The organism is Rhodococcus opacus B4 (assembly GCF_000010805.1).
In the GTDB taxonomy this organism is placed as follows: Bacteria; Actinomycetota; Actinomycetes; order Mycobacteriales; family Mycobacteriaceae; genus Rhodococcus_F; species Rhodococcus_F opacus_C.
In genome coordinates this window covers 2055484-2113154 of the sequence record NC_012522.1, presented here as the reverse complement: position 1 = coordinate 2113154, position 57671 = coordinate 2055484, and the positions used below count along the sequence as shown (strand labels likewise).

The 57671-nt window shown below is 69.2% G+C and carries 55 protein-coding genes, 1 pseudogene and 2 riboswitches (2 of these 58 only partly in view); of the genes and pseudogenes, 42 read left to right on the top strand and 14 right to left on the bottom strand.

Annotated features, from left to right (window positions below):
• On the top strand, positions 1–624 hold the 3' portion of the coding sequence (cycA, locus tag ROP_RS09830) for a D-serine/D-alanine/glycine transporter (RefSeq protein WP_012689181.1). It extends 849 nt beyond the left edge of the window; 624 of the gene's 1473 nt are visible here — the last part of the coding sequence; the start codon falls outside the window, past its left edge; it ends in the stop codon at positions 622–624.
• A 113-nt stretch (positions 625–737) separates the two neighbouring features.
• Entirely contained in the window at positions 738–1526 is a 789-nt protein-coding gene (locus ROP_RS09825) for a M23 family metallopeptidase (RefSeq protein ID WP_043824512.1), read from the top strand.
• Between the two features lie 4 nt (positions 1527–1530).
• Here ROP_RS09825 and ROP_RS09820 read toward each other — a convergent pair whose 3' ends face one another.
• Positions 1531–1791: a hypothetical protein gene (locus ROP_RS09820; RefSeq protein WP_012689179.1), complete on the bottom strand. Its 261-nt coding sequence runs from the start codon at positions 1789–1791 to the stop codon at positions 1531–1533.
• A gap of 118 nt (positions 1792–1909) precedes the next feature.
• Between ROP_RS09820 and ROP_RS09815 the strand changes: the two genes are divergently transcribed.
• Positions 1910–3418, top strand: coding sequence for a glutamate--cysteine ligase (locus tag ROP_RS09815; RefSeq protein ID WP_012689178.1), 1509 nt, complete (start codon positions 1910–1912; stop codon positions 3416–3418).
• Positions 3419–3436: 18 nt separating this feature from the next.
• Here the strand turns inward: ROP_RS09815 and ROP_RS09810 are convergent, their stop codons facing one another.
• Together ROP_RS09810 and ROP_RS09805 are read right to left on the bottom strand one after the other, a co-directional pair.
• On the bottom strand, positions 3437–4618 hold the full coding sequence (locus ROP_RS09810) for a globin domain-containing protein (RefSeq protein ID WP_012689177.1): 1182 nt from the start codon (positions 4616–4618) through the stop codon (positions 3437–3439).
• Between the two features lies 1 nt (position 4619).
• Positions 4620–5093, bottom strand: a complete 474-nt coding sequence (locus ROP_RS09805; RefSeq protein WP_012689176.1) for an RrF2 family transcriptional regulator — start codon at positions 5091–5093, stop codon at positions 4620–4622.
• Positions 5094–5341: 248 nt separating this feature from the next.
• Between ROP_RS09805 and ROP_RS09800 the strand changes: the two genes are divergently transcribed.
• The 4 genes from ROP_RS09800 to ROP_RS09785 all read left to right on the top strand — a co-directional run bounded on the left by ROP_RS09800 (position 5342) and on the right by ROP_RS09785 (position 8960).
• Positions 5342–6226: a universal stress protein gene (locus ROP_RS09800; protein ID WP_012689175.1), complete on the top strand. Its 885-nt coding sequence runs from the start codon at positions 5342–5344 to the stop codon at positions 6224–6226.
• A 73-nt stretch (positions 6227–6299) separates the two neighbouring features.
• The gene (locus ROP_RS09795; RefSeq protein ID WP_012689174.1) at positions 6300–7340 is read left to right on the top strand and encodes an LLM class F420-dependent oxidoreductase; all 1041 of its coding nucleotides are present in this window, start codon (positions 6300–6302) and stop codon (positions 7338–7340) included.
• 50 nt (positions 7341–7390) lie between these two features.
• A complete protein-coding gene (locus ROP_RS09790; protein ID WP_012689173.1) occupies positions 7391–8281 on the top strand; it encodes a universal stress protein in 891 nt (296 codons plus the stop codon).
• Positions 8282–8324: 43 nt separating this feature from the next.
• The gene (locus ROP_RS09785) at positions 8325–8960 is read left to right on the top strand and encodes a response regulator (protein WP_012689172.1); all 636 of its coding nucleotides are present in this window, start codon (positions 8325–8327) and stop codon (positions 8958–8960) included.
• Positions 8961–8968: 8 nt separating this feature from the next.
• Here ROP_RS09785 and ROP_RS09780 read toward each other — a convergent pair whose 3' ends face one another.
• Positions 8969–10615, bottom strand: a complete 1647-nt coding sequence (locus ROP_RS09780) for a sensor histidine kinase (protein ID WP_043824509.1) — start codon at positions 10613–10615, stop codon at positions 8969–8971.
• 117 nt (positions 10616–10732) lie between these two features.
• Here ROP_RS09780 and ROP_RS09775 point away from each other — a divergent pair, with 117 nt between their 5' ends.
• Positions 10733–11356, top strand: a complete 624-nt coding sequence (locus ROP_RS09775) for a hypothetical protein (protein WP_012689170.1) — start codon at positions 10733–10735, stop codon at positions 11354–11356.
• A 12-nt stretch (positions 11357–11368) separates the two neighbouring features.
• On the opposite strand, the gene ROP_RS09770 is transcribed toward ROP_RS09775, so the two are convergent.
• From ROP_RS09770 to ROP_RS09750, 5 genes are all read right to left on the bottom strand, one after another.
• On the bottom strand, positions 11369–12097 hold the full coding sequence (locus tag ROP_RS09770) for an SRPBCC family protein (protein WP_012689169.1): 729 nt from the start codon (positions 12095–12097) through the stop codon (positions 11369–11371).
• Positions 12094–13164: a tellurite resistance/C4-dicarboxylate transporter family protein gene (locus ROP_RS09765; RefSeq protein WP_012689168.1), complete on the bottom strand. Its 1071-nt coding sequence runs from the start codon at positions 13162–13164 to the stop codon at positions 12094–12096. Before ROP_RS09765 ends, ROP_RS09770 begins: the two co-directional genes overlap by 4 nt.
• Positions 13161–13487: a cupin domain-containing protein gene (locus ROP_RS09760; RefSeq protein ID WP_012689167.1), complete on the bottom strand. Its 327-nt coding sequence runs from the start codon at positions 13485–13487 to the stop codon at positions 13161–13163. The genes ROP_RS09765 and ROP_RS09760 overlap by 4 nt, the downstream gene beginning before the upstream one ends.
• A gap of 106 nt (positions 13488–13593) precedes the next feature.
• Positions 13594–14085 (bottom strand): dihydrofolate reductase, encoded by a 492-nt coding sequence (locus ROP_RS09755; protein WP_012689166.1) that lies wholly within the window; start codon positions 14083–14085, stop codon positions 13594–13596.
• Positions 14085–14843, bottom strand: a complete 759-nt coding sequence (locus tag ROP_RS09750; protein WP_050785194.1) for a thymidylate synthase — start codon at positions 14841–14843, stop codon at positions 14085–14087. Before ROP_RS09750 ends, ROP_RS09755 begins: the two co-directional genes overlap by 1 nt.
• A gap of 129 nt (positions 14844–14972) precedes the next feature.
• Between ROP_RS09750 and cobF the strand changes: the two genes are divergently transcribed.
• The 5 genes from cobF (at position 14973) to ROP_RS09725 (ending at position 19207) form a co-directional block, all read left to right on the top strand.
• A complete protein-coding gene (gene cobF, locus ROP_RS09745) occupies positions 14973–15713 on the top strand; it encodes a precorrin-6A synthase (deacetylating) (RefSeq protein WP_012689164.1) in 741 nt (246 codons plus the stop codon).
• 55 nt (positions 15714–15768) lie between these two features.
• Positions 15769–16635, top strand: coding sequence for an Fpg/Nei family DNA glycosylase (locus tag ROP_RS09740; RefSeq protein ID WP_012689163.1), 867 nt, complete (start codon positions 15769–15771; stop codon positions 16633–16635).
• A gap of 20 nt (positions 16636–16655) precedes the next feature.
• On the top strand, positions 16656–17867 hold the full coding sequence (gene purT, locus ROP_RS09735; RefSeq protein ID WP_012689162.1) for a formate-dependent phosphoribosylglycinamide formyltransferase: 1212 nt from the start codon (positions 16656–16658) through the stop codon (positions 17865–17867).
• Positions 17864–18346, top strand: coding sequence for a DUF456 domain-containing protein (locus ROP_RS09730; protein ID WP_012689161.1), 483 nt, complete (start codon positions 17864–17866; stop codon positions 18344–18346). Before purT ends, ROP_RS09730 begins: the two co-directional genes overlap by 4 nt.
• Before the next feature lie 96 nt (positions 18347–18442).
• Positions 18443–19207 carry a hypothetical protein gene (locus tag ROP_RS09725; RefSeq protein ID WP_012689160.1) on the top strand — a complete coding sequence of 255 codons (765 nt, stop codon included), beginning with the start codon at positions 18443–18445 and terminating at the stop codon, positions 19205–19207.
• 15 nt (positions 19208–19222) lie between these two features.
• Here the strand turns inward: ROP_RS09725 and ROP_RS09720 are convergent, their stop codons facing one another.
• Both ROP_RS09720 and ROP_RS09715 read right to left on the bottom strand, forming a co-directional pair.
• On the bottom strand, positions 19223–19978 hold the full coding sequence (locus ROP_RS09720; RefSeq protein WP_012689159.1) for an amidohydrolase family protein: 756 nt from the start codon (positions 19976–19978) through the stop codon (positions 19223–19225).
• Between the two features lie 125 nt (positions 19979–20103).
• Positions 20104–21495, bottom strand: a complete 1392-nt coding sequence (locus tag ROP_RS09715) for an FAD-dependent oxidoreductase (protein WP_012689158.1) — start codon at positions 21493–21495, stop codon at positions 20104–20106.
• A 214-nt stretch (positions 21496–21709) separates the two neighbouring features.
• Between ROP_RS09715 and ROP_RS09710 the strand changes: the two genes are divergently transcribed.
• The 3 genes from ROP_RS09710 to ROP_RS09700 are packed head-to-tail and all read left to right on the top strand — an operon-like array spanning position 21710 to position 23850.
• Positions 21710–22162, top strand: a complete 453-nt coding sequence (locus ROP_RS09710; protein WP_012689157.1) for an Rv0361 family membrane protein — start codon at positions 21710–21712, stop codon at positions 22160–22162.
• A 48-nt stretch (positions 22163–22210) separates the two neighbouring features.
• Complete coding sequence (locus ROP_RS09705; RefSeq protein WP_043826401.1) at positions 22211–22630, top strand: rhodanese-like domain-containing protein; 420 nt, start codon at positions 22211–22213, stop codon at positions 22628–22630.
• Positions 22627–23850, top strand: coding sequence for an O-succinylhomoserine sulfhydrylase (locus ROP_RS09700; RefSeq protein WP_012689155.1), 1224 nt, complete (start codon positions 22627–22629; stop codon positions 23848–23850). Before ROP_RS09705 ends, ROP_RS09700 begins: the two co-directional genes overlap by 4 nt.
• Positions 23851–23916: 66 nt before the next feature.
• On the opposite strand, the gene ROP_RS09695 is transcribed toward ROP_RS09700, so the two are convergent.
• Entirely contained in the window at positions 23917–24237 is a 321-nt protein-coding gene (locus ROP_RS09695; RefSeq protein ID WP_012689154.1) for a type VII secretion target, read from the bottom strand.
• 93 nt (positions 24238–24330) lie between these two features.
• On the opposite strand from ROP_RS09695, the gene ROP_RS09690 reads away from it, so the two are divergent.
• Entirely contained in the window at positions 24331–25980 is a 1650-nt protein-coding gene (locus ROP_RS09690) for an alpha/beta hydrolase (protein WP_012689153.1), read from the top strand.
• Complete coding sequence (locus ROP_RS09685) at positions 25977–26516, top strand: LppA family lipoprotein (protein ID WP_012689152.1); 540 nt, start codon at positions 25977–25979, stop codon at positions 26514–26516. The genes ROP_RS09690 and ROP_RS09685 overlap by 4 nt, the downstream gene beginning before the upstream one ends.
• Before the next feature lie 21 nt (positions 26517–26537).
• Here ROP_RS09685 and ROP_RS09680 read toward each other — a convergent pair whose 3' ends face one another.
• Both ROP_RS09680 and ROP_RS09675 read right to left on the bottom strand, forming a co-directional pair.
• Complete coding sequence (locus ROP_RS09680; protein WP_050785049.1) at positions 26538–27332, bottom strand: HAD-IIA family hydrolase; 795 nt, start codon at positions 27330–27332, stop codon at positions 26538–26540.
• A 76-nt stretch (positions 27333–27408) separates the two neighbouring features.
• Positions 27409–28176, bottom strand: coding sequence for a sulfite exporter TauE/SafE family protein (locus tag ROP_RS09675; protein WP_012689150.1), 768 nt, complete (start codon positions 28174–28176; stop codon positions 27409–27411).
• Positions 28177–28388: 212 nt separating this feature from the next.
• Positions 28389–28485, top strand: a riboswitch (SAM riboswitch).
• Positions 28486–28492: 7 nt separating this feature from the next.
• On the opposite strand from ROP_RS09675, the gene ROP_RS45220 reads away from it, so the two are divergent.
• The 24 genes and pseudogenes from ROP_RS45220 to ROP_RS09565 all read left to right on the top strand — a co-directional run.
• Positions 28493–28567 (top strand): putative leader peptide, encoded by a 75-nt coding sequence (locus tag ROP_RS45220; RefSeq protein ID WP_368681154.1) that lies wholly within the window; start codon positions 28493–28495, stop codon positions 28565–28567.
• Positions 28568–28712: 145 nt separating this feature from the next.
• Positions 28713–29705 (top strand): amino acid ABC transporter permease, encoded by a 993-nt coding sequence (locus ROP_RS09670; RefSeq protein WP_012689149.1) that lies wholly within the window; start codon positions 28713–28715, stop codon positions 29703–29705.
• Positions 29702–30483 (top strand): annotated as a pseudogene (locus ROP_RS09665) (amino acid ABC transporter ATP-binding protein). The gene ROP_RS09670 and the pseudogene ROP_RS09665 overlap by 4 nt, the downstream one beginning before the upstream one ends.
• Positions 30484–30534: 51 nt before the next feature.
• Complete coding sequence (locus ROP_RS09660; RefSeq protein WP_012689146.1) at positions 30535–31506, top strand: ABC transporter substrate-binding protein; 972 nt, start codon at positions 30535–30537, stop codon at positions 31504–31506.
• A gap of 11 nt (positions 31507–31517) precedes the next feature.
• Entirely contained in the window at positions 31518–32057 is a 540-nt protein-coding gene (locus ROP_RS09655; protein ID WP_012689145.1) for a GNAT family N-acetyltransferase, read from the top strand.
• Complete coding sequence (locus ROP_RS09650; protein WP_012689144.1) at positions 32054–33115, top strand: LLM class flavin-dependent oxidoreductase; 1062 nt, start codon at positions 32054–32056, stop codon at positions 33113–33115. Before ROP_RS09655 ends, ROP_RS09650 begins: the two co-directional genes overlap by 4 nt.
• Positions 33112–34170, top strand: a complete 1059-nt coding sequence (locus tag ROP_RS09645) for an LLM class flavin-dependent oxidoreductase (protein ID WP_012689143.1) — start codon at positions 33112–33114, stop codon at positions 34168–34170. The genes ROP_RS09650 and ROP_RS09645 overlap by 4 nt, the downstream gene beginning before the upstream one ends.
• 15 nt (positions 34171–34185) lie before the next feature.
• The gene (locus ROP_RS09640; protein ID WP_012689142.1) at positions 34186–35580 is read left to right on the top strand and encodes an NtaA/DmoA family FMN-dependent monooxygenase; all 1395 of its coding nucleotides are present in this window, start codon (positions 34186–34188) and stop codon (positions 35578–35580) included.
• 46 nt (positions 35581–35626) lie between these two features.
• Positions 35627–35720: riboswitch (SAM riboswitch) on the top strand.
• Positions 35721–35724: 4 nt separating this feature from the next.
• Complete coding sequence (locus ROP_RS45215; RefSeq protein WP_310794466.1) at positions 35725–35808, top strand: putative leader peptide; 84 nt, start codon at positions 35725–35727, stop codon at positions 35806–35808.
• 152 nt (positions 35809–35960) lie between these two features.
• Entirely contained in the window at positions 35961–37595 is a 1635-nt protein-coding gene (locus tag ROP_RS09635; RefSeq protein ID WP_043824506.1) for an ABC transporter substrate-binding protein, read from the top strand.
• A gap of 3 nt (positions 37596–37598) precedes the next feature.
• Positions 37599–38588, top strand: a complete 990-nt coding sequence (locus tag ROP_RS09630) for an ABC transporter permease (protein ID WP_012689140.1) — start codon at positions 37599–37601, stop codon at positions 38586–38588.
• Entirely contained in the window at positions 38581–39501 is a 921-nt protein-coding gene (locus ROP_RS09625) for an ABC transporter permease (RefSeq protein ID WP_012689139.1), read from the top strand. The genes ROP_RS09630 and ROP_RS09625 overlap by 8 nt, the downstream gene beginning before the upstream one ends.
• Positions 39498–41156 carry a dipeptide ABC transporter ATP-binding protein gene (locus ROP_RS09620; protein ID WP_012689138.1) on the top strand — a complete coding sequence of 553 codons (1659 nt, stop codon included), beginning with the start codon at positions 39498–39500 and terminating at the stop codon, positions 41154–41156. The genes ROP_RS09625 and ROP_RS09620 overlap by 4 nt, the downstream gene beginning before the upstream one ends.
• The gene (locus ROP_RS09615) at positions 41149–42282 is read left to right on the top strand and encodes an LLM class flavin-dependent oxidoreductase (protein WP_012689137.1); all 1134 of its coding nucleotides are present in this window, start codon (positions 41149–41151) and stop codon (positions 42280–42282) included. The genes ROP_RS09620 and ROP_RS09615 overlap by 8 nt, the downstream gene beginning before the upstream one ends.
• Before the next feature lie 4 nt (positions 42283–42286).
• Positions 42287–43651, top strand: a complete 1365-nt coding sequence (locus tag ROP_RS09610; RefSeq protein WP_012689136.1) for an NtaA/DmoA family FMN-dependent monooxygenase — start codon at positions 42287–42289, stop codon at positions 43649–43651.
• Positions 43648–44445: a DUF1684 domain-containing protein gene (locus tag ROP_RS09605; RefSeq protein WP_012689135.1), complete on the top strand. Its 798-nt coding sequence runs from the start codon at positions 43648–43650 to the stop codon at positions 44443–44445. Before ROP_RS09610 ends, ROP_RS09605 begins: the two co-directional genes overlap by 4 nt.
• A gap of 2 nt (positions 44446–44447) precedes the next feature.
• A complete protein-coding gene (locus tag ROP_RS09600) occupies positions 44448–45362 on the top strand; it encodes an LLM class flavin-dependent oxidoreductase (protein WP_012689134.1) in 915 nt (304 codons plus the stop codon).
• Positions 45359–46501 carry an LLM class flavin-dependent oxidoreductase gene (locus ROP_RS09595; protein ID WP_012689133.1) on the top strand — a complete coding sequence of 381 codons (1143 nt, stop codon included), beginning with the start codon at positions 45359–45361 and terminating at the stop codon, positions 46499–46501. Before ROP_RS09600 ends, ROP_RS09595 begins: the two co-directional genes overlap by 4 nt.
• A gap of 44 nt (positions 46502–46545) precedes the next feature.
• Entirely contained in the window at positions 46546–46845 is a 300-nt protein-coding gene (locus ROP_RS09590; protein WP_012689132.1) for an acyl carrier protein, read from the top strand.
• Positions 46842–47939, top strand: coding sequence for an acyl-CoA dehydrogenase family protein (locus ROP_RS09585; protein WP_012689131.1), 1098 nt, complete (start codon positions 46842–46844; stop codon positions 47937–47939). The genes ROP_RS09590 and ROP_RS09585 overlap by 4 nt, the downstream gene beginning before the upstream one ends.
• A complete protein-coding gene (locus tag ROP_RS09580; RefSeq protein WP_012689130.1) occupies positions 47936–48946 on the top strand; it encodes a 3-oxoacyl-ACP synthase in 1011 nt (336 codons plus the stop codon). The genes ROP_RS09585 and ROP_RS09580 overlap by 4 nt, the downstream gene beginning before the upstream one ends.
• Positions 48943–49995 carry an HAD-IIIC family phosphatase gene (locus ROP_RS09575; protein WP_012689129.1) on the top strand — a complete coding sequence of 351 codons (1053 nt, stop codon included), beginning with the start codon at positions 48943–48945 and terminating at the stop codon, positions 49993–49995. Before ROP_RS09580 ends, ROP_RS09575 begins: the two co-directional genes overlap by 4 nt.
• Positions 49992–51566 (top strand): amino acid adenylation domain-containing protein, encoded by a 1575-nt coding sequence (locus tag ROP_RS09570; protein WP_012689128.1) that lies wholly within the window; start codon positions 49992–49994, stop codon positions 51564–51566. Before ROP_RS09575 ends, ROP_RS09570 begins: the two co-directional genes overlap by 4 nt.
• Positions 51553–57671 carry the 5' portion of a non-ribosomal peptide synthetase gene (locus ROP_RS09565; RefSeq protein WP_043826400.1) on the top strand. Its footprint extends 3016 nt past the window's final position, so the window shows 6119 of its 9135 coding nt (coding positions 1–6119); it begins with the start codon at positions 51553–51555; its stop codon lies beyond the right edge, outside the window. The genes ROP_RS09570 and ROP_RS09565 overlap by 14 nt, the downstream gene beginning before the upstream one ends.

The window sequence follows — 57671 nt, the reverse complement described above, 5'->3', positions numbered from 1 at the left end:
GTCGTCCCCGGGGAGAGCCCCTTCACGGCGATGTTCACGCTCGCCGGTCTGGGGATCGCGGCGGGTGTCATCCAGTTCGTGGTGCTGACGTCCGCGGCATCCTCCGCCAATTCGGGGATCTATTCGACGTCCCGGATGGTGTACGGCCTCGCGCAGGAGGGTGACGCACCGGCCAGGCTCGGCAGGCTCAGTTCCCGCAAGGTTCCGGCCAACGCGCTGATGTTCTCTTGCGCGTTCCTGCTGTCGGCGATCGCGCTGCTGTTCTCCGGCGACTCGGTCATCGAGGCGTTCACGACTGTGACGACAATCTCATCGGTGCTGTTCATCTTCGTGTGGACGATGATCCTGGCCAGCTATCTCGTGTACCGGAGGCGCCGCCCCGAACTGCACGAGGCCTCGAGGTTCAAGATGCCCGGTGGGGTGGTGATGTGCTGGGTCGTCCTGGCCTTCTTCGTCTTTCTCATCTGGGCGTTGACACAGGAGGACGACACCCTCGAGGCGCTCCTCGTCACCCCGGCATGGTTCGTCGTGCTCGGAATCGCGTGGGCGGTGATTCGCCGGCGTGCCCCGCACCGCGCTCGTTACGCCGCCTTCAAGGCGGAACTCGAGGAACGCCGAACATAAACGTTCGGTAACGGTGGCGCGGACCTATATCGTTTTGTTACATTCTTCGCCAGACAGAGGAGCCCACCCCGGACGGGGAGAGCTGCAATCCGACGACTGACGAGGTATTTACTGTGGGTTCCCACCACCGGGCGAACGGGTCTTCCGTTCGCTTCGAGATCGATCCGGACGCGGCGCGCGGGCGCCATCGCAACCAGCAGGCCGGAGCGGGTGTGGGCATCAAGGCCGCGACTGTCGCGGCCGCTACCGGAGCCATCGTCGTCGGTGCAGCCCAGCTGGGCGCCGGAAACGCCGCCGCCGCCCCCGTCGACTCCCACGAGACGAGCGGCGCGCAGACGCTGCCGGGCCTGCCGTTCGAGATCCCGGCCGGTGTCCTCCCCGCCGGCTTCGAATTGCCCGCAGACCTCGGCACCGCCGCCCAGAACCTCGGCGGCCCCGACCTCGGCGCCCAGGCTCAGCAGTGGCTGTCCTCCGTCAACCCGGTCAAGCCCCACACGGTTCAGCCGGTCTCGGGCAAGCTGACCTCCGACTTCGGTTCCCGCTGGGGAGCCCACCACGGCGGCATCGACATCGCGGCGCCCATCGGCACGTCGGTGCTCGCAGCCGCGGACGGCCAGGTCATCGACGCCGGTGCGGCGTCCGGCTTCGGACTGTGGGTGCGTCTGCTGCACGACGACGGCACCGTCACCGTCTACGGACACGTCAACGACTACACCGTGAGCGTCGGGCAGCGCGTCACCGCAGGGCAGGAAATCGCCCACGTCGGCAACCGCGGCCAGTCCACCGGACCGCACCTGCACTTCGAGGTGCACGACGCGAACGGAAACAAGATCGATCCCGGTCGCTGGCTGCAGGAGCGCGGCGTGGCCGTCACCTGGGGCAACGCGGGCGCCAACGCGTAAGGGCCTACTCGGGCTCGAGATCGTCGTCGTTGCGGAACACGAGTGGTCCGCTGTCGAGGGCGATCGCCCAGCGGCGTGACACGGCCCAGTCCCGGCCGTACGAATCGTTGCTGATGTCCTGGACGCCGGCGAAATCGTCGACGATGACGCCGGCCTCCAGGGGCCACTTCTTCTCGGCCAGTTCGTGATCGGCCGAGTGCCGCGTTTTCACGCGCGCGCCCACGGAGAACTCTGGTTTCTTCTTGGAGTCGGTATCAGGCGTCATCTCCGGTCCTTCCGCTCACCAGCGTCTGGTTCGAGGTTAGCCCGCCATCCCGCATTCGCGCGGGCTGAACGGATATGCTCCCCCGTGAGCGCAGTTCGACGCGCAGTTGGGGAGTGGCATGGGTCGCGAAGTGACGTCTCGGACATTCACCCGAGAAGACCGGCGCCTGTTCCGGCAGAAGGTGCTCATGTGCGTGGACGCGCTCGAGAGGATGCTTCGCGAGGGAGCGTTCGCCGACGACGTCGATCCGCCGAGACCGATGCTGGGCATGGAGATCGAATTCAATCTCGTCCACTCCGACATGACGCCCGCGATGTCGAATCTCGCGGTCCTCGAGTCGATCGACGACGACGCCGTGTTCCAGACCGAGCTCGGTCAGTTCAACGTCGAGATGAACGTCCGCCCGGGTCCGCTGAACGGTGAGGGGACGTTCGAGCTCGAGCGAACCCTGCGGGCGTCGCTGCACGTCGCCGACGCCCGGATCCACGGGCACGACGCCCAGCTGGTGATGGTCGGCATGCTGCCGACGCTGGAACTCGAACACCTCGGCCGCGAGTGGATCACGGCGAATCCCCGCTACGAGCAGCTCAACGACCAGATCTTCGCCGCGCGCGGGGAAGACATCGAACTCGACCTCGAGGGTGTGCCACTCGAGGGGCGGGCGGCCGAAAAGCTGAAGGTGGACGCCAATTCGGTGCTCCCGGAGGCCGCGTGCACATCGCTGCAGCTGCACCTGCGCGTCGCGCCGGACGAGTTCGCCGCCCACTGGAACGCCGCGCAGTGCCTGGCCGGCGCCCAGGTGGCGCTCGCTGCGAACGCACCGTTCATGGCGGGCAAGGCGTTGTGGCACGAATCCCGCATCCCGATCTTCGCGCAGGCCACCGATACGCGTCCGCTGGAGTTGAAGAACCAGGGCGTGCGGCCGCGCGTGTGGTTCGGCGAGCGGTGGATCACGTCGGTCTTCGACCTGTTCGAGGAGAACTCCCGGTACTTCCCGGCGCTGTTGCCGGAGGTGTCCGACGTCGACCCGTCGGCCGAACTCGACGCGGGACGGGTGCCGGACCTCAACGAACTCCAGATGCACAACGGCACCATCTACCGGTGGAACCGCCCGGTGTACGACAGCGATGACGGCAAACCGCACCTGCGGATCGAGAACCGGGTGCTGCCCGCGGGTCCGACGGTGCTCGACACGATGGCGAACGCCGCGTTCTACTACGGTGCGCTCCGCGGGCTCGTCGAATCCGATCGCCCGATCTGGTCGCGGATGTCGTTCAACGCCGCCGAGGAGAACCTGCACGCCGGCGCGAAATACGGCATGGACGCCGAATTGTACTGGCCCGGTGTCGGGTTCGCGGGCGCCGACGAACTCGTCCTGAGGCGGCTGCTGCCGATCGCCGACGAGGGGCTCGCCGCGTTCGGGTTGTCGGCGAAGGCCCGCGACCGCTACCTCAGCGTCATCGAGGGCCGGTGCGTGACCCGGCAGACGGGGGCGTCGTGGCAGCGTGCGCAGGTGGTGCGGCACGAGAACGCCGGGCTGAGCCGCCGGGAAGCCCTCGCCGCCATGTTGCGTCAGTACGTGGAGAACATGCGTGAGGGCAGCCCCGTCCACACCTGGTCGGTGTGACCGGGGCGGCGCCGGCTCTCACACGGTGGCCGACCAGCTGTCGGGTCCGAACACCTCGTAGTGGATGTTCTCGGCGGGCACGTCCTTCGCGAGGAGGGCTTCGCGTATTCCGAGCATGAACGGCAGCGGGCCGCACAGGTAGGCGCGGGTGCCGGGGGCGATCGTGACCTCGCCGAGGTCGGCGCGTCCCTCCCGCAGGCCGCCCTCGGGACGTCGGGCGCCCAGGTCTTCGTACCAGCGGTGCATCACCGCGAACGGCAGACGTTCCACCAGTTCGGTGAGCTCCGCGCGGTGCGCGTGACTGCTGGCCGACCGGTCGGCGTGGAGCACCGAGATCGGGCGGCTGTCGTCGGTGTCGGCGAGGTGGCTGAGCATCCCGATCATCGGCGTGCACCCGATGCCCGCGGACACGAGGAGCAGCGGTGCGTCGTCGTCCTGCAGGACGAGATCGCCGAACGGCGTCGACACCGTCAGGAGGTCGTCTTCGAAGACGTTGTGGTACAGGAAGTTCGACACCTCACCGGCGCGCTTCACCGAGATCCTCCAGTCGCCGCGCGACGGGGCCGAGGACAGGCTGTACTGGCGGATCTGGCGTGCGCCGTCCGGCAGGTGAACCGCGACGGAGAGGTACTGCCCCGGAGCGAACGACGGAAGCGGTGAGCCGTCGACGGAGGTGAACACGAACGACACCGTGTCCGCGGACTCGTGCCGACGCTCGCGGACCCGCACCTCGCGCCACACGTCGCCGACCGCGACGCCCGCCGAGGCGTACAGTCCGGCCTCCATCGCGATCAGGGTCTCCGCCATCAGCCAGTACACCTCGTCCCAGGCGGCAGCGACCTCGGGAGTGACGGCGTCGCCGAGGACCTCGACGATGGCCGCGAACAGGTGGGTGTGCACGATCGCGTACTGCGAGGGTTCGATCCCCAGCGAGGCGTGCTTGTTGGCGATCCGCGACAGGATGAGATCGACGCGCGCCTGATCGGGCTCGAGTTGGAGGGCGGCGAACGCGGCGATGGCCCCGGCCAGTGCCTTCTGCTGTTCGCCCTGCTTCTGGTTCCCGCGGTTGAACAGGTCTCGTTCGAGTTCGGGATGCGCGTCGAACAACTTGCGGTAGAACAGCGTCGTGATGTCCGAGATGGCGGCGCCGACCACGGGCAGGGTGGCGCGGATGACGTCGGTCGAGGTGGGCGAGAGCATGTCAGTCTCCGATCGTTCGAGAAATCTGGGAAGTTGTGGCGGCCACCCGCGGGAGGGCGAGCAGGACGGTTCCGGTGGGGGTACGGGTGAGGTCTTCGACGGTGAGAGCGTCCAGCGACGTGAAGAACGCGTCCTGCGCGCGCCGGAGCGCCGACCGCAGCAGGCAGTTGGACCGCAGCGGGCAGGGCTGGGCGCCGTCGCAGTCGACGACCTCCGCGTCGCCTTCGAGTCGGCGGGCGAGCCAGCCGACGGACGCGGTGCGCCCGAGTTCGGTGATGGCCAGGCCGCCGGCGCGTCCGCGGCGCGCGTCGACGATGCCGAGTTCGCCGAGCCGGGTGATCACCTTGGCGGCGTGGGTGTACGACACCGACAGTTCCTCGGCGATCGCCCGGCTACCCGGTCGTTCGCCGTCTCCGGCCACGGCCAGTCGCATGACCACCCGCAGTCCGAGGTCGGTGAACTGTGTGAGTTGCATGACCCGAACGTACTTTAATTCTCATCTGAAATACCAAATTTGTGACCGACATCGCTCGGGGTCGGCTGCTTCGAAAAGAGCAGCGGCGCAGTCGGATTCGCTTAGGGCGCACTACTCCACTTCTCATCATCGCCGAATTCGGCCGCTGCGGCTACGGTCGGAGAGCCCGAGTTGATGGGGACTTTGGTCCCGAGCCGAAAGGCGAAGGGCGGCAGACGCGAAAACGCGGCCGGGGATAGTGTGAAGCCATGAGCACACGGGACCGCAACAGCGTCGTCGTCGGCGCGGACGGATCGGACAGCTCGAAGTCCGCTGTCCGGATGGCTGCCGAACTCGCCACCGAACGTGGACTTAACCTGAAGATCATCCACGCACTCGACTTCGCTCCGTACGGGTTCGGCGGCCCGTACATGGATTCGGGCGGCGTGTACGAGTGGGTCGAGGCGAGCGGCAAGGCGATTCTCGCCGAGGCGCAGGAGCAGGCATTCGCCGTCAATCCCATCATCGAGGTCTGCACCGAACTGTCGATCGGCAGCAGTGCTCAGTGGCTCGTCGACCTGTCCGAGAACGCCCGGATCGTGGTGGTCGGCGCGTCCGGGGCCGGGGCGGCGGCCACCGCGCTGCTCGGGAACACGGCGATCAACGTCACCAGCCACGCGCACTGCCCGGTCGTCGTCGTTCGCGGCGACACCCACGCCGACGGGCCCGTCGTGGTCGGCGTCGACGGCAGCGCCACCAGTGAGCGGGCGATCTCGGTGGCCTTCCAGGAGGCGTCGATGCGGAACGCTCCGCTGGTGGCCGTCCACGTGTGGAGCGACCTCGGGTCGAAGGCGTTCGAGGACCCGAGGGCCGCCGCCCTCGTGCCGCAGGGACTCGAGGAGGACGAACGCGCCGTCCTCGCCGAGAGCCTCGCAGGCTGGCAGGAGAAATACCCCGACGTGCAGGTCACCCGTGAGGTGTACATCGACAATCCGCGGGCGCGGTTGCTCGACTGGTCGAAGAAGGCGCAACTGCTGGTCGTCGGCAGCCGGGGTCGCGGAGGGTTCAAGGGGATGCTGCTCGGTTCGACCAGCAACAGCCTGGTCGGTGGTGCACAGTGCCCGGTCGTCGTCGTGAGGCCTGCACGCCCTTGAGGCGCTTGCGCGCAGTAGTGTTCTGGATCGAAGCAGGAACAGGTTGCAGCTACCGCCAGGATTGGGGAACGACGTGCGCATAGGTATGGGCTTGAACTACAGCGGCGGTTTCGCCGAGACGGTCGACGAGGTCGCCGACCTGGAGAAAGCCGGGCTCGACATCGCGTTCGTGCCCGAGGCCTACTCGTTCGACGCCGTGAGCCAGATCGGCTACCTCGCCGCCAAGACCACCACCCTGGAACTCGCTTCGGGCATCTTCCAGATCTACACCCGCACGCCGAGCCTGACGGCGATGACGGCCGCCGGCCTCGACTTCGTGTCGGACGGACGCTTCGTGATGGGGCTCGGCGCCTCCGGCCCGCAGGTGATCGAGGGTTTCCACGGCGTCAAGTACGACGCCCCGCTCGGACGCACCCGCGAGGTCGTCGAAATCTGCCGCAAGGTGTGGCGCCGCGAGAAGGTCGAGTTCCAGGGCAAGTACTACCAGATTCCGCTGCCCGCCGAGAAGGGCACCGGGCTGGGCAAACCGCTGAAGATCATCAACCACCCTGTGCGTGATCGCATCCCGATCGTCATCGCGTCGCTCGGACCGAAGAACGTGGAGTTGACCGCCGAGATCGCCGAAGGCTGGGAACCCATCTTCTACCACCCGGAGAAGGCCGCGAGCGTGTGGGGCGAGCCGCTGGCCAAGGGCAAGGCGAAGCGCGACCCGAGCCTCGGCGACCTGCAGGTCTTCGCGTCGCCCGCCCTCGCCATCGGCGACGACGTCGACCACATGCTGGACTGGGTCCGCCCCGGTCTGGCCCTGTACATCGGCGGCATGGGCGCGAAGGGCAAGAACTTCTACAACGACCTCGCAGTCCGCTACGGCTACGAGAAGGAAGCCGAGACCATCCAGGACCTCTACCTGTCGGGCAAGAAGGACGAGGCCGCCGCCGCCGTGCCTGACGACCTGGTGCGGGCCGTGTCGCTGATCGGTCCGGAGAGCTACGTCGCGGAGCGCGTGGCTGCGTTCGCCGAGTCCGGGGTCACCACGCTCACCGTCACACCGCTCGCCGCGGATCGTGCGGGCCGGGTCGCGTTGGTCGAGAAGCTCCGCAAGATCTGCGGGTAGCACCGCACACCTCAGCAGTGCCCAGCCGGAAAGAATCAGGAAAGGTGACCATGACCGGAATCAAGCCGATCGTCGTGGGTGTGGACGGATCCGAGTCGGCGTCGGCCGCCGTGGCGTGGGCCGCCCGGGCCGCCGCCGCACTGTCGCTCCCGCTGCACATCGTGACAGTGGTACACATTCCTGCTTTCTATTACACCGAGCCGTACCTGGCCGAGAGCTTCAAGGAAGAACTCGAGGACACGGCGAAGGCCCGGCTGGGCAGTGCGCGGGTCCACGCGAAACAGACGGTGGACGAGCCGCTCGACATCACCACCGAGCAGTTCGAGGCCAAGGTGAGTCAGACCCTCATCGAACTGTCCGCGAACGCGCACATGGTGGTGCTCGGCTCGCGCGGGCACGGCGAGTTCACCGGCCTGCTGATCGGTTCCACGACGTCCGCGGTCGCCGCGCACGGCCACTGCCCGCTGGTGGTCGTGCGGGGGCGCACCCTGGACGGGCAGCCGCCGACCGAGGGGCCGATCGTGGTCGGCGTCGACGGTTCGGAGAGCAGCAGGGCGGCGTTGGAAGTGGCCTTCGAGCAGGCCGCCGCCCGTGGCGCGAGCCTGGTCGCGGTCAACGTGTGGAGCGATGTGAGTGTGCAGCCGTCGCTCGGCGCCAGCCCGGACGATCCGTTGTGGAGCAGCATCCAGACGGGTGAGGAAGTGGTTCTGTCGGAGCGTCTCGCCGGGTACCAGGAGCGGTATCCGGACGTGACCGTCGAACGCGTCGTCGCGCGCGACCGCCCCGTGCGGGTGCTCAGCGAATTCGCCGAGAAGGCACAGCTGATCGTCGTCGGCAGCCGCGGCCGGGGTGGTTTCAAGGGAATGCTGCTCGGCTCCACCAGCAACGCACTGCTCCACACCGCGGACTGCCCGGTGATGATCGTCCGGCCGGAGAACTAGCCTGCGCGGTACGGTTCGAGGAGTAGACGGTGGAGGTGCACACATGACCACGCGGGTGTTCCTCGTCGACGACCACGAGATCGTGCGACGAGGCCTGGTCGATCTACTCGGCAGCGTGCCCGACCTCGACGTGGTCGGGGAGGCCGCATCGGTCGGTGAGGCGATGGCGCGGATCCCGGGCAGCGGCGCCGATGTCGCCGTGCTCGACGTCCGGTTGCCGGACGGCAACGGTGTCGAGCTGTGCCGGGACCTGCGCGCCGCGCTGCCCGAACTGCGGTGCCTGATGCTGACGTCGTATTCCGACGACGAGGCGCTGTTCGACGCCATCATGGCCGGGGCGTCCGGATTCGTCCTCAAGCAGATCCTCGGCACCGACCTGGTGGCGGCCGTGCGGACGGTGGGGGAGGGCGGTTCGCTGCTCGACAGCAGGGCGACGTCGGCGCTGATGAACCGGATCAGGTCCGCCCGCCGCGACGACCCGCTGGCGCAACTGTCCGAGCAGGAACGCGCCGTTTTCGACTTGATCGGCGAGGGGCTCACCAACCGGGAGATCGCCGAGCGGCTGTTCCTGGCCGAGAAGACGATCAAGAACTACGTGTCGCGGCTGTTGTCGAAACTGGGGATGCAGCGGCGCACGCAGGCAGCGGTGCTGGCCACCGAGTTACGCCGGCAGCACTGAAATTCTCTTCACACCAACGGAACCCGCCAGGTGACGACGGTTCCCCCGTCCGCCGAATCGACGGTGCAGGTGCCGCCGCAGTGTTCGGCCCGCCGGTCGAGGTTGTCCAGTCCACTGCGCCGGGCGCCGTCCGCGATCCCGATTCCGTCGTCAGCGACCGTGACGGTGAGGTCGTCCCCCGCGGCCACCGAGATGTCGATGGTGGTGGCCCGCGCGTGCCGCAGGGCATTACTCAGCGCTTCGCGCAACACCGCCTCCGCATGCGGGTGGATGCGGCTCGGCACGAGAGTATCGATGGCGCCGGTGAACTGGACGTTGGGCGCGACCGGCGAATGGGAGGTGAGGTCGCCGATCACGTCGAGAAGGCGGCGGCGCAGACTGGTCGCCGAGGCGACGCCGGTGGCCTGCAGATCGAAGATGGTGGTGCGGATCTCGCGCACCGTTCGATCGAGTTGCTCGACCGCGGTGGCCACGATGGAGCGCACGCCGTCCGGAACGTCCCCGACCGCGTGAGTGCTCTGCAGGCTCATGCCTGTGGCAAACAATCGCTGAATCACGTTGTCGTGCAGGTCGCGCGCGATCCGGTCGCGGTCGGCCAGCACGGACAGCAGACGTTGCTTGCTCTGTTGATCGGAGAACTCCACCGCGACGGCGGCGAGGTCGGCTACCGATTCGAGTCGGGCGACCTCGTCGGGATCCCACGCAGTGGTGCCGCGCGCCGTGACCACCAGGACCCCGCCGACCCCCGACGCGGTCGACAGCGGCAGCACCGCGGCCCGGCCCGCCGCGGCGGAGAACGGTGCGAGACCGTCGATCCCCGTCAGCAGGGCGGGGGTGCGGGAGCGCAGCACTTCGGCGAACGGCTCGGCCTGGGTGGCGCTTCGGACGGTGCTGCGCAGCGGCCGCATCGCGCTGTCGGCCCCGACCACCGCGCCCTCGCCGAGCGTGACGACGATGAAGACCTCGTCGCCGCTGGACAGTTCACGCACCTCGGCGGCGAGCATGTGCAGCGTTTCGTCGAGTGAACCTCCGACCATCAGCCGGGAGGTGATTGTCGCGACGGCCGTCAACCACCGCTCCCGCGTTCGCGATTCCTCGAACAGCCGGGCATTCTCCACCGCCACGCCGGCAGAGGTGGCGAGCGCGCGCAGAATCACCTCGTCCTCGTCGGTGAACTCGGGTCCGCTGAGTTTCTCGGTGAGATAGATGCTTCCGAAAATTTTGCCCCGCATCATGATCGGCATTCCCAGGAAGCTCTTCATCGGCGGATGATTGGGCGGGAAGCCGATCGACCCCGGATGATCGGCCAGGTTGGCGAGGCGCACCGGGCGGGGGTCGTGGACCAGTAGTCCCAGCAGTCCGCGGCCCTCGGGCAGGTGGCCCATGCGGGCGCGCTCGTCCGGCGTGATGCCCTCGTACACGAACTCCGAGAGCCCGCCGTCGGGGGCGTGGACACCGAGCGCGCCGTAGCGGGCGCCGAGCAGGGACGTGGCCGAATTGACGATGCGCTGCAGGGTGGAATCCAGCTCGAGCCCCGACCCGACGACGAGGACCGCCTCGAACAGGCGCTGCAGGCTCCGGCGGGTGGGGACCACGGCGTCGAGCCCCTCCCGAAACTCACTGATCCTCGACTCGTGCCCACCATCCGGTCCCATGCCAGCAGCATAGGTCTGGGGGCGGCGTAACACCGCGAAGCACGGCGTCGATAAGAGCTCGAGTGTTTACTCATCCGAACTAATGCTTACCCATTGACGTGACGAGGGAGAAGAAGAATGAATCGACGGCACTTCGCACGACGGGTCGCGGCAGGTCTGACCGCCGCAGTGGCGGCGACGATGATGTTCACCGGTGTCGTGTCGGCGCAGCCCGCAGATTCCGCTCCCGTCGTCGACCCGGCGACCGCGATCGCGAAGCTGCGCACCGTGGCCGCCGGAAACCCCGAGGCCGAGGCCGCCATCGAGCGACTCGCCGCGTCGCCGACCGACACGGCCGCGACGAACATCGCCCTGCCGGGCCAGATCTTCCAGGTCCCCGCGTACTCCGACACCGGGCAGGGCGGTCCCGTTCTCGGACAGCTGTACGGCGCGGGTGTGGCGACCAACATGAGCAACCAGTTCCGCTTCGGCTTCTTCGGCGGCCCGGGCGTCATCGCGAACGACCAGGCCGGCGCCGAGCTCGACGTCGTCTACTACAGCTTCGCCACCGGCGCCAGCGGCATCGTGAAGCTGGACCAGAACAACGTCGCGGTTCCCACGGTCGTGTCCACGGCCCCGGTCGCCGGACTCGGCAGCGGCCTCGTCGTCGCGGCCGTGTACGGCTCGCTGAACCACCAGGTGGGGCCGAACGTCGTCAAGAGCACGATCTGGTGGCCCACCCTGGGCACCGTGCTCGCCTGACCAGTCGAGAACTCAGGTGGCAGGTTCGGCCCCCGGCCGGGCCTGCCACCACTCCGTCCAGCGCTGTTCGAGTTCGGCCCACTCCTCGTCGTCCAGGCCGTAGACCGCGAGCAGGATCTGCGCGCCGCCGTTCGGGCGCGCCGCGTTGACGGGCTGCTCGCCGAACTGCAACAGTCCGGGGCCGAGATCGTCGACGCTCACCGCGGTCTGATGCTCGCCGACGAAGCACACCACCCCGTGCAGCAGATCACCCGTGTCGGCGACCGCGGTGAAGTGATCGCCCACCTTCAGGTCCGCGACCTTGTCGAGGCCGAGCAGGTGCCGCGCCGAATCTCCGTCCGCGACCGGTCCTTCGAGGAAGAGGGTGCGACGCTCGTCGAGTCCGTGCCGTTCGATGCCGAACTTGAGGAACTGCAGGAACGTGGTCCAGCCCTCGGTGACGTCGTCGTACCAGGCGTCGGCGGCGGGATCCCCGCCCCGCGGCGGCCGGGTGATCCGCACCAGCGTCGTGCCGTCGCGCTCGTGGAGGCTGAACCGGTCGGCGCCGCCGAGCGTGAGGGTGAAGGTCCCGGCGTCCTCCGTCACGTCGTCGCCGAAGTAGATTTCCCTGATCTCGTCGTCCAGGCCGGCGCAGTCCCAGCCGTGCCAGCGCCGAAGCAACTGCGGGTCGCGCAGGGCAGGCCATACGACCGACGGCGCCGCAGCCACCGATACCTCGATCACGGGCGGGGTTTCCGTCATGCGCTCTCCTGCGTCTCCACTGTTGCCGGTCCGGCGTGCACCACCGACCGCCAGAGATGCACCACCATGACGACGAACGCCACGCACCACACGGTGAATGCACACCACAGTTCGGCACTACCGACCATACCGACGAGCGGGATGTGGTCCGCCCGGCCCAGGTAGATGCCGGCGACCGCGTACATGCCGAGGGGGAAGACGATGCTCCACACCGTGGCGTCGTAGCGCAGCGGCACCTTGTTGGCGATGTGACGCCACCATCCGGCAGCCACCAGGACGGGGATGAGCCAGGTCGCGAACGACCAGAACACCACCGCGAACCCGCCGATGAGCCCGCGCGTGGCGTTCACCATCGGCGCGTCCTCCATCTCGACGATGCGGGCGCCGGCGAGGACGGTGATCGCACACGCACCCATCGCCACCCAGTACGGCGCCGTGAGGTCGCGCGGCCGCAGCGGATACAGCAACATCCGCGCGGCGACGAAGATCCCCGCCGCGCCGTACAGGCACACCCCGACCGACCAGGAGAAGACGGCGACCACGGCCAGGAACCGGCGGGCGTCGTCGTAGACCGGTTCGAGGGTCGCAGCCGCCACGGCCACCGATTGCGCGGCGACCACCCAGATGAACCAGGTTCCGTTGGCGCGCGCCACCACCGGACGTTCGGACGTGCCCAGGACGGCGGTCCACGGGACGACGTAGCCGAGCACGATCCAGGTCAGCCCGGCCACGGCGAGCAGCACCGCGGTGGCGGCGTGATGGCCGTCCATCGCCAGGCGCACGCCGAACACGTCGGTCCCGGCGATGAACGTGAAGAAACCGAATCCGCGGCGCGCGTCGGTCAGGTCCTCGACGACCTCGCGGCGGTACGCCGCGATCCGCCAGATCGTGAGGACCACCAGCGTCACGTAGGCCGTGCCGCACACGATCAGCAGCAGAACCGAGAGCACGTCGAATCCGCCCAGTTTCATGCCCACCGAGATGATTCCGCTGGCCATGACGATCGCGAAGTAGCCCGGGTTCAGGCTCCGTACGGAATCTTCGAGACGATCGCGCACGACCGTCACATGGCGACGGTGAGCAGGAAGGCGACGTCCTCGATGGCCTCGACGCTGTGCCGATCGGTCGGGAGGACCAGCAGGTCGCCGGTGGAACCCTTCCACGAGTCCTCACCGGCCACGAGGTTCAGTTTGCCGCTGAGAATGAACAGGGTGGCCTCGCCCGGGCTCTCGTGTTCGGCCATCTTCTGACCCGCGGCCAGGGCGACGACGGTTTGCCGGAGGCTGCGCCGATGCCCGCCGTACACTGTCTGCGAACTGCGGCCGCTGGACGTCCCGCCTGCCAACTTCAGTTGCTGACGGGCAAGGGCGGTCAGTGACTTCTTGTCCATGAGGTGAGTATGAACCACTGCGCGCACCGTCACCCGTCGAATGGGGTAACGGTGCGGCGGCAAAGGGGCGAACGGTGGGGTCACCCGACCACGAACGCCCTCGATCTCACGCCCGCGTGTAGGTGATCCATCGGTAGCGGGTGCCGTTCTTCTCCGACGTGAGCCACTCGCCGGTGTCCTGCGCGTGCCAGGAGTCGTCGATCGGCGGTGCCCAGGCGTCGCCGTCGATCGACACGTCGATCTCGGAAACCAGCAGCTGCGTGGCGAACGGCATTGCCGCCGTGTAGATCTGGCCGCCGCCGATGACGCAGACGTCCTCGTCGGTGAGCGCGAGCGCCGAGGCGATGCCGTCGGCGGACTCCGCCCCCTCCGCGGCCCAGTCGGGCTGACGGCTGATCACGATGTTGCGTCGTCCCGGCAGGGGCCGGAATCGCGGGGGCAGCGAGTCCCACGTCCTGCGGCCCATGATCACGGGGTGGCCCTGCGTCACCTTCTTGAAGTACGCCATGTCCTCGGGGACGTGCCAGGGGATCGTGTTGTCGCGGCCGATGACGCCGCCGGAGCCCTGCGCCCAGACCAGCTTGACCTCCCGGGCCACTAGACGGCCACCGGCGCCTTGATGGCGGGATGATGCCGGTAGTCGACGATCTCCACGTCCTCGAACGTGTAGTCGAAGATCGAATCCCGCCTGTTCAGTTTCAGCGTCGGATACGGCAGCGGCTCCCGGCTCAACTGCTCGGCGACCTGGTCGACGTGGTTGTCGTAGATGTGGCAGTCACCACCTGTCCAGATGAAGTCGCCCGGTTCGAGCCCCGCCTGCTGCGCCACCATGTGGGTGAGGAGGGCGTAGCTCGCGATGTTGAACGGCACACCCAGGAACATGTCGGCGCTGCGCTGGTACAGCTGGCAGGACAGCTTGCCGTCCGCTACGTAGAACTGGAAGAACGCGTGGCACGGTGCCAGCGCCATCTGCGGGATGTCGCCGACGTTCCACGCCGACACGATGATGCGACGCGAATCCGGGTTCGACTTCAGCGTCTCGATGGTCTGGCTGATCTGGTCGATGTGCTCGCCGGACGGGGTCGGCCAGCTCCGCCACTGCACGCCGTAGACCGGGCCCAGTTCGCCGTCCGCGTCCGCCCATTCGTCCCAGATCGTGACGCCGTTGTCCTGGAGCCACTTCACGTTGGAGTCGCCGCGCAGGAACCACAACAGTTCGTAGACGATCGACTTGAGATGCACCTTCTTCGTGGTGACCAGCGGAAACCCGTCCGCGAGATTCCAGCGCATCTGATGACCGAAGACGCTCCTCGTGCCGGTCCCGGTGCGGTCGGCCTTCGGGGTGCCCGTGTCCATGACGAGTCGGAGCAGGTCTTCGTACGGGGTCGGCACAGATGTCACGGTACGAGCATAGGCGCTCCGCGCCCGTGCGCCTTTTTGGTAGCTGGAACAACCAGAAAGGCGCACGGGCGATAGCCTCCCCACATGCGTGAACTCTTCGTGATCGGCATCGGCGCCGGCGACCCCGACCAGGTGACGGTCCAGGCGATCAAGGCGATGAACAAGGCCGACGTGTTCTTCGTCATCGGCAAGGGCGACGAGAAGCAGGACCTCGTCGATCTCCGCACCACGATCCTCGAAGAGCACGTCACCGGCCCGTACCGCGTCGTGGACATCGTCGATCCGCCCCGCGACCGCGCGCCGTCCGACTACGAAGGTGTCGTCGACGACTGGCACGAGCGGCGGGCGGCACTGTTCGAGGCCGAGTTCGCGTCCGAGCCGGGGGTCGGGGCGATCCTCGTCTGGGGTGACCCGTCTCTCTACGACAGCACACTGCGGATCGTCGAGCGGGTGCTCGCCCGCGGCAACGTGTCGTTCGACTACTCGGTGATCCCGGGCGTCACCAGCGTGCAGTCGCTGGCCGCGCAGCACCGGATCGTGCTCAACCGGATCGGCGAACCCGTGCACGTCACGACCGGCAGGCGACTGGCCGAGGGGCTGCCCGACGGCGTCGACAATGCCGTGGTCATGCTCGACGCCCACTGCACGTTCACGCAGGTCCCCGGCGACGACGTCCAGATCTGGTGGGGCGCGTACCTGGGCACCCCGGACGAGGTGCTGATCTCCGGCCGCCTCCGGGACGTCGAGGACGAGATCCAGCGGGTGCGCGCCGAACTGCGCGAACGCAAGGGCTGGATCATGGACACCTACCTCCTCCGCAGGTGAGTGGGAAAGTGTGGAGGAGCACACTTTCCCACTCACATGCCGTTAGCCTGGGAACATGCCCGAGCTGCCCGAGGTGGAGGCGTTAGCCGAGTTCCTGCGGAAACACGCCGTGGGAGCGGTCGTCGGCCGGGTGGACGTGGCGGCCCTGAGTGTGCTGAAGACGTTCGACCCCCCGATCACCGCCCTGCAGGGCCGCGACGTCACGGGTGCCGCCCGGTTCGGCAAGCACCTCGCACTCGACTGCTCCGGGTTGTGGCTCGTCACCCACCTCTCGCGTGGGGGCTGGCTGCGCTGGACCGACAATCCGTCTGTTGCGCCCCCGAAACCGGGCAAGGGCCCGCTCGCGCTGCGGGTGCACTTCTTCACCCCGGAGGGGGCGACGCCCGCGTTCGACCTGACCGAGGCGGGCACGAAGAAGCGGCTCGCGGTGTGGCTGGTGCACGACCCTCGGGAGGTGGAAGGGATAGCGCGGCTCGGGCCCGACGCCCTGGCCGTCACCGAACCCGAATTCGCGGCGCTGCTGTCCACCACGTCGGCGCGGATCAAGAACGCACTCGTCGACCAGTCGCTGCTCGCCGGCGTGGGCAACGCCTACTCCGACGAAATCCTGCACACCGCAAAGATTTCCCCGTTCGCGACTTCGCGGACCCTGCCGGAAGACCAAGTGCACGTGCTGTACGACGCGATGCGTTCCGTGCTCACCGACGCCGTCGAAAGGTCGCTCGGCCAGGACGCGGCGCGGCTGAAGGGCGAGAAGCGATCCGGGATGCGCGTCCACGCCCGGACCGGCCTGCCCTGCCCCGTCTGCGGTGACACCGTCCGGGAAGTGTCGTTCGCGGAGAAGTCTTTTCAGTACTGCGCGACGTGTCAGACCGGAGGCAAGGTGCTCGCCGACCGCCGGATGTCGCGGCTGCTGAAGTAGGCCCGCATATAGTTGTGACCATGCGTGAACAGGCACCCGGACGGTTCGGCACCCCTCTGACGGCAGGCGCGACCCGCGTCATGCTGCTCGGGTCGGGTGAGCTGGGCAAGGAAGTCATCATCGCCCTCCAGCGGCTGGGGGTCGAGGTGATCGCCGTCGACCGCTACGACAACGCGCCGGGTCACCAGGTGGCGCACCGCGCGCACACGATCGACATGAGCGACCCGGAGGCGCTGTTGCGGCTCGTCGACGCCGAGCAGCCGCATTTCGTGGTCCCCGAGATCGAGGCCATCGCCACCGATGCGCTGGCCACGGTCGAGGAGCGGGGCGCCGCCGTCGTGGTTCCCACCGCGCGGGCCACGCAGCTGACCATGAACCGCGAGGGGATCCGGCGCCTCGCCGCGGAGGAGCTGGGACTGCCCACCTCGCCGTACGAGTTCGCCGAATCGCTCGCGGAGGTGCGGGCGGCCACCGACCGCATCGGCTTTCCCTGCGTGATCAAGCCGGTGATGTCTTCGTCCGGCAAGGGGCAGTCCACCGTGCGCGGCGCCGACGACGTCGAGAAGGCCTGGGAGTACGCGCTCGCGGGTGGCCGCGTCAACCACGGTCGCGTCATCGTGGAGGGGTTCGTCGACTTCGACTACGAGATCACTCAACTCACCGTCCGCGCGATCGGCGGCGACGGCGAGGTGGGCACGTTCTTCTGCGAACCGATCGGCCACCTCCAGGATTCGGGTGACTACGTGGAGTCGTGGCAGCCGCAGCCGATGAGCGACACCGCGCTCGCCCGGTCGCGCGAGGTGGCCGAGAAGGTGACGTCCGCGCTGGGCGGCCGCGGGATCTTCGGGGTGGAATTGTTCGTGAAGGGCGACGACGTGTACTTCTCGGAGGTCAGCCCCCGCCCGCACGACACGGGTCTGGTCACCCTTCGGACGCAACGACTCTCGGAGTTCGATCTGCATGCCCGCGCGATCCTCGGCCTGCCCGTCGACACCACCCTCACGACACCCGGTGCGTCCGCGGTGATCTACGGAAAACTCGATGCCGCCGGGATCGGCTTCGAGGGCGTCGCGGACGCGATGGCCGTCCCCGAGACGGACCTGCGGCTGTTCGGCAAGCCGGAGAGCTTCGCGCGGAGGCGGATGGGCGTCGCCGTGTCGACGGGGCCGGACGTCGAGACCGCGCGCAGCCGTGCGCGGGAGGCGGCGTCCCGCGTCGAGCCCGTCGCGTGAGTCCGGCCGCAGAGGTTCTCGTCGGCCTGGCCATCGCGGTCGGGCTCGTCGGGATCGTCATCCCGATCCTGCCCGGCACCATCCTCATCTTCGCGGCAATCCTGGTGTGGGCCATCATGACCGGCGGTGCGACGGCGTGGACGGTGTTCGCGGTCGCCGCGCTGTTCCTCGTGATCAGCGGAGTCGTCAAATACACCTGGCCGGGTAAGCGGATGCGCAGCGCCGGTGTGCCCAACGTGTCGCTGATCGTCGGTGGTCTGCTCGGGATCGTAGGGTTCTTCGTCGTTCCCGTGGTGGGGTTGTTTCTCGGGTTCATCGCCGGAACGTATGTGGCCGAGCTGTACCGGCTGCGTGCGCACAACCGGGCGTGGGCGTCGACGTGGCACGCCTGCAAGGCCGTCGGACTGTCGATGCTGATCGAACTGCTCGGCGCCCTGATCGCCTCGGGAGTGTGGCTGGCCGCCGTGGTCGCGACGTAGGTCGCCGAAATCGTCGCCGGGGGTATCCAGGAGTGACCTCCACCTGCGATGATGAAACGCGGATGTTGATCTTCCCGGCTAGCGGAGGAATGCGCCGTGAACAAGAAGACGACCTGGATCCTGGCCCCGCTCGCTGCCGCGACCCTCGCACTGAGTGGCTGCGGTAACGACTCGTCCGACTCGTCCGCGCCGAGCGCCACCAGCGCCGCGGAGGCCACGAGCAGCGGCGAAGCGGCGCCCGCGTCGAACATGATGGAGAAGATTCCGTCACCCTTCGTGATGACCCCGCAGATGGACCCGACCTACGTCGGGGCGGTCGACGGGACCGACGCGTACATCGCGCTGGCCAGGTCGGGCGAGGACATGGTCGCCTTCCTGTGCGACGGCGACGAGATGTGGACGTGGATGACCGGCACCATGGACGGCGACAAGGCGACGCTGTCTTCGCCGGACGGAGCGACGCTCACCGCATCGATGAGCGACGGAACCGTGACGGGGCAGGTCAGCGCGCCGGGCATGCCCGACAAGGCGTTCACGGCCCAACCGGTCGCCGCGGAGGACGGGCTGTTCCGGGCAACCACCAACCACGACGGCACCGACTACACCCTCGGCTGGATCATGACCCCCGACGGCGTCCGAGGGCTCGAACGGCAGGCCAACGGATCGACCACCGGTGGCATCGCCGTCGACCGGAACGGCGACGACATGGACGACCGGCAGCGGGAGCGGCGGCAGGAACGCCGGGAGCAGCTCGACTGCGACGCCATGACCAACTACAACACGTGGCTGGTGGCGCAGCCGCAGACGCCGCCGGTGGCCGAGATGGTGTCGATGAACAGCGTGCAGATGGAAGGCTGTTGACGAGGGTCCTGCCTGCTAGCAGGTTCCCGAGGGAGTGTCGCAGCGGTACCACGCACGCGCGTTGCCGCCCATGACCTTGTCGAAGTCGTCGCCCACGGCGTCCGCGACGATGTCGATGTCGTTGTCCTGGAACACTCTTCGGGATCGACTGCCCGGTAGGTCGGTGCCGAACATCAACGCCTCGGGGTTGACGGCGTGGATCTTGCGCAGCACGTCGCCGACGTTCTCGATGGTGGTCCGCCCGAACCCGGTGGCCTTCACCCGGACACCCCGGTCGACGAGATCGAGCAGGTACGGCAGGCCCCGCGTCGACATCCCCAGGTGGTCGATGCACACGGCGGGCAGCTTGGCGAACACCGGCTCCAGCGACAGCAGCAGGGTGGCGTCCACGTAGAACTCCGCGTGCCAGCCGGCCAGCTCGTACGCCCGCAGGGCCTGCTTGGTGAGGAGCTTCACGTCGGTGGCGCTGCGCCGGAGGTTGAATCGGACGGCCCGGACCCCGGCGCGGTCGAGTTCGAGGATGCTCTCGTCGGTGGTGTCGAGCTCCATCTGAGTGACCCCCACCCAGCTGGGGCCGAGCTCCGCGAGCGCGGCCTTCAGGTAATTCTGATCGGTGCCCTGGTACGAGGCCGTGACGACGGCGCCGCCGTCCACACCGAAGCCTTCCGTGCGCGCCCGGTAGTCGGCGACGGTGAACGGCTCCGGAAGGTAGCCGTGGTTCTCGACCACCGGGAACCGGGGATCGATGATGTGAACGTGGGCGTCAAACACGACTCATATCCTGCCTTGTGCGGCGGTCGGGGCGGGACGTCGTGTCGGCATCCCGGGTGAGCCGTCCGCCGAGACGACGGAAGGGAACCTCCCGCGGGAGGTTCCCTTCGCACCGAGTCGGAAGATCAGGCCTTGTCGGGCTCGCTGGCCTTGAGCATGTCCTCACGCTCGACGACCTTGATCCGCTCACGGCCCTCGGGCTCGCCCAGGCTGCGCTCGTGTGCGTCGAGGCGGTACCAGCCCTGCCAGGTGGTGTACGGGACCTGCTTGCCCTCGAGGAACTCGATGATCGCGTCCTCGCCCGGGTTCGCGGGCTCGGGGAAGCCGGTCCGGTCCTCGAGCAGGTTCGCGACGGTCTCGTTCGCGTCACCCTTGGTGTGGCCGATCAGGCCGACCGGACCGCGCTTGATCCAGCCGGTGACGTAGGTGGCGGGCATGAACCGGGCACTGCCCTCGGCGGTGTCGTCGGCGATGACGCGTCCGGCCTCGTTCGGGACCGTGCCCGCCTGCTCGTCGAACGGGAGCTTCGCGATGTTCTGCGACAGGTAACCCACCGCGCGGTACACGGACTGGACTTCCCAGTCGTTGAACTTGCCGGTGCCCTTGACGTTGCCGGTGCCGTCGAGCTGGGTGCGCTCGGTGCGCAGACCGACGACCTTGCCGTCCTCGCCGAGCACCTCGGTGGGCGATTCGAAGAAGTGCAGGAACAGCTTGTGCGGGCGGTTGCCCACGTCGCGGATGGCCCAGTCCTGCAGGGTGTTGGCGACCATGTCGACCTGCTTGGAGTTGCGCCGGGCCTGCTCGGAGCCCTCGTCGTAGTCGATGTCCTCGGGATCGACGATGACCTCGATGGTCGGCGAGTGATCGAGTTCACGCAGCTCGAGGGGGGTGAACTTGGCCTGCGCGGGCCCACGACGGCCGAACACGTGGACCTCGACGGCCTTGTTGGCCTTGAGTCCCTCGTAGACGTTGGCGGGGATCTCCGTCGGCAGCAGTTCGTCGCCGGTCTTGGCGAGAACGCGCGCGATGTCGAGGGCGACGTTGCCGACACCGAGGACGGCGACCTTCTCGGCCTCGAGAGGCCAGGTGCGCGGGACGTCGGGGTGGCCGTCGTACCAGGAGACGAAGTCGGCGGCGCCGTAGCTGCCGTCGAGTTCGATGCCCGGGATGTTCAGGGCTCGGTCGGCGTTGGCGCCGGTGGAGAAGATCACCGCGTCGTAGAAGGAGTGCAGATCCTCGAGGGTGATGTCGCTGCCGTAGTCGATGTTGCCCAGCAGGCGGACCGACGGCTTGTCGAGCACCTTGTGCAGGGCGGTGATGATGCCCTTGATGCGCGGGTGGTCGGGGGCGACGCCGTACCGGATCAGACCGAAGGGGGCAGGCATCCGCTCGAAGAGGTCGATGCTGATCCCGCCGTCAGACGCGGCATCGGATTTCATGAGTGCGTCGGCTGCGTAGATACCGGCGGGGCCGGCACCCACGATCGCAACGCGCAACGGACGTGTCTGATCAGTCATCTGGAGCGAACTACCTTCTGAAGGGCGGACAACGAAACCTCAGCTTAAATTAAGCCCAGCCTAATCGGGTGGCCGAGGTGCAGCAGACAGGGCAGGGCCCATTCTCGGGACTTCCGCCTGTAGAGGGTAGTCGCCTCCGCGTTGGGGGGTCACAAACACGATTTGTAGGGGCAGCTCTATACACTCGTGACCACGCCGAGATCGAAGGGAAGTCATGTCCGGTTCGAGCGAATCGCCTCAGCGCGACGCGGGAGGCGCGGAAGATCCGGTGGATCCCCGGCGCACCACGGCGGTGCCGTTCATCGCCGCCGTCACCGTCATCGTCGTCATCCTCGTCGCCATCGTGGTGTCCAGCATGCTCTCGCCCGCCGACGAGAACGTCACGGAAGCGGACCGCATCAACCGTTCGGTCGCCGACTTCATCCAGGCCCACAACCACGACGACGCCGATCTGCAGAAGACGCTGGTCTGCCCGTCGTGGTCCGACGACCGCGACGTGCTCCGGGGCAGGGAAGGCGACGTCACGCTGCAGGGCGTCGAGTCGTCCGAGGTCAACGGCGACCGGGCCCGGGCGGAGGTCCGGGTCAGCGCCGACGACGGCAAAGGCGAGACGACGGACACCTGGCAATTGACTCGGGACGGCGACACATGGGTCGTCTGCAACTGACCGTTGCCCGGAAGGGCGCACCGAACAGGGTTGTGAAAAGCTGACATGGTGAGTTACGCAGGCGACATAACGCCGGAGCATGCCTGGGAGCTGCTCCGCGACCATCCCGACGCCGTCCTGGTGGACGTGCGGACGGACGCCGAGTGGAAATACGTCGGAGTTCCCGACACGACCTCCCTCGGGCGGAAGACCGTGCTGATCGAATGGGTGAGCTACCCGACGGGCAGTCGTAACGACAACTTCGTGGACCAGCTGAAGGAGGCCGGGATCGCGGGTGGCGAGGACGCCCCGGTGATCTTCCTGTGTCGCTCCGGCCAGCGGTCCATCGGTGCGGCGGAAGCCGCGACAGCGGCGGGCATCGGCCCGTCGTACAACGTGCTCGACGGTTTCGAAGGCGGCCTGGACGCCGACGGTCATCGTGGGGCGGTCGGCTGGCGGGCTCTGGGCCTGCCGTGGAGGCAGTGGTGAGTGCAATTCCTCAGGGTGGCGCGTTTCAGAAGGCGCTGCCGGACGACATCGGCCAGGGCACGATCAGCGTGCGCGGAGGAACCCTCCGTTCCGGCTTCGAGGAGACGTCCGAAGCGATCTTCCTGAACTCCGGTTTCGTGTTCGAGAGCGCGGGAGCGGCCGAGGCGTCGTTCACCGGCGACATCGACCACTTCGTCTATTCCCGGTACGGCAACCCCACCGTCAAGATGTTCGAGGAGCGGCTGCGCCTGATCGAGGGCGCGGAGGCGTGCTTCGGTACCGCCAGCGGAATGTCGGCCGTGTTCACCGCACTCGGCGCACTGCTGAAGGCGGGCGACCGCCTCGTCGCGGCGCGCAGCCTGTTCGGCTCCTGCTTCGTGGTGTGCAACGAGATCCTGCCCCGCTGGGGCGTGGAGACGGTGTTCGTGGACGGTGAAGACCTCGACCAGTGGGAACAGGCGCTGTCCGAGCCGACCACCGCGGTGTTCTTCGAGACGCCGTCGAACCCGATGCAGACGCTCGTCGACGTGCCCCGGGTCGCGGAACTCGCGCACGCCGCCGGCGCCAAGGTCGTGCTCGACAACGTGTTCGCGACCCCGCTGCTGCAGCGCAGCCTGGAACTGGGCGCCGACATCGTCGTCTACTCCGGCACCAAGCACATCGACGGCCAGGGCCGCGTGCTCGGCGGGGCGATCCTCGGGCCGAAGGACTACATCGAGGGTCCCGTCCAGAACCTCATGCGCCACACCGGGCCGGCGCTGAGCCCGTTCAACGCGTGGACGCTCCTCAAGGGGCTCGAGACGATGCCGATCCGGGTGCGGCACTCGGTCGGCTCGGCACTGGAGATCGCCCAGTTCCTCGAAGGGCACTCCGCCGTCGACTGGGTCAAGTACCCGTACCTCGAATCGCACCCCCAGCACGACCTCGCCAAGCGGCAGATGAGCGGCGGCGGCACCGTCGTCACCTTCGCGCTCAACGCGTCCGAGAGCGAAGCGAAGAAGCGGGCATTCGAACTCCTCGACGCCCTGCGGCTGGTCAACATCTCCAACAACCTCGGCGACTCCAAGTCGCTCATCACCCACCCGGCCACCACCACCCACCGGGCGATGGGACCGGAAGGTCGTGCGGCAGTGGGCATCACCGACGGCGTCGTCCGGCTCTCCGTGGGCCTCGAAGACACCGCCGACCTGCTGACCGACCTGGAGCAGGCACTGGGATAGGCGCTTCGCGCCCGTGCGCCTTTCTGGTTGTTCCCGCAACCAGAAAGGCGCACGAGCCCGGAGGGCCTAGAGGTCGAGGCTCGTGGCCGGTGCGACCGCGTGGAGGCGCTCGGCGGTCGCCGCGTCCTGGGTGTCGTACCGGCGTGCGCACTCGACGAGTGACGCCGACATCTCGGCCAGGGTGCGCTGCAACGACTCCCGCCTTCCGTCGAGGTAGGACGTGAACAGGGCGAACCCGGCGCCGGCAGCCTCCGGCCAGGCCGCCGCCGAATCGGAGACGGCCGTGTCGGTGGTGTCGAGCCGTGAGGACGCCTCGTCGAACAGGGCGTCGAGCTGACCGGCCGCCGCGTGCAGGGCACCGGTGTCGACGTGGGTGGAACCGCTCATTTTCGATCCTTCGTGTCGGTCGAGACGAGATCGGACTCCCGCGGACGCGATTGATCCGCTAGGGTACGGGCATTATGCATCCTGGGGGGGATCGTGAATCTGAGGGACATAGCCCAGTGGGACACCCGCGCGCTGTCGGCCGTGCAACGGTCGCTGTCCGAGCGGGCGGCGACTCTCGCGTTCGTGCGGGACGGTCTCGCCGACATCGGCCACTTGCCGGGGTGGGAGGACGAGGCTGCGGACGCCGCACGCCGGCGGTTCCGGACCGTCGCGGAAGACCTGAGTGACGAGGCGGCTGCCGTCGCCGTCGTCGAGTCGTTGGCCCGCGAGCTGTTCGACGCGGTCGCGCACCTGCAGACCGAACTCGACGGCGTCCGAGACGCGGCGGCCGCCCACGGGATTGTCCTGTCCGACAACGGAGATATCGCCGGACCGCCCGTCGACGGCTCCGCGGCCGCGCTGCGTGAAGAGGTACGCGCCGCAGCCCGGGCGCTGATACTCCAGGCGGAAGACCTCGTCGCCGACGCGGCTGCCGTGCTGACGCGGGCAGCGCACGGCGTGGCCGAACCCGGTGAGGTGGGTCGCGGACTGTCCGCCCCGGCGCCTCCGCCGGACGGCTCCCTGCTCGCCAACCGCGAGTATTGGGACGCCCTGCCCGCAGCCCAGCGGCGAGAGGTCGTCGAGCAGCATCCCGAATGGGTGGGAAATCGCGACGGCATCCCGTCCGCGGTGCGGCACGAGGCGAACGTGACCCGGTTCGACGACGAGCGGTCGCGGTGGGAGACGGAACGAGACCGACTCCGGGACAGGCTGGACCACAACATGTTCGGTGGAACATTCACCGACGACGACGCCGAACTGTGGTACGCCGAGCAGAAGTTGCGGGACCTCGACAACCTCGAGGAACTCGTGCGCGCTCACCCGGACGGCAGGCTGATGCTGCTCGACCTGCAGTCGGGTGAACGGACGATGGCCGCGTTCGCGCTCGGCAACCCCGATACCGCCGACCACATCTCGGTCACCACGCCGGGCATCGACACCACCGTGGGCTCCCTCGCCGGAATGGCCGACGAGGCGACGGCGCTGAAGGCGGAAATCGAACGGCAGCTCGACCTTTCCGGCCGCACCGACGACACGGTGTCGACGATCGCGTGGCTGGGGTATCAACCGCCGACGACCACCGGTCCGGGCAATTTCGATGTGCCGTTCATCGACCAGAATCTCGGGCGTGGATGGCTCGTCGATTCCTGGCAGTCCGACCGCGCGACCGCGGGTGCACCGAAGCTCGCCGCGTTCTACGAGGGCCTCGACGTCGCCTCGCAGACGCCCGATCCGCACATCACCGCGCTCGGCCATTCGTATGGTTCGTGCACCCAGGGCCTGGCCCTGCAGGACGCGGGACCGCGGCAACCGGTCGACGACGCCGTGTTCTACGGGTCGCCCGGGTTCCACGCGAACGACGAATCGGACCTCGGGCTGGCTCGAGGTCACGGATTCGTGATGCGCGCGCACGACGACCCCATCAGCGTGGTCGACGGGTTCGGCAGGCTCGGCCCCGATCCGGTGCAGACGGACCTCGAACAACTGTCGGTGCGCGAGGCGTCGACCCCCGACGGCGTGCAGCGGGAAGATGCCGACGGGCACAGCGAGTATCCACGGCCGAGCGGCAACGGAGAGTTACGGACGTCCGGCTACAACATGGCGGTGATCGTCGCGGGCATGCCGGAACTGGCGATCCGGTGACGGTCCGCGGCGAATGGGCAATGAAGGCGGTCGCCGTGATCGGCGCGGCGATCCTGACGAGCGGATGTGGTGACGTGACGGACAACCCGTACAACTTCGGCGACGAGGAGATTGCGGCGGCGGCCGAGACCCTGACCGGCAGGCCGACGCTCGCCGTCACCGAGCGGCACGTCACCGATGCGCTGGTGCGGATCAGCGAGGCCGTCGGCGCGATCGCTCCGGATGTCCGGTGGCGGTGGCACCGTGAACGCAGCCAGGGCGGCGGATGTCCCGGACCGTATGCGTACACGGAGGGACAGTCCGTCACCACACGAGCGCTGCTGTCCGACACCCCGATCCGCGACGCCGACTGGCCGGCCGTGCTGGCAGCGGCCCGTGCGGTCGCCACCGGCGCAGGGATGGACCGGCTCGACGTCCACGCCGACGAGCCCGGACGCCACGACGTGACGTTCGCCGGCGAAGACGGGAACCGGATCACATTCGGGACGTACCGGGCAGCGACCATTCGGGGCGTCACCGGCTGCCGCCGGTCGTGAGTACTTGTTAACGTCGGGCGGTTAACAAGTACTCACGGGCGGCGAAGCCGCATCGCCGCCGAAGGGATCCGACGTGCGGCCGACCAGGTCGGCGACCGATTTGAGCACTGCGGTGGGACGGTAGGGGAACAACTCCACCGAGTCCCGCGTCGAGATTCCGGTGAGGACGAGGATGGTCTGCAGCCCGGCCTCGAGCCCGCAGACGATGTCGGTGTCCATGCGGTCGCCGATCATCAGCGTGTTCGCGGAGTGCGCGCCGATGGCCCGCAGCGCGGAGCGCATCATCAGCGCGTTCGGCTTGCCCACGTAATACGGGTCGCGGCCGGTGGCCCGGCTGATCAGTGCCGCAACGGATCCGGTCGCCGGAAGGGAACCCTCGCGCGACGGTCCGGTGGGGTCGGGGTTGGTGGCGATGAAGCGTGCGCCTCTCTCCACCAGTCGAATTGCGGTGGTGATGGCCTCGAAGGAGTAGGTGCGGGTCTCACCGAGGACCACGTAGTCGGGATCGTTCTCGGTGAGGACGTATCCGATGTCGTGCAGTGCGGTGGTGAGCCCCGATTCGCCGACCACGTAGGCGCTGCCGCCGGGGCGCTGGTTCGCGAGGAACGTCGCGGTCGCCAGGGCGGACGTCCAGATCGATTCCTCCGGAATGTCCAGGCCGGTGCGGAGCAGCCGGGCGCGGAGATCGCGCGGAGTCCTGATGGAATTGTTGGTCAGGACGATGAACGGGGTACCGGACTCCCGGAGTTCGGCCAGGAACAGGTCGGCGCCGGGGACCAGGTGCTCTTCGTGGACGAGAACGCCGTCCATGTCCATGAGATAGGTCCAGCCCGGGTGCTCTACTTCGTTGCTCACCGACTCAGTATGGGGGAGCGGGAGGGTGCATGCGCGACTATGCGAGCAGCCGGAACAGGCCGATGAGACCGACGACGACGATGGTTCCCCGCAGCGCGGTGGGGGACAGGCGGCGGCCGTATCGGGCGCCCAGGACGCCTCCGATCAATGATCCCACCGCGATGAGGCCGGCGGCCGCCCAGCTGATCCGGTCGAAGGCCACGAGTGTGTACGCGGTCGCCGCGACGACGTTGACGATGAGCGACAGCAGATTCTTCGCGCCGTTCATCCGCTGCAGGCTCTCCGGCAGGATCGCGCCCATCACGCCCATCAGCAGAATGCCCTGCGCCGCGGTGAAGTATCCGCCGTACACGCCGACGGCGAACGTGCCGACGGTCAGCAGGCCGAGGCGCGTCGGGCTCAGGCCCGCCTCGTGGCTGCCGCGCTGCTTGGCCCACGCCTGGATCTTCGGCTGCAGCACCACCAGGATGAGGGCGAGGATCAGCAGCACCGGGACGACGAGTTCGAACACCGTTTCGGGGAGGTGCAGCAGGAGCCACGAGCCGAGAATCGCGCCGCACAGCGATGCCGGGATCTGCCACCGCAGCCGCGGTCCCTGCCCGGCCAGTTCCCGCCGGTACCCCCACGTGCCGGACACGCCACCGGCGACCAGGCCGATCGCGTTCGACATCGTGGCGGTCACCGGAGGGAACCCGAATGCCACCAGGGTGGGAAAGGTGATGAGCGTGCCGCTGCCGACGATGGCGTTGATCGCGCCCGCGCCGACGCCGGCTACCAGGATCGCGATGACTTCGAGTGGTGTCACCGAGGCGACGTTACAAGGGCCTCGGACGGCCCGGCGGCCGGGTCGCGCCGCGCTGGCGATACGCGACTGCGCGTCCCACCCAACCGCATCCTCGGCCACGTGTCAGTACTTCTGCGCACCGTGATTCTTGCGCCTATATGACGCCATTTCCCCTGTGGTGCAGGGGAATACCCCGTGTTGACGGCGTCCGGGAATGCGGCTAGTGTTCGCTTCAACCATCCAGAGCGACCGAGAGACCTGGCTCGTTGACGTCGCAGCAACCCTTCCGAATCTTTCGGGTGCGGGTGCTACCGCCGGGATCGATGGAAGGCAGCACATGAACTACCTCGCGCGCCCTGCGTGGCGCAGACGGCACATCGACCTGTGCCGGACCACCTCCTGCCACTGTTGACGAGGTCCCACAGCACGCTCACCGGGTAAAACGCCAGGTGAGCGCGTGACGCGCGCCCGCCTCCCGCGGAAGACGCGCCCCCTACCCGTCCCGTTTCCAGGTGAAAGGCCGCATCGGTGATGTCTGTTCCCAGTGGTGAGCGAGCGTGAGCGCCCCCGTCCGGGCGCGTTCGGCCGCGCCCCTCGATTCCGCACCCTCCGGCGACCGCGACCGGCCCGGCGACGCCGCGCTGGAGGTCGCGCGACGGTGGCACCCGTGGCGGTGGGTGGTCAGCGCCGCCGTACTGGTGCTGCTCGCCCAGTTCGTCCACGGCCTCGCCACCAACCCGGGGTGGGACTGGGCGACGTTCGCCAAGTACTTCACCGCCGGCTCGGTGCTGCAGGCCCTGTGGATGACGGTGAAGCTTACCCTGTGGGGGACCGTCCTCGGATTCGCGCTCGGGGTGGTGCTGGCGGTCAGCCGTCTGTCGCACAACCCGGTGCTGCAGGTGATCGCCTGGGTGTACATCTGGGCGTTCCGGTCGATCCCGCTGATCGTGCAACTCCTGTTCTGGTTCAACATCACGTACCTGTATCAGACTCTCTCGCTGGGTATTCCGTTCGGACCCGCCTTCTTCACGTTCGAGGTCAACGGCGTCATCAGCGGCTTCACCGCCGCCGTCATCGGTCTGGCCCTGCACCAGGCCGCGTACTCCGCGGAGATCATCCGCTCCGGCATCATCTCGGTCGACCACGGGCAGATCGAGGCCGCGCAGTCGCTGGGCATTCCGCGCCGTCGCCAGTTCTTCAAGATCGTTCTGCCCCAGGCGATGCGCGGGATCCTGCCGAACGCCGCGAACGAGGTGATCAGCCTGTTCAAGGGCACGTCGATCGTGTCGACGATGGCGATCGCGGAACTGTTTTACCAGGTTCAGGTGATCTTCGGCCGCAACGGTCGCGTCGTGCCCCTGCTGATGGTCGCGACGATCTGGTACATCATCCTGACCACGCTGTTGTCGATCGGCCAGTACTACGTCGAGCGGCACTACGCGCGTGGATCGGCTCGGGCACTGCCGCCGACTCCGTGGCAGAAGCTCACCCGGAAGTTCGCCGAGATCCGTGACGCCGGTGTCTCCGTACCGAGAGGTGCCACGAAATGACGACCGAAGCCCATCCGGCGGAGTACGCGGTGGAAGTTCGCGGAGTCCACAAGTCCTTCGGCGCACTCGACGTCCTGCAGGGTGTGGACCTGCTGGTCCGCAAGGGTGAGGTGACGGTGATCCTGGGGCGTCGGGTTCCGGCAAGTCCACACTGCTGCGCACGCTCAACCACCTGGAGAAGGTCGACCGGGGCACCATTCGCATCGACGGCGACCTCATCGGTTACCGGCGCAAAGGCAACAAACTGCACGAACTGCGTGAACGCGAGATCCTGAAGCAGCGGTCCCGGATCGGATTCGTGTTCCAGAATTTCAATCTGTTCCCCCACCTCACGGTGCTGGAGAACGTGATCGAGGCGCCGGTGTCGGCGCAGGGCCGCGACCGGGCCGAGGTCGAGGCCGAGGCGATTGCGCTGCTGGAACGGGTCGGCGTGGGTGAGAAGGCCCACGAGTACCCGCGGCAGCTGTCCGGCGGCCAGCAGCAGCGGGTCGCGATCGCCCGGGCCCTCGCACTGCGCCCGGCGGTGATCCTGTTCGACGAGCCCACGTCGGCCCTCGACCCGGAACTGGTCGGCGAGGTCCTCGCCGTGATCAAGCAACTGGCACGAGACGGCGCGACCCTCGTGATCGTCACCCACGAGGTGGGCTTCGCGCGGGAGGTCGCCGACACCGCCGTCTTCATGGACGCCGGCGTCGTCGTGGAGCAGGGGCCGCCCGCGCAGGTCATCGACGACCCGCAGCACGACCGCACCAAAGCATTCCTCTCCCGAGTTCTCTGACCTCCACACCCTGTTTTCCACACGATCGGTGTGGATCCCCGAAAGGCACACATGTCCACCGCACGGTTCCGTACGAAGATTCTGGCCTCGGCCCTCACCACCGTCGCGCTGCTCGCCGCCGCGTGCGGGGGCGGCGACGTCGAGGACGAGGGATCGGGGCCGACCTCGGCCGCCGGTTACAACCTCACCGCAGACCAGAACCGCATCACCACCGACGAGGTCGAGTCGATCGCCGCGAAGGTTCCCCAGCAGATCCGCGACCGCGGCACGCTCATCGTGACGGGCAGCGCCGGTTCCGCCCCGCCCCTGCGCTTCTACGCCGACGACGACAAGACGCTCATCGGCTCGGAGACCGACTTCGCGTACCTGATCGGCGACGTTCTCGGGTTGAAGGTCGATCTCCAGGCCGCGGACTGGGCGCAGAACTTCGTCCGCATCGATTCGGGGGAGGCCGACGCGTTCATTTCCAACGTCACCGTCACCGAGGAGCGGAAGGAGAAGTACGACTTCTCGACGTACCGCCTCGACACTGTCGCGTTCGAGACGAAGAAGGACAGCGGCATCCAGATCGAGGGCCCGAAGGATGTCGCGGGGCTGAAGATCGCGGTCTCCTCCGGCACCAACCAGGAAGCGCTGCTGGTGAAGTGGAGTGAGCAGAACGTCGCGGCCGGCCTCGAACCCACCGACATCACCTACTACCAGAACGCCACCGACTACTACCTGCCTCTCGCGTCGGGGCGGATCGACGCCTACTTCGGCCCCAACCCGTCGTCGTCGTTCCACGTGGCGCAGGCCGGGGAGACCGAGATCGCCGGAACGTTCTCCGGAGCGGGCGACGCACTCCAGGGTGAGATCGCCGTGCTCACGAAGAAGGACAACGGGCTGGTGACCGCCGTCAACGAGGCCATCAACCACGTCATCGAGAACGGTACGTACGCACAGGTTCTCGACCGCTGGAACATTGCGAACGAGGCCGTGAACACGTCGGTCGTCAACCCGCCCGGGCTCCCGAAGACCAGCTGACAGGAGGAACAGTGAGCGAGAGGACCGATCCCGTGCAGACCGTGTTCGTCGAACAGAGCGATCCACTGGCCGCGCCGCTGCTCGAAGAACTGGCGACCGAATACAGCACTCGGTACGGGCGCTCGCGTGACCAGATGTACGAGGACCTCAGCACGTATCCGGCGGAGGAGTTCGCCGCGCCGGGTGGCGCGTTGCTCGTCGTCGTCGAGGGCGGGACATCGGTGGCGGGCGGAGCCTTCCGCCGCTACGACGACACGACGGCCGAACTCAAACGGATCTGGACCTCGTCGGCGCACCGCCGCCGCGGCCTCGGACGAATCGTCCTGCGGGAGCTCGAGGCCGAGATCGTCCGGGCCGGCTATTCCCGTGTCTTCCTCACCACGGGCCCGCGGCAGCCCGAGGCGGTGGCCCTGTACCTGGCCGCGGGATACACGGCGCTGTTCGACCGCTCCCTCCCTCCGCAGGACGTTGGGGTCCACGGATTCGAGAAGTGTCTGCACACCGCCGCTCTGCCTTCCGACTGTGCCGCAAAGGAGTACGAGTCCGTATGAAGTTTCTGCTGATGAGCCTGATCACGCACCAACCGGATCCGGTGACCGGGGAGAAGATCGGCACCGCGGCCAGGCTGCGGGAGGTCGTGGAGTCCGCCGTGCTCGCCGAGCAACTGGGGTACGACGGTTTCGCGGTGGGCGAGCGCCACGAACATCCGTTCCTGTCCTCGTCGCCGCCCGTGGTGCTCAGTGCCATCGCGGCGCGGACCACGACTCTGCAGTTGTGGACCGCGGTGACCACGCTGAGTCTGCTCGACCCGGTCCGTGCGTTCGAGGACTACTCGACGCTCGACAACCTGTCGGGCGGCCGGCTGCAGCTCATCATCGGCAAGGGAAACGGCACCGCGCAGGCGCAGCTGTTCCACGTCACGCCGGACGACCAGTGGGACCGCAACCGTGAAGGGTACGAGCTGTTCCGGAAGCTGTGGGAGAGCGAGGACGTCACCTGGGAAGGCACGTTCCGCCCGTCGCTCGAGCACGCCGTCGCCCTGCCCCGCCCGCTGCAGCGGCGAATCCGGATCTGGCACGGCAGCGCGACGAGCAAGGAGTCGGTGGATCTCGCGGCCCGCTACGGTGATCCGATCTTCTCCGCGAACGTGACATATCCCATCGACTCCTACGCCGAACTCGTCCGGCACTACCGCGAACGGTGGACGCACTACGGTCACGATCCCGCCGACGCCCTCGTCGGCGCCGGAACCGCCGGGTTCTACGTGACTCCGAACTCGCAGGACGGGCTCGACGTGTGGCGTCCCATTCACGCCGCTCGCCTCGACTTCGCCCGCAGGGCAGGACTTCCGGTGGTGTTCGAGACCGTCGAGGACTTCGTCGAACGCAGTTCCGCACTGATCGGCAGCCCGCAGCAGGTGATCGACAAGGTGCAGCGCTACCACGAGCAGTTCGGCCACGAGGTGATCCACCTGAGCGCCGACCGCGTCGGCACCGACAAGCAGCACCGCGAGAGCCTGGAACTGTTCCAGGCCGAGGTGGCACCCGCGCTGCGCGAGACCATTCCGAGCCGCCCCCTCGCTGCCGGCACCGAGGAGGAAGACGCATGAGCCTGGTTCTGGGCATCGAACTCGACGGCGAGGGTGCGCATCCCGAAGCCTGGCGCCGAGCCGCGCACACACCCGACCGGTTGCTGACCGGGCGAACGGTGGCGGACCGGGTCGCGGCGGCCGAGAACGCGGGTTTCACGTTCGCCTCCTTCGATGATTCGCTCCTGCCTCCCGGCGCCGGCGGGGGACCCGTCGGCAGGATCGACGCGGTGAACCGCGCGGCGTTCGTCGCCGCGACCACCAGCACGATCGGACTCGTACCGGTCGTCGGCACCACGTATGCCGAGCCGTTTCACACGTCCTCCCAGCTCGCGACGCTCGACTACGCGTCGCGCGGTCGCGGTGGCTGGATCGCAGCACGCGACACCGACCCGCGGGTCGCGAGCGCACTGGGCCGGGCGGAGGTCACCGCACCCGCCGATCTCGCGCAGGAGGAACGGGACGCGATCACCGTGGTCCGGGATCTGTGGGATTCGTGGGAGGACGACGCGGTGATCCGCGACTACGCGACCGGACGTTTCCTCGACCGCGACCGAGTGCACTACCTCGACTTCCAGGGCGAGACCTACTCGGTGAAGGGTCCGGCGATCGTGCCGCGACCACCGCAGGGGCAACTGGTGGTGTTCGGCCGCGCGGGGGACACCGATCCGTCGCTGGTCGACGTGGTGCTGGTGTCCGGACCGACCGTCGAGGACACCGTCGAGGCCGCCGTGCGCGCAAAGGCCGGCGGGGCGGTGCTGGTGTTCGCGGAACTGGACGTCGCGCTGGGCGCGTCGACGCCTGCCCAGCCGAGCGGACGGGTGTCGTTCGCCGGCGGTGCCACCGGGCTGGTGGACCTGTTGCGGACCCTGGATGCGCACGTCGACGGCGTGCGCCTGCATCCCGCCGTCGTCGACGAGGATCTTCCGGTGCTGGCCCGGTTCGTGGTTCCGGCGCTTCTCCGTGCCGGCATCGCCCACCGTCCCGTTCCCGGTTCGACCCTGCGCGGCACGCTGGGCCTCGACCGTCCCGTCACCCGATTCCAGGCCGAGCGCCTCGAACACTCTTCTCGCTGAAAGGTTGTGGAGAACATGACCGACAACTCGTACGCCCGACCCGGCGCCCAGGTGCACCTCGGTGTCTTCTTCCAGGGCGTCAACCACACGACGATCTGGTCGGATCCGTCGAGCGGATCGCAGATCGACTTCGAGACGTTCCGGCGGGTGGCACTGACCGCCGAGCGCGGCCTGTTCGACGCCTTCTTCCTCGGTGAGGGCCTGCGCCTGCGGGAACAGGAGGGCAAGATTCTCGATCTCGACATCGTGGGCCGCCCGGACGCGATCACCCAGCTCGCGGCGCTCGCCGGCATCACCCGGCACATCGGGTTGGTGGCCACCCAGAACACCACCTACAACGAGCCCGCCGACCTCGCCAGGCGGCTGTCCGGGCTGGACCTGCTGTCCGGTGGCCGTGCCGGCTGGAACGCGGTCACCACGGACAATGCCTGGACCGGTGAGAACTTCCGGCGCGGCGGCTTCCTCGATCACGCGGACAGGTACGAGCGGGCCGGGCAGTTCCTCGACACCGCCCGGGCGATCTGGGATGCGTGGGCCGACGGCGCGGTCGCGACGAGGACCGACGCGCCGTCGTGGGCAACCCCGGACGGGGTGCGGGAGGTGTCCCGGCGCACGTCGCAGTTCGACGTCACGATCACCCCCACGCTGCCGCGCAGCGGCCAGGGACACCCCGTCATCTTCCAGGCCGGTGACTCACCGGCGGGCCGGGACTTCGCGGCCGCGCACACCGACGTGATCTTCTCCCGGCACGGAACGCATTTCGACGCGGCGCTCGCCTTCGCCGAGGACATCAGGGCGAGAGTGCGTCGTGCGGGGCGCCCCGAGGACGACGTCAAGATTCTGCCGGGCACGCAGATCGTGCTCGCGGAGAACGCGTCCGAGGTGGAGGAGAAGGTGCGCTGGGTTCTCGAGGGCCAGTACACCGGGCAGACGGCGTTGTCTCTGGTCGGTCAGGTGTGGGGCCGCGATCTGTCCGATCGCGACCCGGACGGTCCACTGCCCGAATTCGATCCGGTGCCCGCGCCGATCTCCGTCACCCGCGGGGCGGCGCGTGACGGAAAGGATCCGCTCGCCATCGCCAGGGAATGGCGGGCACTGGCGGAGGCGCAGAACCTGTCGCTGCGTCAGGTGGCGATCGCGACCACCCAGCGCTCCGGTTTCGCGGGCACCCCCGGGCAGGTCGCCGACGAACTCACCCGGTGGGTTCGCAGTGGGGCGACGGACGGATTCAACATCTCGCCGTATCTGGTGCCCACCGGACTCGACGAGATCGTCGACCTGCTGGTGCCCGAATTGCAGGAGCGAGGTTCGTACCGAACGGAATACGAAGGCTCCACACTGCGTGAGCACCTCGGGCTCCGGCCCGCCCTGTCGCGGCGGGAGGTCGAGTCCCGGCAGGCGGTCGGGTAGCGGGGTCCGTGTGGCGCCGCGACCGGCGATCTCTTACACTCGGTAACGACCATCCAGAGCGACCGAGAGACCTGGCTCGTTGACGTCGCAGCAACCCCCCGCCCTGCGGGTGCGGGTGCTACCGCCGGGATCGATGGAGGAACGATGTTGACCGAAGGTTTCGTGAGCGCCTGGGGGCGCCTGCACGTCGATCTCTGCCGGCTGTCCACCTCGATCTGTCACAGCTGACCTGACACCCCGATCTCTCGGGGTTCCGGCTCTTCACACCGCATCCGCGTCGGATCCGGTGTCCTTCACCTTCCTGTGCGCGTGAGCGCTGCCGATACGACGGGCAGCGCGCACGGCACTTCTTCGAGATCACGGAGTTCTCGGTGCCATCAGTGCTTTTGTCCTCGCCCCACCGCGGTGCCCGCATCGCAGCAGGTATCGGCGCCGCCGCCGTGCTGGCCACGGCGCTCACCGCCTGCGGTGGCGGTTCCAGCAGTTCCTCCGCGGATGCGGGCCCCGCACAGCCGGGCGGCACACTCCGCTACGGCCTCTCCCAGGCACCCACGTGCGCCGACCCCGCGCAGTCGGGCACGAATCAGACGATCTACGTGGCTCGTCAGGTGGTGGACTCGCTCACCGACCAAGACCCGGAGACGGGCGAACTGAAGCCGTGGCTCGCCGAGAGCTGGGACACCGACGCCGACGCATCCTCCTTCACGTTCCACCTGAAGGAAGGGGTGACGTTCAGTGACGGAACACCTTTCACTGCGGAATCGGTGAAGAAGAACCTCGACGCCATCGTGAACACCCTCACCGGAGCCAAGGCCGCACTGGGTGCCAGCTACCTCACCGGATACAAGGGCACCACCGTGATCGACCCGCAGACCGCGCAGGTCGACTTCGCCGCACCCAACGCGCAGTTCCTCCAGGCGTCGTCCACCCCGCAGCTCGGCATCCTGTCCGACAGTTCCGTCGCGAAGTCCGCCGAAGAGCGGTGCGCCGGCAACATCTCGGGCACCGGGCCGTTCACGTACGCCGACTACCAGCAGGACAAGTCGGTGACCCTCGCCAAGCGCGCCGGATACGACTGGGGTTCGGACGTGTTCGGCCACGACGGCGAGGCCTACCTCGACACCATCGAGTTCAGTGTCGTGCCCGAATCCGGTGTCCGCACGGGCAGCCTGTCCTCGGGACAGCTGGATGCGATCAGTGACGCGTTGCCGCAGGATGCCCCGCAGATCGAAGGCGCGGGCGGGCAGGTGCTCACCACGTCGAACCCCGGGACGCCGTTCGGTTTCCAGCCCAACGTGACCCGCGGACCGCTCGTCGATCCGGTCGTGCGCAGTGCGCTGGTCCCGGCGATCAACCGGCAGGAACTGGTCGACACCGTGCTCGGGCCCAACTTCAAGCCCGCCACCAGCACGCTGGCCAGCCGCACCCCCGGCTACGTGGCGCTGCCGGACGTGACATTCGACCCGGAGAAGGCGAAGTCGATCCTGGACCAGGCGGGCTGGGTTCCCGGTGCCGACGGCATCCGGGAGAAGGGCGGTCAGAAGCTGAGCTTCCCCGTTCTGTTCAGCTCCGTGTTCGCCGGCAACCAGGCCATCCTCGAACTGGTGCAGCAGCAGCTCAAAGAGGTGGGAGTGGATCTGCAGCTGAATCTCGTGTCCACCCCGGAGGCCACCGCTCGCCAGAATGCCAAGGACTTCGACGCCACCTACTACAACAGCACCCGCGCCGACGGTGACATCCTCCGCACCCAGTTCGGACTCGAGGGCCGCAACCTGAACAGCCGCGGTCCGATTCCCGCGCTCGACGACGTGCTGGCGAAGCAGCTCGCCACCACCGATCCCGCCGCGCGGAGCGCGCTCGTCGCCGACGCCCAGAAGCAGGTGCTCGACAACGGCCTGTGGATTCCCACGGTGGAGTTGTCGCAGGCGATCGGCGCCGGCCCGAACGTGCAGGACCTGAAGTTCGAGGCCTCGGCCCGGCTCCAGTTCTTCGATGCCTGGATCAGCGGACGCTGAGCCATGATTCGCTACCTCGGACTCCGCGTGCTGCAGGCGATCGCCGTCCTGTGTGCGACGTTCACCGTGTCGTTCGCCGTGCTGTTCCTCCTGCCGTCCGATCCGGTGAGCATCGCCGTCGACTCGGCGTCCACCGGGACGACGGTCGACGCGGCCGCCGTCGCGGAACTGCAGGCGCGGTACGGACTCGACCAGCCGGTGTGGGTGCAGTACTGGAATTCGCTGAGCCACGCCGTCCGCGGTGACTTCGGGTACTCGATCGCCACCGGGCAGTCGGTGACCGAGGCGATCGGGAACGCGGTCCCCAGCACGCTCGCGCTGGCGTCCGCGGCGCTGCTTCTCGCGGTGGTGTTCGGGGCAGCGGTCGCGTTCCTCGCCACCTACACCAGGGTCCACTGGGTGCGGAATCTGCTGTTCTCGCTGCCTCCGCTCGGTGTCGCGGTGCCGACGTTCTGGGTGGGTCTGATTCTGCTGCAGCTGTTCTCGTTCCGGCTGAAGGCCTTTCCGGCGTTCGGCGACCAGGGGATCGCGACGCTCGTGCTCCCCGCGGTGACGCTCGCGCTGCCGACCGGCGCGGTGATCGCCCAGGTGCTGGCGGCGAGTCTGCAGACCACGTGGCGGCAGCCGTTCATCGAAGCCGCGCGGGCGAAGGGCGCGTCCCGCTGGCAGATCCAGACGCGGCACGCGCTGCGCCTGTCGAGCATTCCCGCCTTCACCATCGCCGGTGTGCTCGTGGGCAATCTGCTGGCGGGATCGGTCGTCGTCGAGACGGTGTTCTCCCGCGCCGGGGTGGGGCGGCTCACCCAGACGTCCGTGATGGCGCAGGACATTCCGGTGGTCCAGGGAATCGTGGTGCTGAGCTCCGTCGTCTACGTACTCGTCAATCTCGCCGTCGATCTGCTCTACCCGCTGATCGATCCCCGGATCGTCGAGGGCAGGCGCAGTTCGGACCGCAGCGGCGGCGCGGATGTGGAGGAGAAGGTTCATGTCTGACATCCTCACCAGGGAACTGATCGACGAGGCCGAGGGTTTCGGCACTCCGCCGGTCGAACCGCCGCCCGTGATCGCGTCCGAGTCGGACAGCCGCGGACGCCGCGTGGTGACGTGGTTGCGTCGCAATCTCGTGCTCGTGGCCTCGGCCGCGGTGCTCCTCGTCGCGGTCGGATTCGCGGTGGCGCCGTCGGTGTTCGCGAGCGGCGACCCGCTGGTCGGGGTGCCCGCCCAGAAACTGCAGGCGCCGAGCGCCGCGCACTGGTTCGGCACCGACAACATCGGCCGCGACGTGTATACCCGCGTGGTCCACGGCGCCGGATTGTCGCTGACCGCAACGTTGTTGGCCGTGGGCATCGCACTGGTCGTCGGCTCGCTGATCGGCCTGCTGTCCGGTGCCGTCGGAGGTGCGCTGGACGCCTTCCTGATGCGCGTCGTCGACGTCCTCCTGTCGATCCCGGCGCTGCTGCTCTCGCTCGCACTGGTGACCGCACTGGGATTCGGCACGGTCAACGTCGCGATCGCGGTGGGAGTGTCGCTGATCGCGAACTTCGCCCGCGTGATGCGGTCGGAGGTGCTGCGGGTGCGGCGGTCGCTGTACGTCGAGGCCGCGTTCGCGTCGGGCGTCCGGCGGCACACGGTGCTGCGCCGCCACGTGCTGCGGAACTCGTACGCGCCGGTCGTCGCCCTGGCTGCCGTCGAGTTCGGCATGGCGGTCCTCGCGGTGTCTTCGCTGAGCTTCCTCGGATTCGGCGCGGTGCCGCCCACCCCGGAATGGGGGTCGCTGATCTCCGAGGGACGGAACTACCTCGCCACCGCGTGGTGGATGACAACCCTGCCCGGACTGGTGATCGTCGCCGTCGTGCTGTCGGCGCACCGGCTCGGGCATGCCTTGGAACAGAGGGAAGTGCGATGAGCGCGAACGACACTCCGCTGCTGCAGGTCTCCGGACTGCGGGTCGCGTACGGGAGCGCCGGCGATCCCGTCGAGGCCGTGCAGGGCGTCGACCTCACGGTCTCGCGCGGCGAAGTGGTGGCCGTGGTCGGCGAGTCCGGCTCCGGAAAATCCACCACCGCGCACGCCATCCTCGGACTGCTCAGCGGATCCGGGCGGGCCGTCGCCGGCACCGTCACATTCGACGGTGGGCGTCTCGACACCAAGTCGGAGCGCGCACTCGGACGGGTCCGCGGCGCCCGGATCGGCCTGGTTCCCCAGGACCCGACGACGTCGCTCAACCCCGTCCTGCGGGTCGGCGCCCAGGTGGCCGAGGTGCTCCGGATCCACGGTCTCGCCGACCGGCGGACGGCCGCCGTCGAGGCGGTGCGCATTCTCTCCGAAGCCGGGATCGACAAGCCCGAGGTGCGGGCGAGACAGTACCCGCAGGACCTCTCGGGCGGGCAACGGCAGCGCGTCCTGATCGGGATCGCGCTGGCGTGCAGCCCCGAACTCGTGATCGCGGACGAGCCGACCAGCGCACTCGACGTCACGGTGCAGCGCCGGATTCTCGATCACCTCGACGCGCGGATCGCCGAATCCGGCACCGCGGTCCTGCTGATCACGCACGATCTGGGTGTCGCAGCCGACCGCGCCGACCGGATCGTGGTGATGAGCCAGGGTGAGGTGGTGGAAACGGGCCCCACCCGCGAGATCCTCGAGAACCCCCAGCACGAGTACACCCGCACCCTGCTGGGCGCGGCGCCGAGTCTCTCGGTGGGACGGGGGCCCAGCCGCGCCGCGGAGGCGGCCGGAGCCGAACCCGATGTCGTGCTGCGGGTGTCCGGGGTGTCCAAGACGTTCCGGATCGATCGGCGCACGGCCATCGACGCCGTCCAGGACGTGTCGTTCGAGGTCCCGCGCGGGCGCACCCTGTCGCTGGTGGGGGAGTCGGGGTCCGGCAAGTCCACGGTGGCCCGGATCGCGATCCGGTTGGAGTCTCCCACCGGAGGCCGCGTCGAGTTCGACGGCCGGGACATCACCACCCTGCGCGGCGGCGCGCTGCGCGCCCTGCGCCGCCGAGTGCAGATCGTGTACCAGAACCCCTATGCGTCCCTCGATCCGAAGCTGGCCGTTGCGGATATCGTGGCGGAACCGCTCGGTGCGTTCGGTGTCGGCACCCGGGTGGAACAGGAGGCGCGAGTCGCCGAACTGCTCGAGCAGGTCGCGTTGCCGCGCACCTATCTCGAACGCCGACCGGCCGAGTTGTCCGGCGGCCAACGGCAGCGGGTCGCCATCGCCCGCGCGCTCGCGCTGCACCCCGAACTCGTCGTGCTCGACGAACCGGTGTCGGCGCTGGACGTCTCGGTGCAGTCGCAGATCCTCGGGCTGCTCGAGCGCCTGCAGCGGGACCTCGGGCTCAGCTACCTGTTCATCTCACACGACCTCGCCGTGGTCCGGCAGATCAGCGACACGGTCGCGGTGATGCGGTCCGGTCGCATCCTCGAATCGGGCGCCGCGGCCGACATATTCGACAACCCACGCCACGACTACACCCGGCAGCTGCTCGACGCCATCCCGGGACGGTCCGTCGGGCGCCCACGTTCCGCACAGCTGGAGGAATCGATTCATGCCTGAGCCATCCCGTCCCCTCGTCGCCGTCGATCTGTACGGCACGGGGATTCATCCGCAGTCCTGGCGTCGCCAGGACTCGCGCGCCGAGGACCTCTTCACCGCCGGCTACTGGACCGGCCTGATCGGGCAGGCCGACTCGGCCGGAGCGGATCTCGCCTTCGTCGGCGATTCCTTCGCGATCGCCACGACCGGGCACGCCGATCAGCGTGGACAACTGGATGCCGTGGCGATCGCCGCACGGGCCGTCGCGTCCACCGAGCGGATCGGTCTGGTTCCGACGGTGACCGTCACCCACACCGAACCGTTCCACGTGTCCAAGGCCATCGCGAGCCTCGACCACGCGTCGCTCGGCCGCGCCGGATGGCAGGTGGACGTGTCGGCCGGGCAGGCGCAGGCGAATCTGTTCGGGCGCAAGGACGCACAGGATGCCGAGAGTTTGTGGGCGGAGGCGGCCGACGCGATCGAGGTCGTCAGCCTGCTGTGGGACAGCTGGGAGGACGACGCCGAGATCCGCGAAGTGCGCACCGGCCGCTTCATCGACCGGGACAAGCTGCACTACATCGATTTCGAGGGGGACCACTTCTCGGTGAAGGGGCCGTCGATCACCCCGCGATCGCCGCAGGGGCAGTCGCTGATCGTGATCGGTGCGCGGGACGAGCACTCCACCCGGGTCGCCGCGGCGCGCGCCGACGTGATCCGCATCGGCGCGACCACCGTGGACGCGGCACGTGACGCCGCAGACCGGGTGCGACGTGCCGCCGCCGAGGCGGGCCGGGACTCCGCCTTGCTGCGGATCCTGCTGGACGTCGAGGTGGTGATCGCCGAGACCGCCGACGCGGCGGAACGCGACCTCGCCCAGCTCGAGAACTGGTCCGGCAGCGGGTACGAGCCGGAGTCGGTGCTCTACCGCGGTGACGCGGCGGGACTGGCCCGGCTGATCGCCGACGTGACCGCCGAGGACGTCGACGGCGTCACGCTCCGCCCGCTCGCACTGCCGTCCGGCCTGGACGCGATCGCCGAGAAAGTCCTGCCCCTGCTGCGGTCGGACAACCCGGGGCCGGGTGCCGGGGTGCTCCGGGAGCGGCTCGGCTTCACCCGTCCCGCCAACCGATTCGCCGGACAGGACTGACCGCATGAGCAACCAGCGCAAGCAGATTCACCTCGCCGCCCATTTTCCCGGCGTCAACAACACCACCGTGTGGAGCGACCCCGCCTCGAAGAGCCAGATCGACTTCGACTCATTCGTGCACCTCGCGGAGACCGCCGAACGCGGCCTGTTCGACTTCTTCTTCCTCGCCGAGGGCCTGCGCCTGCGTGAGCACCGGGGCCGGATCCACGATCTCGACGTGGTGGGCCGGCCCGATACGTTGACGGTGCTCGGCGCACTCGCCGGAGCCACCACCCACCTGGGCCTGGCCGGGACGATCAACACCACGTTCAACGAACCGTACGAGCTGGCACGGCAATTCGCCTCGCTCGACCACCTGTCCGGCGGCCGGGCCGCCTGGAACATGGTCACATCCTCGGACGCGTTCACGGGGGAGAACTTCCGGCGCGGCGGATATCTCGACAAGGCGGACCGCTACGTCCGCGCCGGTGAAGTGATCGAGGGTGCCCGGAAGTTCTGGGACAGCTGGGATCAGGACGCGCTGCAGATCGACCGCGCCCGGGGAGTGTTCGCCCCCGACCGGTCGATCCGCGAGGTGGTGCACTCCGGCGCGCAGTTCGACCTCCGGGGACGATTCACGATTCCGCGGAGCCCGCAGGGGCATCCGGTGCTGCTGCAGGCCGGCGATTCCGACGAGGGCCGCGAATTCGGGGCCGCGCAGGCGGACGCGATCTTCACCATCCACGGATCGCTCGAGGACGGCCGGAAGTTCTACTCGGACGTCAAGGGCCGGCTCGCGAAATACGGGCGTGGTCACGACGATCTCAAGGTGCTGCCCGCCGCGACGTTCGTCCTGGGCGACTCCGCGGCGGACGCGGCCGAACGCGCCGATCACATCCGCCGTCAGCAGGTGGGGCCGCACACCGCGATCGCATTCCTCGAACAGATCTGGGGTCGTGACCTTTCCGGGTACGACCCGGACGGCCCGCTGCCGGAAGTCGAACCGGCGGAAGACTCGACCATCACCCGCGGCCGGGTCCGGCACGCGAAGGACCCCCGCGAGATCGCGGCCCAGTGGCGGTCGAAGGCGGAAGCCGAGAAACTCAGCATCCGCGAACTGATCATCGCCGTCACCACCCGCCAGCAGTTCGTCGGTACCCCCACCCAGGTGGCCGAGGAGATCGACCGCTACGTGCAGGCCGACGCGTGCGACGGATTCATCCTGGTGCCGCACCTCACCCCGGCCGGGCTGGACGAATTCGTCGAGAAAGTGGTGCCGGAACTGCAGGACCGCGGCAGCTTCCGCACCGAGTACTCGGGAACGACCCTGCGCAGCCATCTCGGACTGCGCCATCCGCATCATCAGACAGAAGGAGTTCGGGCATCATGACCGCAGTCACCGACACCGCGACATTCGAGCAGAGCTGGCAGGACTGGCATTCGGCGCGCGAGGACTACTTCCGCGAACCGCTGGGCTGGCTGAGCCTCACGGCCCTGCACTGGCTCGTCGAGACCGACACCACGTTCCCCGATCTGCCCGGAAAATGGCGGGCGGACGCGGACGGCCTGATCGTCACGGCCCCGGCCGACGCCGGTCTCGAGATCGACGGCGAGACTGTCGACGGCACGGCGACCCTCGCACCGCAGGAGGGCGCCCCCGGTCTGATGGTGCGGCACGGGAACCGCACCGTCGAGGTGATCCGCCGGACCGGCGACGTCGCCCTGCGGATCCACGACCCCGAGGGCGCCACCCTCGCCGCGTTCACCGGAATCCCGACGTTCCTGCCTGCGCGGCAGTGGGCCGTGCCGGGAACGTTCACCCCGTTCCCGCAGTCCCGCGTCGTGACGACGGGTGCGGTCGTCGAGGGACTCGAGCACCACCACACGGCGCTGGGGACGCTGGCATTCGAGTACGACGGTGCCGCACACGAACTCGTCGCGTTCGCCGGCAAGGACGGTGGGCTGCAGGTGCTGTTCACCGATGCCACCAGCGGGGTCAGCACGTACCCCGCGGCACGGTCACTGGCCGTGGTCGCCCCCGCCGCCGACGGCCGGGTGATCCTCGACTTCAACCGTGCGTCCAACCTGCCGTGCGCGTTCACCGACTACGCCACCTGCCCGGTCGCGCCCGCCGAGAACCGGCTGACGCTCGCGGTCGAGGCCGGCGAGAAGAACCCGCGGTAGGCATGGCCGAGAAGCAGGTCGTGCTCGGGGCGGCGGCACCCGCGGGCCGGACGGACTTCGCCGTCCTCGCGCATGCCGCCCGCACCGCGGAGCGGGGGAGATTCGACTTTTTCCTCGCCGACGGTGTCACCGCGGCGAACGCGCTGGCCGGGTACACCGACGCAGTGGGGCTCGCGGCGACGCTGGACACGACCTCCGCCGAACCGTACGACGTGGCCCGCCGGCTGGCCTCACTCGATCACCTGTCCGGCGGCCGTGCGGCGTGGAACACGCCGGCTCCCGGCGACGAGCGGGCCGCGGAGTTCGTCGACACCGCCCGCACGCTGTGGGATTCCTGGGCCGAGGGGGTCGTGACGGTCGACCGCGGCGCGGGGCGATTCGTCTCGAACCCCACCGCCGGGGCGTTCTACCACCGGGGCAGGCACTTCGACATCGGTGGACGCTTCACCGTGCCGAGGAGTCCGCAGGCGCAACCCGTGGTGATCGTGTCCGGCGACGGGCCGGAATCCCGGGATCTCGCCGCCCGGCACGCTGACGTGATTCTCGCTCCGCCTGGCACGTTCGAGTCCGCTCGCGCCGTCTACGCCGACGTCGCGCGCCGGACGGTCGAAGCCGGCAGGCCCGCCGGTGCGGTGAAGGTCCTGTGCACCGCGACGTTCGCGGGCACCGCCACCGCCGTCGCGGACCGGATCGTCCGGTGGGTCGACGGGGAGGCGGCGGACGGATTCGTTCTCGACTCCCAGGCCACCCCCGCCGGGCTCGACGAGTTCGTCGACACGGTGGTGCCCTTGCTCCGGGACCGCGGCGTTCTGCGTACCGACTACACCACCGCCACGCTGCGGCAGCACCTCGGACTCGGTGCCCCGCGCAGCCACCGCGCTGTCCATCCCCGCTCTCTTCAGAAAGTGCCCTCATGACCACTCCGCTGTCCGTCCTCGATCTGTCGCCCGTCAGCGAGGGGGCCACCGCACGCACGGCGCTGCGGAACACCGTCGACCTCGCCCAGCACGCCGAAAGGTGGGGATACAAGCGGTACTGGGTGGCCGAGCACCACTTCGTCGGTGTCGCCAGTTCCTCGCCGGCCGTGCTCGTCGGGATCCTGGCCGCGGCGACCAGCACGCTCCGGGTCGGCGCCGCCGCGGTGCAACTGGGCCACACCACCGCGGCCGCCGTCGTCGAGGCGTTCGGCACCGTCGACGCGCTGTACCCGGGTCGCCTCGACCTCGGGCTCGGACGGTCGGGTCAGCGGCGGGCCGAGGCGTTGAAAGCGGTTGCCGAACGCACCAAGCAGCCGGCCCCGCCCCGCCGCGAGACCGAGATCCGCGACGGCGTCGTGATCCCGGCGCCGTTCGACCCGTCCGGTCTGCTGCTGTCCCCGCGGCTCACGGCGGCGCAGTCGGTCCTGCAGCAGCCGGGCGCGCTGTCGCCCGCATTCGACCAGCAGGTCGACGACATTCTGGCGCTGCTCGGCGGCACGTATCGCACTCCGGACGGGATCGAGCTGCACGCGAGTCCCGGCGAGCGCGCGGACGTCGACGTATGGGTGTTCGGCAGCAGCGCGGGGCCGAGCGCCGAACTGGCCGGCCGGCTGGGGCTGCCGTTCGGGGCGAACTACCACGTGAGCCCGTCGACGACGATCGAGGCGGTCGAGGCCTACCGGGCCGCGTTCCGGCCGTCGGCGTACCTGCAGAGGCCCTACGTCGTCGTCTCCGCCGACACGGTCGTGGCGGAGGACGATGCGACCGCGCAGGAACTGGCGTCGACGTTCGGGCACTGGACGCACAGCATCCGCAGTGGGCACGGCGCGATCCCGTATCCCGACCCGGCACACACCGCAGCGCTGGGCGACACGGAACGCGCGTTGGTCGAGGACCGGCTGATCACCCAGTTCGTGGGGGCACCGGCCACCGTCGCGGACAGACTCGACAGCCTGCGAAGGCTCACCGACGCCGACGAACTGGTGATCACCAGCGTCACCCACGATCACACCGACCGGTTGCGCTCCTACGAACTGCTCGCGGCGGAGTGGGGACTGCCGGGGCTGCTCGCCGCCTGAGAGCACGATGATTGAACGCTGGTCCAAATGGGAATCCCAGGCCCATGGACACAGCAAATGCACCTGTGCCCGAGTCCCATGACGAGCTGATCGAGCAGCTACGGCAGTACCTGAGCTCGATCACGTCGACGGAACTCGGTCCCGACGACGACTACTTCACCCTGGGACTGGTGAGTTCGTTGCGGGCACTGGAGATCGTCACGTACATCGAAGGCTCCCACGACGTCGTGGTCGAGGTGGAGGATCTCGACCTCGACAACTTCCGCACCGCGGCCCGGGTTGCGGGGTTCATACGGAGGAAGCGGGGCGAGCAGCTTCGTGCGACGGACGGGGCGTCGCCGTGATCGGTATCGACACGCTTGTCGCCTCCGCCGAGACCGACGCAGGCAGCTGGGACGAGACCGGGCTGCCGGTCGAGGTCGTCGAGGCCGCCGCGAAGGCGGGTGTCCTCGGGCTGGACCGGACGACGGACTGCCGGGGACTGGGCCTGAACGCCGCCGAACTCGGCTCGGTCGCAGAAAGACTGGGTGCGGTCTGCACGTCGTTGCGTTCGCTGCTGACCGTGCAGGGGATGGTGAACGCCGCCGTCGACCGGTGGGGCACCGCCGAACAGCGGGCACGGTGGGTGCCTGCCCTGGCGACCGGCGAGCTCCTCGCCGGATTCGCCGCCACCGAGAGCGGGGCCGGCAGCGACCTCTCCTCCGTGACTACCAGTTTCGAGGAGCACGGCCCGGACCACCGGATCACCGGTCGGAAACTGTGGGTCACGTTCGGTGAGGTGGCGGACGTCCTGCTCGTTCTCGGCCGGTCACCGGCCGGGCTGACCACCGCGCTCGTCGAAACGGACGCGCTGGGGGTGACCGTCGAACCGGTCTCCGGGCAGCTGGGCATGCGCGGCGCCCGGATCGCGCACATCGCGCTGGACGGCGTCGTCGTCCCCGCCGACCACCTGATCGCACCGCCGGGATTCGGGCTGTCCCACGTCGTCGGAACGGCCCTGGACCACGGCCGGTACACGGTGGCGTGGGGGTGCGCCGGGATGGCGCGCGGGTGCCTCGCCGACGCTGTCGCGCACGCGTCCACCCGGGTGCAGGGCAGCGCCGTGCTGTCCGAGCACGACTCGGTCCGCGCGATCCTCGGACGCAGCTGGGTCGACGCGGCCGGTGCCCGCGCCCTGTGCGAACGGGCCGCCGAGCAACGCGATGCGCACGAGCCGAGCGCGCTGTTCACGACGATCGCCGCGAAGTACGCCGCCGCCCGCGTCGCCGCATCGGTGAGCGGGCAGGCGGTCCAGGTGCTCGGTGCCGCGGGCTGTGTCCCCGGCAGCAGGGTGGGGCGCTTCTTCCGCGACGCGAAGGTCATGCAGATCATCGAGGGCTCGACCGAGGTCGCCGAACTCCAGATCGGTGACTACGTCCTCGGGGGAGGTGTGCGATGACGGCTGATCCGCCGGTCACGATCGAGTCGGTCGCGCTGTGGTTTCCCGACGACGAGGTGACCGTGGCGGGACTGCCGGAACTCGACGAACTGCCGATCGCGCAGCGCGAGCACGCGCTGGCACTCGGCATCGACACGGTGCGGATCGGAATCGGTCTCGCCGAAGTGGATCTGGCGCAGGCCGCGGCGGAGGAGGCGCTGCGCACGTCCGGCCTCGACGCCACCCAACTCGACGCGCTGCTGCTCGTCCAGGGCCGGGTTCCGCAGTATCTGCTCGCGTCCGAGGCGACCCGGCTGCAGCACCGCCTCGGCGCGACCCAGGCGTTCACGACCGGCGTGGGGGACCTCGGGTGCGTGTCCGTCTCGGCGGCGTTCACGCTCGCGTCGGCGATGCTCCGCGGCGACCCCCGCTGCCAGAACGTGCTCGTCGTCGCGGCGGCGAAGACACCAACCCGGTCGCGGTACCGATCGCCGATGACGCTCCTCGGCGACGGAGCGGCCGCGGTCCTGCTGACGACGTCGGGGACCGGGCGGTACGAACTCGTCGACCAGATGATCCGCAGCGACGGCAAATACGCCGACCTCTTCCACATCGACTACCGCGACGTCCGCGAAGCCGACTGGGTCGAGGAATGCGCCGACGAACCCACGTACTCGTTTCGCCTGGCGGTCGAGAGCCGGAAGCGGTTCACGGAGATCAACGCGGAGCTGCTGGCCCGGAACGGGCTGCAGCAGGACGGGATCGGCGTGTTCCTCATGCAGAACCTGTCCCTCGGCGCGTTCGCGTTCTGGCAGGAGGCGCTCGACGTCGCGATCGATCCCGTCTGCCGCGACAACCTCGCCCGGTACGGACACCTCGGCTCCGTCGACGTGGTGGCGAACCTCGAGCGCGCCGCGTCCGCGCAGGCGCCCGGCGATTACTGCGTGATCATGAACAGCAGCCCGGTCGCGGCGTGGAGCAGTGCACTGCTCCGGCGCCTGCCGGACCGACCCGGGCGCGGGATGTGATCGCGATGGCACAGACGGTCAAGTGCGTGGTCTGGGATCTCGACGACACCATCTGGGACGGGGTCGTCCTCGAACACGACGCTGCCGTGCCGACCGCGGACGCGCTCCGCGCCCTGGACGTGCTCGACCGTCGCGGAATCCTGCATGCCGTGGCGAGCCGCGGCGAATTCGAACCCGCGGCCGCGCACCTGCGGATGCACGGCATCGAGGAACTGTTCTGCGCCATCGACGTCGGGTGGGGCCCGAAGTCGGAGGCCGTGCGCCGCATCGCGGAAACACTGAACCTGGGCCTCGACACGATCGCCTTCGTCGACAACGATCCCGTCGAGCGCGCCGAGGTGTCCGAGGCGCTGCCCCCGGTGCGGTGCTATCCCGCCGAACAGATCGCGTCGTTCCCCGACCTTCCCGAGTTGACGCCGCCCGCCGTCACCGCGGAGGCGAGGCAGCGGAGGTCGCTGTACCGCGCCGAACGGATCCGGCAGGTGAGCGAACAGGAGTTCCACGGGTCGAACGCCGAGTTCCTGGCCTCGCTCGAACTGGTCATGACGGTCCGCCGGGCGAACGAGGACGACCTCGAGCGCGCCCACGAACTGACCGTGCGGTCTCACCAACTGAACACGACAGGAAGGACTTTCGGAATCGACGACCTGCGCGGGCTCTGCGCCTCCGACGATCACGAGGTGCTCGTCGCGTCGCTCGGCGACCGGTTCGGCGGGTACGGCACCATCGGTCTGGCGGTCTCGGAGATCCGCGGCGGCGATTCGGTCCTGCAACTGCTGCTGATGTCGTGCCGGGTGATGTCCCGTGGCGTCGGGACGGCGCTGATCCGGCACGTCGTGGAGCGGGCCCGCGCCCACGGCCGGCGAGCGCTCGCCGAGTTCGTGCCGACCGACGTCAACCGGGTCATGCTGGTGACGCTGCGATTCGCGGGCTTCGACGTCGTCGACGCGAATCCCGATCGGATGCTGCTGTTGTGCAACGACGTCCGCAGTGCGGCGGCACCGAACGCCGATCATGTCACGGTTCTCGAGGGAGACGTGACGCCATGACGGACGTGGTCGCGAGCGGCGGAGTGACGTCCGGGATCCTCCGCCAGTGCCGTCGGGTTCCCGGCCGGACCGCGATCGTGATCGGTGACCGGTCGCTGACGTACCGCGAACTCGACTCGGTGAGCGAGGCATTGGCGCGCCGACTCGCGGCCCTGGGCGTACGGCCCGGCCAGGTGGTGCTGATCCACCAGCGGCAGAGCGTCGAGACGGTCGTGGCGATGATCGCGGCGCTGCGGCTGGGCGCGGCGTGGTGCGTGATCGAGCCCGGACATCCGGCGCGGCAACTCCGCGCACTCCTCGGCGACATCGACTGCGGCGCCATCGTCTTCGGGTCCGCGGATCCGAAAACGGCACCGGAAGCGGTCGAGGCACTGGCCCGCAGTGCGGGCGGGCGGGTTCCGGCACTGTACGACCGGGACCGGGGCCCCGCGCCCGAAGACGAACCGGCGGCCGAACTTCCCGGAGACGTGCCCGCCGCCGCCCCTGCGTACGTGATCACCACGTCCGGATCGACCGGCACCCCCAAGGCCGTGGTCGCGAGCCGCGCCAACCTCGCGAGCATGGTCGACGGCCGGGACTACGACTACGAGGAGGGCGACCTGGTCACGTTCTCCGCGTTCCGCCTCACCTGGGACGGCTCCCTGCTGAAGACCCTCTGGGCGCTGTGCACCGGCGGCACCAGTGTGCTCCCGGCCGCGCACGAACTGATGGACGCCGAGGCGGTCGCCGCGCTCGCCCGGACGTGGCGGGCCACCCACCTGGTGGCGACCCCGTCCTTCTACCGGCTGCTGCTGCCGCACCTCACCCCGCTGCGTGAGCGCCTGCGGTTGGTGACGCTTGCGGGCGAGGCTCTTCCGGGTGTGCTCGTCGCCCAGCACCGGGCGGTGCTGCCCGGCGTTCCGCTGAGCAACGAGTACGGTCCGACGGAGACGACCGTCAGCTGCCTCGCCCATCCGGTGCGCGACGTCCCCGCCTCGATCGCGCCGATCGGCAGACCACTGGGCGCGAGCACGGCGTACGTCCTCGACGCGAAACTGGTCGAGGTGCCGTACGGGGCGGTCGGGGACCTGTACGTCGGCGGTCCCCAGATCTCCGAGGGCTACGCGTCCCGCCCCGCCGCCACCGCGGCCCGGTTCGTCGCCGACCCCTTCGCGGAGCGGCCGGGCGCCCGGATGTATCACACCGGCGACCTCGCGCGCGTCGACCCGCACGGCGACATCGAATTCTGCGGCCGGTTCGACGGGCAGGTGAAGGTGCGGGGCGCCCGCGTCGAGAGGCACGCGGTGGAGGCCGCACTGGAGAGTCACCCCGCGATCCACCAGGCGGTGGTCCTCGCGACCGCCGACGAACACGGGGAGACGGCACTGACCGCGTTCTGGGTGCCCGCAGCGGCGGCGACCCTGCTGCCCACACCCCGCGACCTGATCGCGCACTGTGCCGAACGACTCGTCGCGCAGGCCGTGCCCGACCGCTTCCTCGCACTCGGCGCGCTCCCACTCGCGCCGAGCAGCAAGGTGGACGAGGCGGCGTTGCGCCGGCTGCTGCCCAGCGGAGGTGGTGGCGTTGCGTGAGCACCATACCGAGGCCGTGGGCAGCGCCGGAACACCGTTCCCGTTGTCCTCGGCCCAATACGAGACCTGGCTGGCCCAGCAACTGGCCCCCGACGTGCCGCTGTGCATCGCCCAGTACGTCGAAATCCGCGGCGACCTGGACGTCGACGTCCTGCGGGCGGCCACCGTCGCGACCGCGGACGAATTCGGATCGCCGTTTCTCCGGTTGATCGACCGGGACGGCCAGCCGTTCCAGATGGTCGACCCCGCTGCGGACCGGTCGGTCGGGCTGGTGGACTTCCGCGGCGACGCCGAACCGGTGGACGCCGCCCGCCGGTGGATGCGCGCCGACTGCGAGACCCCGCTCGATCCGACCCGCGACCGGCTCGTCGAATCGTCGATCCTCCGGGTCGGTGACGAGCACTACCTGTGGTACAGCAAGATTCACCATGTGGCCCTGGACGGCTACGGTGCGATGACGATGCTCAACCGCATCGCGGCCCGGTACTCGGCGGAGGTGCTCGGCCGGGACCTGCCACCCGGTGAGGCCGCGGACCCCAGGCATCTGTACGACGCCGACCAGCAGTACCGCTCGTCGAGCCGCTTCGCCGCGGACCGGCAGTTCTGGGCCGATCGGATCAGCGGTCTCGGGCCCGGATCGACACTGGCCAGGCGGACCGGGCCCGCCGTTGCCACGAGCACCGACGCCGCCGGTCCTCTCCCGGACGCCGCGGAGCGGGCGCTGGGCGTCGCAGGCACCCACGGAACCGCCGCGATCATCGCCGCGTTCGCCTGCTACCTGTCGAGGATGACGGGACGCCGGGACGTGCTCGTGAAGATCCCGGTGTCGGCGCGCACCACCGCGACCCTGCGGCGGTCCGGCGGAATGGTCGCGGGTGTCGTGCCGCTTCCCGTGCGGATCCGGCCCGAGGACACCGTGGGGCAACTGATCGAGCGGGTGCAACTGGACCTGATGGGTGCGCTGCGGCATCAGCGTTTCGGGCTCGGCGACATCCGGCGCGACGCGGGGGCCGCTGCCGCGGAGTCGTTGTCGGGACCGATGGTCAACGTGATGCTCTTCCATCAGGAACTCGCCCTCGGGCCGCTCGTCGGCGAGTACCACATCGTCACGTCCGGCCCGGTCGACGACCTGCTCGTCAACGTGTACCAGAGCGGCGCCCCGGTCCGCACGTTCGTCCATTTCCTGGCCAACCCGCACCGGTACGACCCCGGCGAGGTGGGCGCCCATCACCGGCGATTCGTGGAACTGCTCGGCGACTTCCTCGCGGCCGGCGCGGACGCCCCCGTCGGCACCGTCCACGGGGAGACGGCCCGTCTCGACTTCTGGACGCGCACGCTGGCGGGTGCACCGCCGCTGCTGGATCTGCCCACCGACCGTCCGCGGCCCGCACGACCGTCCCACCGCAGCGCCGCCGTGGCCGTCGCACTCGACCCGCAACTGCGAAGCGGGCTCGCAGAGTTCGCCGAGGCGCATCGCACGGACGCGGCCACAGTCACGCACGCGGTGCTCGCGCTGGTGCTCGCACGTTCGGCTCGTACCGGCGACCTCGTCCTCGGACTGCGGACGGACACCGACGTGGTGGTGTCGCGGACCCGGGTCCGCGGCGCGGATCGGTTCGGCGACGTCGTCGACACGGTCCGGGACGCCGCCGAGCGGGCGAGCGCTCATCGCGGCGTACCGGTGGACGCCATCGCCCAGGCCCTCGACCGGCCGCGGTCCGCGTCCCACGCACCGCTCTTCCAGGTGCTGCTCGAATTCTCGGACTCCGGCGGGGAACTCGGCGACCTCGACCTGCGGGTGACGGTGTCGGACGGGACGGCCCGCTTCGCCTATGCGACGGACCTGTTCGACGCCGCCACCGTGGACGGGCTCGCCCAGCGGTTCGTGCGGACCGCCGCGGCGGGTGTCGCGGATCCGTCCGTCGCGGTCGGGGACATCGACCTGGTCGACCCGGCCGAACGCGCCCTGCTGCGGGACTGGTCGACCCGGCAGGCGGACGCCGCCGACCGGACGACGCTCGGCGCGTTGTTCGAAGACCGGGCCGCGCGGAGCCCCGGCGCCCCCGCCGTCGTGTCGGGCGGGGAGCGCCTCACGTACGGCGAGCTCGATGCCCGGTCGAACCGCCTTGCCCGGCACCTTCTCTCGCTGGGGGCAGGACCAGAGTCGACGGTCGCCGTCGCGATGCCGCGGACGGCGGCGCTCGTCGTCGCACTCCTCGCGGTCGTCAAGACCGGCGCCGCGTATGTGCCGGTGGACGTGGATCACCCCGGTGAGCGTTCGGCGCTCGTCGTCGCCGACGCCCGGCCGGTGTGTGTGCTCGCGACCCGCGACACCGCGGCCGCGCTGCCCGGGTCGAACGTTCCGGTGCTGTTTCTCGATTCGCAGGACCCCGAACTCGACGGCCGATCCGCGGACCCGCTGACCGAGACGGAACGGGCACCGGCCGATCCGGACTCGCTGGCCTACGTCGTCTACACGTCGGGATCGACGGGCCGGCCGAAAGGCGTCGCGGTGTCGCACCGCAACGTGGTCTCCCTCTTCACCGGCACCCGGGACCTGTTCCGGTTCGGTGACACCGACGTGTGGACGATGTTCCACTCCCCGGCGTTCGACTTCTCGGTCTGGGAGTTGTGGGGCGCACTGCTGCACGGCGGCACGCTCGTCGTCGTCGACCTCGACACCGCCCGCACACCCGCCGCGTTCCTCGCGCTGCTGCGCCGTGAGCGGGTGACGGTGCTGAGCCAGACGCCGACGGCGTTCTCCCAGCTGATCGAGGCCACCGAGGCGGCCGGCGACTCCGGCCCCACGCCGCTGCGCTACATCGTGCTCGGCGGCGAGGCGCTCGACTTCGGGCAGCTGGAACGCTGGTACTCCCGACGCGGCGAACACGCACCCGTGCTCGTGAACATGTACGGCATCACCGAGACGACGGTGCACGTCACCCACCTCCAGCTCGGCCGCGCGCTCGCCGACGCCGCGTGGACGAGCTCGATCGGTCGGGCGATTCCCGGGCTCCGGGTGTCGGTGCTGGACGCGCGGCTGCATCCGGTTCCGGTCGGTGTGGCCGGCGAACTGTACGTGGCGGGACCGCAGGTGGCGCGCGGCTACCTCGGCCGCGCCGGGCTCACCGCCACCCGCTTCGTCGCGGATGCGTCGGGGGACCGGATGTACCGGACCGGGGACGTGGTGCGGTGGCGGCGGGACGGTGGTCTCGACTACCTCGGACGCGACGACCTCCAGATCGAGATCCGCGGATTCCGGGTGGAACTCGGCGAAGTCGAGTGGGTGCTGGGCCGATGCGAGGGCGTCGCGCAGGCGGTGGTGACGCTGCACGAGGATCCGGTGACCGGTCCGGCGCCTGCTGCGTACGTGGTGCCCGAGGCGGGTGCGGCCGTCGATCCGGGGGCCGTGCTGGAGTTCGCGGCAACCGCGCTGCCGTCGTACATGGTCCCGGCGTCGGTGACGATCCTCGCGCGGCTGCCGCTCACCGTCAACGGGAAACTGGACCGGGCGGCACTTCCGGTGCCCGCCAACGATTCCGGTGCCGAGTTCGTGGCCCCGGGCACCCCCGCCGAGGAGGCGATCGCGGTCGTGTTCGCGGCGCTTCTCGGGGTGCCCGCGGTCGGGGTCGACGACGACTTCTTCGCCCTCGGTGGCAACTCGCTGGTCGCGGCGAAGGTCGTCGCGCGGATTCAGAGTGTGCTCGGTGCGGCCGTGGGAGTGCGCGACGTGTTCGAGGCGCGGACGGTGCGGTCGCTGGCCGCCCGGGTGTCCCAGGCGGACTCGGCGAGACGGCCGCCGCTGGTGGCCACCGGCCGGTCCGCCGCGGCACCGGTGTCCCTGGCACAGACGCGGATGTGGTTCCTCGACCAGTTCGACACGACGTCGCCCGCCTACAACATCGCGGCCGCGTTCCGGTTGCGCGGCCCCCTCGACGTCGACGCACTGCACGCCGCGCTGACCGACGTCGTGGACCGGCACGAGGCGTTGCGAACGATCTTCCCCATGCGGGGCGACACGCCCGTGCAGTCGGTGATTCCGGCGGCGGACGCGGTGCGCCGCCTCCGCGCGGTCCCGGTGTCGGGGGACGGCGAACTCCGGGACCGGCTCGCCGCGGCACTGTCCGCGGGCTTCGAGGTGACCGCGCAGGTTCCGTTGCGGGCGCACCTGTTCGAGCTCGGTCCGCAGGATCACGCCCTGGCCCTGGTGGTCCATCACATCGCGGCGGACGCGTTGTCGCTCGGACCGCTCGCCCGGGACGTGACGTCCGCGTACACCGCCCGGGTGCGGGGACACGCGCCGGATTGGGTGCCGCTCCCGGTGCAGTACTCCGACTACAGCGTGTGGCAGCGGGCGCTGCTCGGCGCGGAGGACGATCCGCGCTCGTTGATGTCCCGCCAGCTCGGGTACTGGCGTTCCGTGCTCGCCGACGCGCCGATCGTGACGGACCTGCCGATGGATCGGCCCCGTCCCGAACACCGGACGCTCACCGGCGCGCGGGAGTCGTTCGACATCGGGAACCGCTTGCACCGGAAGGTGGTCGCCCTGGCGCGGGAGCACGATGCGACGGTGTTCATGGTGACCCACGCGGCGTTCGCGGTCCTGGTGTCCCGCCTGGGGAGCACCGCCGACGTGATGATCGGATCCGCGGTGGCGGGACGCGGAGAGGCCGTCCTCGACGACGTGGTCGGGATGTTCGTCAACACCCTGGCACTGCGCACCCCGGTCCACGGCGCCGACTCGTTCGCCGCGGTGCTCGCGGCCGTCCGGGACCGCGACCTGGAGGCGTTCGCGCACGCCGAGGTGCCGTTCGAACGGGTCGTCGAGGCACTCGCGCTCCCGCGCACCACCGCCCACGCGCCGCTGTTCCAGGTGCTGTTCGAATTCCAGGACGTCGAGCGGCCCACCCCGATCCTGCCGGAACTGGACGTGCACGAGATCGACCTCGGTGTCTCCGTCTCCACGTTCGACCTGCAGCTGACCCTGGCCGAAAGGTTCGGGGAGAGCGGGGAACCCGCCGGGATCAGCGCCGGATTCACCTATGCCACCGACATCTTCGACGCCGCGACCGTGCGGAAGTTCGCCGAACGCTACGTGCGGCTCCTCGACGCGGTGGTCGCGGACCCGGACGTTCCGCTGGCCCGGTTCGATCTGCTGTCCCCCGGCGAACGCGAGGCTCTGGTGCCGGTGCGCGGTCGGCCCACCGGCACCACCCGGCTGCTGCCGGAGATCCTCTCCGCCGCGGCCGCGCGGGACCCGCACGCCGTCGCGCTGTCGTACGGCAACGCGGTGATGTCGTATCGCGAACTAGACGACTGGTCGAACCGCCTGGCGTGGGTGCTGATCCGCCGCGGAATCGGGCCCGAGGACCACGTGGCGATCGGGCTCGTCCGATCCGTGGAACTGGTGGTGGCGGTGTGGGCGGTGGCGAAATCGGGTGCGTCGTTCGTGCCGGTGGATCCGAGCCTGCCGTCCGCGAGAATCACCGACATCCTCGCCGACTGCGGGGCCGCGGTGGGACTCACCGTCGCCGAACAGCGCGACCGGATGCCGGACGGCGTGGAATGGCTGCTCCTCGACTACCCGGGTCCGACGCGGAGGTGGGAGTCCCGGCCGATCACCGACGAGGACCGGGTCGTGCCGCTGCGACCGGGACACCCGGCGTACCTGATGTACACGTCCGGGTCGACGGGCGCGCCGAAGGGCGTCGTGATCACCCATGCGGGGTTGCAGAACTTCACGATCGACCAGCGCACCCGGTATGGGACGACGAACGCGTCCCGGGTGCTGAATCTCGCGTCGCCCGGGTTCGACGCGACGATGCTCGAATACCTCATGGCGTTCGGCGCGGGCGCGCGACTGGTGATCGCGGCGCCGCACGTGTACGGCGGCGCCGCGCTGACGGAACTGCTTGCGGCAGAGCGGATCACGCACGCATTCACCACCCCGGCGGTCCTGGCAACGATCGACCCGCGAGGTCTGCGGCTGCTGCACGCCCTCGTCGTCGGCGGCGAGCGCTGCCCGCCGGAGTTGCTGGCACGCTGGGCGGCCGGGCGCACCCTGCTCGTCGGCTACGGCCCGACGGAGACGACGGTGATGTCGAA

Bases quoted from the DNA above. Each gene is read 5' to 3' on its own strand.
- ROP_RS09820 (WP_012689179.1), bottom strand. From the start codon at position 1,791: ATGACGCCTGATACCGACTCCAAGAAGAAACCAGAGTTCTCCGTGGGC.
- ROP_RS09815 (WP_012689178.1), top strand. From the start codon at position 1,910: ATGGGTCGCGAAGTGACGTCTCGGACATTCACCCGAGAAGACCGGCGC.
- ROP_RS09810 (WP_012689177.1), bottom strand. From the start codon at position 4,618: ATGCTCTCGCCCACCTCGACCGACGTCATCCGCGCCACCCTGCCCGTG.
- ROP_RS09805 (WP_012689176.1), bottom strand. From the start codon at position 5,093: ATGCAACTCACACAGTTCACCGACCTCGGACTGCGGGTGGTCATGCGA.
- ROP_RS09800 (WP_012689175.1), top strand. From the start codon at position 5,342: ATGAGCACACGGGACCGCAACAGCGTCGTCGTCGGCGCGGACGGATCG.
- ROP_RS09790 (WP_012689173.1), top strand. From the start codon at position 7,391: ATGACCGGAATCAAGCCGATCGTCGTGGGTGTGGACGGATCCGAGTCG.
- ROP_RS09785 (WP_012689172.1), top strand. From the start codon at position 8,325: ATGACCACGCGGGTGTTCCTCGTCGACGACCACGAGATCGTGCGACGA.
- ROP_RS09780 (WP_043824509.1), bottom strand. From the start codon at position 10,615: ATGGGACCGGATGGTGGGCACGAGTCGAGGATCAGTGAGTTTCGGGAG.
- ROP_RS09775 (WP_012689170.1), top strand. From the start codon at position 10,733: ATGAATCGACGGCACTTCGCACGACGGGTCGCGGCAGGTCTGACCGCC.
- ROP_RS09770 (WP_012689169.1), bottom strand. From the start codon at position 12,097: ATGACGGAAACCCCGCCCGTGATCGAGGTATCGGTGGCTGCGGCGCCG.
- ROP_RS09760 (WP_012689167.1), bottom strand. From the start codon at position 13,487: ATGGACAAGAAGTCACTGACCGCCCTTGCCCGTCAGCAACTGAAGTTG.
- ROP_RS09750 (WP_050785194.1), bottom strand. From the start codon at position 14,843: ATGGACACGGGCACCCCGAAGGCCGACCGCACCGGGACCGGCACGAGG.
- cobF (WP_012689164.1), top strand. From the start codon at position 14,973: ATGCGTGAACTCTTCGTGATCGGCATCGGCGCCGGCGACCCCGACCAG.
- ROP_RS09740 (WP_012689163.1), top strand. From the start codon at position 15,769: ATGCCCGAGCTGCCCGAGGTGGAGGCGTTAGCCGAGTTCCTGCGGAAA.
- purT (WP_012689162.1), top strand. From the start codon at position 16,656: ATGCGTGAACAGGCACCCGGACGGTTCGGCACCCCTCTGACGGCAGGC.
- ROP_RS09715 (WP_012689158.1), bottom strand. From the start codon at position 21,495: ATGACTGATCAGACACGTCCGTTGCGCGTTGCGATCGTGGGTGCCGGC.
- ROP_RS09710 (WP_012689157.1), top strand. From the start codon at position 21,710: ATGTCCGGTTCGAGCGAATCGCCTCAGCGCGACGCGGGAGGCGCGGAA.
- ROP_RS09695 (WP_012689154.1), bottom strand. From the start codon at position 24,237: ATGAGCGGTTCCACCCACGTCGACACCGGTGCCCTGCACGCGGCGGCC.
- ROP_RS09680 (WP_050785049.1), bottom strand. From the start codon at position 27,332: ATGGACATGGACGGCGTTCTCGTCCACGAAGAGCACCTGGTCCCCGGC.
- ROP_RS09660 (WP_012689146.1), top strand. From the start codon at position 30,535: ATGTCCACCGCACGGTTCCGTACGAAGATTCTGGCCTCGGCCCTCACC.
- ROP_RS09650 (WP_012689144.1), top strand. From the start codon at position 32,054: ATGAAGTTTCTGCTGATGAGCCTGATCACGCACCAACCGGATCCGGTG.
- ROP_RS09645 (WP_012689143.1), top strand. From the start codon at position 33,112: ATGAGCCTGGTTCTGGGCATCGAACTCGACGGCGAGGGTGCGCATCCC.
- ROP_RS09640 (WP_012689142.1), top strand. From the start codon at position 34,186: ATGACCGACAACTCGTACGCCCGACCCGGCGCCCAGGTGCACCTCGGT.
- ROP_RS45215 (WP_310794466.1), top strand. From the start codon at position 35,725: ATGTTGACCGAAGGTTTCGTGAGCGCCTGGGGGCGCCTGCACGTCGAT.
- ROP_RS09630 (WP_012689140.1), top strand. From the start codon at position 37,599: ATGATTCGCTACCTCGGACTCCGCGTGCTGCAGGCGATCGCCGTCCTG.
- ROP_RS09625 (WP_012689139.1), top strand. From the start codon at position 38,581: ATGTCTGACATCCTCACCAGGGAACTGATCGACGAGGCCGAGGGTTTC.
- ROP_RS09620 (WP_012689138.1), top strand. From the start codon at position 39,498: ATGAGCGCGAACGACACTCCGCTGCTGCAGGTCTCCGGACTGCGGGTC.
- ROP_RS09615 (WP_012689137.1), top strand. From the start codon at position 41,149: ATGCCTGAGCCATCCCGTCCCCTCGTCGCCGTCGATCTGTACGGCACG.
- ROP_RS09610 (WP_012689136.1), top strand. From the start codon at position 42,287: ATGAGCAACCAGCGCAAGCAGATTCACCTCGCCGCCCATTTTCCCGGC.
- ROP_RS09605 (WP_012689135.1), top strand. From the start codon at position 43,648: ATGACCGCAGTCACCGACACCGCGACATTCGAGCAGAGCTGGCAGGAC.
- ROP_RS09600 (WP_012689134.1), top strand. From the start codon at position 44,448: ATGGCCGAGAAGCAGGTCGTGCTCGGGGCGGCGGCACCCGCGGGCCGG.
- ROP_RS09595 (WP_012689133.1), top strand. From the start codon at position 45,359: ATGACCACTCCGCTGTCCGTCCTCGATCTGTCGCCCGTCAGCGAGGGG.
- ROP_RS09590 (WP_012689132.1), top strand. From the start codon at position 46,546: ATGGACACAGCAAATGCACCTGTGCCCGAGTCCCATGACGAGCTGATC.
- ROP_RS09580 (WP_012689130.1), top strand. From the start codon at position 47,936: ATGACGGCTGATCCGCCGGTCACGATCGAGTCGGTCGCGCTGTGGTTT.
- ROP_RS09570 (WP_012689128.1), top strand. From the start codon at position 49,992: ATGACGGACGTGGTCGCGAGCGGCGGAGTGACGTCCGGGATCCTCCGC.